Below are 57,671 nucleotides of genomic sequence, written 5' to 3' on the forward strand. Positions count from 1 at the left end.
CGTCCAAGTCCGCTGCGGGTGATCGGTGTCAAGGCTGCGATGGCCGGAGGGCATTACATTCTCGTCCGCGAAGTGGCGAAGCAAAGCCCAACTCTAGCGCGGGTGATCTCCATCACGACTTTGGCCGCCCTCACAGGCGTCGTCGGCTATAACGCAACCGTCATATTTTGATGGCGGGCGAGCGCCAATGGATGTTTGGAGCGCCGAATCTTCCACTACTTTGGAGCGCTTGATGCAAGCGCTTGAGTGCCGGTGACGCCCCCGTCCAACAGGCGGGGGCGTCATTGCTATCCCTCGGCGCGAGCTTTCGCCTTTCTCGCCTGCGCCTTTTCATGTGGGTTTTGATGCGAATGCGGTCGGGCAACAGATGGGACCAAAAAATCGGCGGCCAATTCTCTGTGAAGGGTTAGCAGCCGACGCAAGGTGAACGACAAATATCTCTGCGATTGCTGTCCCAATTTGCTAATCCGCAACCGGCCCCCTCTTGCGCAAGGGCCCTTGCCTCCCTCCATCGCCAAGGGGCGCGCGACGCGTAGGTGAAGAGCAGTGAAGCCATTTCGAGAACCCGGGGGATCTCCTGAGTTTACCGAAGGGCCCCCGGAATCCTCGCTTACCTTCTTAAACCTGCCGCCGGTCTTACACCGCTCCCAGCATGCGCCGGGATGACGGTGCATCAAATCAGCGACTGGCGGCTACTTCGCGGTCGGCGTCGTAGCCGAGGTCGATGTCCTTCACATCGTAGGCGAACCAGGCGGCCTGGCCGTGGTCGTAGACCTGCACCACGCGGCCCGCCACTTGTGCGGTGAAGGCGGTGGAGGAGCCGCGGTCGTAGCCTTGCGCCTTGGCGCCCTCGACTTCGAACGAGAGGTAGGTCTTGCCGCCGCCGTCGAAGAGTTCGGGCAGGGTGCCGCCGAACATCGTCTCGCGCTCGCCGTCGAAGCCCTGAAGCTGGTTGTCGCGGCTTTCGGCGGCGATCCTGAGGTCGCGTCCTGCCGAGTGGTCGAACACGCCGGCGACCTTGCGGCGGGCGACGAAGGCGTAAGTGGCGGCGGCGATCAGGGCGCGGGTGTGAGCTAGCATGCCCTGCTTGTGGCATCCCAGGCGCCCCGGAGGCAAGCGGGCTATGCCACCTCGAAGTGATCGGGGGGCAGGCCGTCCAGACGGCGGCGGTGCATCGCGGTGAAGGCGGCTTCGAGGCGGCGGGTGTAGTCCGCCGTACGGAACAGCGGCGCGCTGGTGCGGCTCTGCGCCAACCGGGCGCGCAAGTCCGCGAGGCGCTGCGGATCGCGTGCCAGTGCCAGGGCGGTCTCTTCGTAGGCCCCGGCATCGCTCACCGCCATTTCGGGCAGGCCGACCGCGTGGACCAGACTGGTCGCCACCCGCGCGGCGAACTGGCGGCCGGTCAGCGTCAGGATCGGCAGGCCCGCCCAGAGCGCGTCGGACGCGGTGGTATGGGCGTTGACGTTGAAGGTATCGAGGAAAAGGTCGGCATGGGCGAGGCGGCCGAGGTGCTCCCCATGGGCAATGCCCTTGGTGAAGACCAGCCGCGCCGGATCGATGCCGTGGGCCTCGGCGTGGCGGCGCAGGTTCGCCTCCGCCCAGGCGTTGGAGCGCAGCAGCCAGAGCACGCTGCCGGGGACCTGCTCCAGCAGCCGCATCCAGATGGCGAACTCGGCCGGGCTGATCTTGTAGGTGTGGTTGAAGCAGCAGAACACGAAGCCGTCCTCCGGCAGCCCCCAGTGCGGGCGCGAGCGGGTGTCCGGGATGACCGCGCGGCGGTCGTCGTTGGCCTGATAGCAACCCGCGAGGCGCACGATCTTCTCGCTGAACCCGGCCTCGCCGCCGGGAGGCAGCGCCACCGCGTCGGCCACGAAGTAGTCGATGCAGGGATGGCCGATGGTGCCGGGGTAGCCCATGTGGCTGACCTGCACGGGGGCAAGGCGCAGGCCGAACATCGCGCTGCGGGTGCCGCGCGTATAGCCCTTGAGGTCGACGGCGATGTCCAGCCCGTCGTCGCGGGCGAGGTCTCGCACCTGCAGGTCGGTGAGGTGGCCGATCTCGGTGAAGGCGCCGGCATGGCGGCGCAGTTCGATGCGCGAGGCATCGCTTTCGGCGCGGGGGCCGTAGCTGTAGAGGCGGATGTCGAAGCGGCTGCGGTCATGCTCGCGAAACAGGCCGCTCATCAGGTACATCGTCGCATGGTCGTGGAAGTCGGCAGAGAAGTAGCCGATGCGGATGCGGCCATCGGCTGACGGGGCAGGATCGGGCAGGGTTTCCGGAACGGCGCCGAACTTCACCGCCGCGCAGGCCAGCGAGCGGCGGTACTGGTGCTGCGGATCGTCGAGGAAGGGCAGCGCCGCAAAAGGCTGGACGGCGGCGGCGGCGGGGCCCTCGGTCAGGGCGAACTGGTCGCGGTGGCTCCAGTCGCAGACATGGGCTTCCTCGAAGAGCGCCTGAAGCAGGGCGGAACGGTCCGCCGGGTCCATCGCGAAGGCATGGCGGAAGGCGGCGATCGCCTCGGGTAGCGAACCTTTCAGCACCAGCGCCTTGCCCCGGTTGACGAGAGCCTGGCTATTGGCGGGATCAGCGGCGATCGCACGGTCATAGGCCTCGAGCGCCTCGTCGATCCGGTCCAGCAGCAGCAGTTCGCCGCCCATGTTGTTGTAGGCGTTCGAATGATCGGGCTTGAGGGTCACTGCCTTGCGGTAGGAATCGACCGCCGCCGCCCGCGCCCCCCGCTTCGCCCGCAAGTTGCCGAGGTTGTAATGCGCCTCGACATAGCCGGGATCGATCTTGACGGTTTCGGCGAACTCCACTTCGGCTTCGCGGGGGCGTCCGACCAGGTCCAGAAGGTTGCCAAGGTTGTAGCGCGCATCGGCATAGCGGGGGTGGCGCGCGATCACCTCTCTGTAGGTGTTCTCGGCCTCCAGGGTGCGGTTCTGTCGCCGCAGGGTGATCGCCAGATTGTTGTAGCAGGCCGCCGCATCCGGGTCCGCGGCGATGGCCCGGCGGAAGGCCGCTTCCGCCGCGGGCAAGACCCCCAGCGACAGCAGCGCCGCGCCTTGCAGGTTGTGGACGGTGAAGCTGCGCGGAAATTCCTCGGAAAGCCGGGCGCCCTGGCGCGCCGCATCGTCCATCGCCCCGGTCCGGTAGGCGGCGATCATCGCATCGAGGCGCTGGCGCGGCGGATCGGCGTCGACCGCCTCCAGCGCCGCCAGCGCCGCGCGCGCGCGCGAATTGCGCGGGAAGCGGTAAAGCGCCTCGCGGTAGAGCGCCCGCGCCGCCTCCGTCTCGCCGCGCCGGGCCGCGCCCTTGGCCTTGATCATCAACGCTTCCAGCCCGCTCACGCCCGCCTCCCTGCCTCTCGGTCCGCAGGGGTAGAGCTAGGCAGACAGGGTTCACGGGCGGTGAGGATGCTTCTCCGCAAAACCCCCGAGGGATCAGAAAAAACCTCGCGCATCGCCTGCCCCGGTGTAACGTCGCGGGGTTCTGCCGCGAACTCCCGTGGACATGTTGATGCGCACCGGTGAAACCGAACTCAGGGACTGGATGATCCGCGCCCTCGACGGCGACGGCAAAGCCTATGCCCGGCTGCTCGATGCGCTGGTGCCGCGTCTGCGCGCCTTCTTCCGCCGCCGCATGGCCGGGCGCGACGACGATATCGAGGATCTCTTGCAGGAAACGCTGATCGCCTTGCACACCCGCCGCATGACCTACGACCGCGCGCGCAGTTTCACCGGCTGGCTCTACGCGATCGCCCGCTACAAGATGATCGACCATTTCCGCCGCCAGGGCCGCACCGTGCCGATAGAAGGACTGGAGGAGAGCCTCTCGATCGCCAGCTTCGAGGACGAAGTGGGCGCCGGCCTCGACACCGAGGCCCTGCTGGCGACGATCCCCGACAAGCAGGCCCGCGCCATCCGTGCGACGCGGATCGACGGCCTCTCCACCGCCGAGGCGGCCGAGCGCGAGGGGATGGGCGAATCCGACGTGAAAGTCTCCACCCATCGCGGCCTCAAGGCGCTGGCCGCGCGGGTGCGGGAGGCGATCCGATGAACGGCCCGGCCAGCACCGAAAAGACCACCTGCGAATGCCTTGTCGCCTCGCTGAGCGCGGACTTGTGCGCGGTGCCGCGCCATGCCGCCGCGCGGCGCATCCTGACCGGGCTCGGGCTCGGCCTGCTGGCGACCGGGGCGGCGCTCGGGCTCGGGCTCGGCATCCGGCACGACCTGATGGCGGCGATGCACGGCGGCGGTTTCTGGATGAAGGCAGCCTATGCCGCCACGCTCGGCGCGCTCGGGCTGGCCGCCACCCTGCGCCTGGCACGGCCCGATTGCGGGCCGCAGCGCAAGCTCTGGCTGCTGCTCCTGCCCCTTGCGCTGCTCTCGGTCATGGCCACGGCGGAACTGCTGCACACGCCCCGCGCGCAGTGGCTCGACATGTGGCTCGGCCATAGCTGGAAGGCCTGCGCGGGCGTGGTGCTGCTGCTATCGCTGCCGATCCTGACCGGGCTGCTCTGGGCCTTGAAGCGCCTCGCCCCCACCCGCCTCGCGCTGGCAGGGGCAACCGCCGGTCTTGCCGCCGGAGCCTGGGCCGCCTGCCTCTATTGCCTGCATTGCCCGGAAACCTCGGCGGTCTTCGTGCTGACCTGGTATTCGCTGGGTATCGCGCTCGCCACTGGCCTTGGCGCGCTGCTCGGTCCCCGCCTGTTGCGCTGGTAGGCCGCCGGCACGGCAACGCCCGGACGCATCTGGAGGCGCCGGGCCTTGCAAACGCGGCGCCTCGTTCATGACCGCGGCATGACCCAGGCGCGGCCGACAGGCCGTGCAACAACGCCGGCGTCTACAACGGCATCCGCACCTTCGCGCCGCACATGATCGCACGGCAATCGGGCCACATCGTCAACACCACATCGTCAACGCCACATCGATGAACGGCCTGAGCCCGTTCGCCAGCTTTGCCGCCTATTCGGCCAGCACGTTCGCGGTTCTTGGCCTGTCCGACGCCCTGCGCGAGGAACTCGCCCCGGCCATGCGTGACAGAGATCACGCAGGGAACATGCGCGATCGGATAGACCGACGATTATTTGGCATCCCATTCCAAAGATCAGAATACCGAAACATCTTGCGACATTTAGAGATGGACGAAAAGTAATATTGAAAGGATTCACCCAATCCAATCCCGCCGCCATTTGGCCGGACCTTCCCTGCGAATGCGCAGGCCACAACATTCGCATGTCCCCTGGAAATGCGAACCATCCCAGACCGCCTTGCGACGATCAGGCACATGACGATTGAATTTGCACCTAAGTGTTTGAGGTAAAAGGTCCATAGTATTCACCCATCAGGTGGTTACCTGTTCCGGCCGCTTATTGCTGCATTGCACCCTAAACGCTTATAAAATCCCGTCTAATCCAGGAATAGCAGGCGAAATCGATTCGCCGCAATGCAAAAATTCTGGACAACACCGAATACGAGAGTTATTTTCAAATTAAATTAAGAATAACAGTCAAACGATCACTCGCGGTCGCGCAAAGGCGGGTTAACTAACAAGTAAACCCGCCATCTCGAAATAACGACGAGCGCGCAAGCATTCGCCGTTTCGATAGGCCGGCGGATGAGCCCTCCTAACGCAAATGCGCCGGCCTATCGTTCCGAATCATGGAGTTTAGATATGCCGCAAACCATTCAGGATCTTACAGAAAGCCGGCAAAGGGCCATGCACCGCCTGCATTTGCTGGAAAGCGGGGAAATGAGCGTCCGCTGCCTCAGGACCGCCCTTCTCGACAACAGCACCGCTATTGCCGCCGCCCGCAACCAGATCGCCAGACTCGACGCAGCACTGGCCCAGCGCGCGCGCTAGAGCAGTTTCCGATCCGACCGCATCGGATCAACTACTCTAAGATTTTGGTTTTCCGCGTTTTTCCGAGTCATCAGGTGATTCCACCTGATTAGAAAACGCTCTAGTGAATGGATTTTGACATTTGCGCCCCGGTTGCACGCGCGAGAGGCTTGAGAGAGATCCCCTCTTCCTGCACCCCTCGCGCCGCATCGGGACGCAAATGAAATCCCTGATCAGGGCGTCAGCGTCACCATGACAACGCCGTGAGGCTCTACCGTCGCCGCATAGCTGCCTTTCATCGCACCGAGATCACGGTGCGCCCACAGGTCGCGCAGCTTGAGCGACTGGCCGGCCGGATAGTCCAACTGCGCCCAGTTCACTGTCAGCCTCACCGGTGTCTCGCCGCGGTTGAACAGCAGCGCGGCGCGCTTTCCATCGGCCAGTGTGCGGACCCAGACTTCGCCGTTTCCATCCTTGGCCACGCGGCGCCCCTGGCGGCCCAGCCGGTCCTGATCGACCGCGATGACGTCGCTGTTGAGCAGGATCGCCCTGGTCTCCTCGCTCATGTTCGCCACGTCGTTACCGGCGATCAGCGGCGAGGCCATCATCGCCCAGAGCGAGAAGTGGCTGCGGTATTCGGTGGTGGTCATGCCGCCGTTGCCGACTTCAAGCATGTCCGGATCGTTCCAGTGCCCCGGCGCAGCGTAGGGCCAGAGCGGCTCGTTGAGATCGACGATGTCGAGCATGCCGAGCGCATAGCCATGCTTGCCCGACCACTTGTCGGTGATGTCCGCGGTAGTGCGCCAGATGTTGCCGATCTTCGAGGCCCAGAGCCAGGGCTTGTTGGTGCCCCATTCGCACAGCGAGAGCAGCACGTCGCGCCCGGTGGAGCGCAGCGCGTCGGACATCAGCGCATAGGCTTCCTCGGCATTGCGGCTGCCGGTGCTGCACCAGTCGTACTTGAGGTAATCCACCCCCCACGAGGCATAGGTGATCGCGTCCTGGTACTCGTGCCCCTGGCTACCCGGACGGCCGCCGCACGTCTTGGTGCCGGCGTCCGAATAGATGCCGAACTTGAGGCCTTTCGAGTGGACGTAATCCGCCAGTGCCTTGATGCCCGAGGGGAAAGCCTTGGCATTGGCGGTGATGAAGCCCCTGGCATCACGCTCGCCGTGCCAGCAGTCGTCGATCACGAGGTAGGTGTAGCCCGCCTGCTTCATGCCATTGGCGACCAGCGCATCGGCCGTGTCACGGATGGTCTTTTCCGAGATGTTGCAGGCGAACTTGTTCCAGCTGTTCCAGCCCATCGGCGGCGTCTGCGCGAGGCCGTTGGCAACGCGCGTCGGGTCCTGCGAGGGCGGCAGGCGGTTCTGGTCCACTTCCTCCGCCAGCGCCGGATTGGTGAGAGCCACAGGGGCAAGGCTCAGGGCGAGCGCAGCGAATTTCGCAAGTCGCGACATGGGGGAATTCTCTCTTGAAAACTTAGTCAGGACAGATCGCGCCGGTGGGATCGGCATCGAGCTTGACGGTGGAGATGGCGATCGTCTGGCCCGCATTGCCTTGCAGCACGAAGGGACGGGCGATCTTCGTCATGTCAGCCCCGGCCTTGGCGAAGCAGGAGAGCGAGACCTTGACGCTGGCCCACTGGCCCGGCGCGGCGGTGAAGACCTGGGCGCCGCCCAGGAGCATCTCGCCCATGCCCAGCTTGGGAGCAGCCGCCCCCGCCCCCGAACCTTGGGCGTCGATACGGTAATCGATGCGCAAGGACAGCATGGCGTTGCTCTGGCGACCCAGATCGACCGTCGGCCCTTCGATGCGCACTTCGCCGGGGCCGGAGAAGGCCAACTGACGCGCGCCTTCCTGCGTCCCGCCGCCATCGACGTTCTTCACCGTAACCGCGCCGCGGGTCGCCAGCTTCCACGGCGCCAGCACCTTGCCCGGCAGATAGTAGACCGAGACGTTGGAAAGCGAGGCATCGAGCCCGGCCACTTCGCTCAGCGGGCCGACCGTGACCTTGTCGCCATAAGTCAGGCCATAGCCATAGGCGAACTGCGGATCGTAACCCGGCTGGCCCACATTGTTGAGGAACTGGCCCGCGTTCTTCGGCCAGGAATAGCTGAGCTTGCCGCGGAAGTCCTTGTTCGGCATGCCGTCCTTCTTCGCGACCAGCACGTCGGCCAGCCCCTCGCCCTCGGAGCCGGGCAGGAAGGCGGCGACAAAGGCGTCGGACTGGTTGATCTCCGGGTTCACCCAGAGCGCACGGCCCGAAATGAACACCGAGACGACCGGAATCCCTTGCGCCTTCAGCGCCTTGAGCTGCGCGAGCGCCTGCTTGTCACCCGGCTGGAATTCCAGCGTGGAAATGTCGCCGACCATTTCGGCATAAGGCGTCTCGCCGAAGACGACGACGGCGACGTCGGGCTTGGCGCCCGTGACCTTGCCATCGGCGCTGAGCGTGGCGGTGCCGCCGGCAGCCTCGATCGCGGTCTTGAGGCCGCCCCAGATCGAGGTGGCACCGGGGAAGTCGGCATTGGTGTTGCCGGTGCCCTGCCACGACATCGTCCAGCCGCCGGTCTGCATGCCGATATCGTCGGCATGGGTGCCGGTGACGAGCACCTTCTGGCCCGGCCTGATCGGCAGCAGCGCGCCGTTGTTCTTGAGCAGCACCAGCGATTCCGAAACTGCCTGGCGGGCCACCGCGCGGTGTTCCGCCGTGCCGAGTTCGGTGCGGTGCTCATAAGGGCGGGCCGGATCGAACAGGCCCAGCTTGAACTTCACGCGCAGGATGCGGCGCACCGCATCGTCCACCCGCGCCATCGGGATCGTGCCGTCCTGAACCTGCTTCAGCGTGTTGTTGAACAGGTCCTTCCAGTCGTTCGGCACCATGGCCATGTCGAGGCCGGCGTTGAAGGTGGCCGCGCAATTGCCGTTGGTGCAGCCGGGGATCTGGCCATGCGCGTTCCAGTCGCCCACGGTGAAGCCCTCGAAGCCGAGACGGCCCTTGAGCACGTCGGTCAGCAGCGTCCGGTTGCCGTGGTTCTTGACCCCGTTCCACGAGGAAAAGCTGGCCATGACCGTCATCGCGCCGGCATCGATGCCGCTGACATAGCCGGGCACGTGCAGCTCGATCAGGTCCTTCTCGGGCACTTGCGCATCGCCCTGGTCGATGCCGCCATGGGTGCCGCCGTCCGCCAGGAAGTGCTTGATCGAGGCGGCGACATTGCCGTTCTGGATGCGGCTTTTGCCGGGCGCACCCTGAAGTCCGCGCACCATCGCGGCGGAGTATTCGCGGGTGATCTCCGGGCGTTCCGAATAGCCTTCATAAGCGCGGCCCCAGCGATCGTCCTGCGGCACGGTGACGGTGGGACCGAAAGCCCAGTCGAAGCCCGAGGCGGCGCTTTCGGCAGCCGTCACCTGACCGATCTTCTCCATCAGCGCCGGATCGCGCATCGCGCCCAGGCCGATGTTGTGCGGGAAGATCGTGGCGCCGAAGACGTTCGAGTTGCCGTGGACCGAATCCATGCCGAAAATCACCGGGATCGGCACGTGGCCGGGGCGCTTCTCGATCGAGACCTGACGGAAGGCTTCGGCGGTGGCGATCCAGTCGCTGGCAGGGCCCCGGTCGTTGCCCGAAAGCGGCGGATCGTTGCCGCCGCCAAGGATCGATCCGACCGGATATTCGCGCAGTTCTTCCGGCTTCATCGCGGCGATCGAGGGCTGGATCATCTGCCCGACTTTCTCGCGCACCGACATTTCAGCCATCATCTTGGTGATCTTCGCCTCGGTCGCGGGATCGACGAGGCCGACGCTATGCGCCTTGGGCCAGAGGTCGGGATGCGCGGTGGCGGCTTCCGGCAGCGGGGCATCGGCAAGGGCCGAGGCCAGCGGCACGGCGGCGCAGGACAGGGCGAGAAGGCAAAGCGTCAGTCGCATCGGTTTTCCTAGGCGGGCTGGGGTGCCGAATGCTGCGCAGCAGGCACAGCCCAGGTCTCGGCAATGAATTGTTCGTGGCTGCCCGCAAGCGAGACCGCGCGGGCAATGGCGGCGCGCATCTGCGCAAATGTGCCGCCCAGCTCCTCGGTGGTGAACTGGTCTGCCAGCGGGTCGTAGCGCGCGGGGATGATCTCGAAGCCGGCAAACATCGACAGCCAGCTTGGCGGCTGGAACGAATCCCACTCGAAGCGCGGCAGCTTGCCCGCCCCCTTGTAGGCGCGGATGCGCTGGGCCAGCGTTTCGGGCAGGTCGAGCGCGCGGCACTCCTGCCACAGCGCTTCCCCGCGCTGGCCGCCCCAGTAGTGCAGCAGCAGGAAGTCGCGGATCCGCGCATATTCGAGCGCGGTGATGCGGTTGAACTCGTCCGCCAGCGAGGGATCGAAATCGCGGTCGGGGAAATGCGCGAGCAGGCGTTCGATGCCGCTCTGGATGAGCACGATCGAGGTCGATTCCAGCGGCTCGAGGAAGCCGGCCGCAAGGCCGAGCGCCACGCAGTTCTTCTCCCAGACTTTGGTGCGGTGACCGGTGCGGAAGCGCAGCATGTTGGGTTCGGCCAGTGCCTCGCCCTCGAGGCTGGCGATGAGGGTGGCGGCCGCCTCGTCATCCGAGATATGGCGGCTCGAATAGACGTAGCCGTTGCCGACCCGGTGCTGCAGCGGAATGCGCCACTGCCAGCCCGCCTCGCGCGCGGTGCTGCGGGTATAGGGGGTGAGTTCGTCGCCGTGGGCGCAGGGCATCGCCACCGCCCGGTCGCATGGCAAGAGGTGCGTCCAGTCCTCGTAAGGCACTTCCAGCGTCTGGCCCAGCATGAGGCTGCGGAAGCCCGAGCAATCGACGAACAGGTCGGCCTCGAGGCTGCGCCCGTCGCTGAGCGTGACCGAGGCGATGCGCCCGCTCTCCCCGTCGCGGCTGGCGGCTGAGATCGTGCCCTGCACGTGGCGCACGCCCAGCGTGTCACGCGCACGCTGGGCGAGGAAGCGGGCAAACAGGCCCGCGTCGAAATGGATCGCCCAGTCGAACACGCCAAGGTCGTTGACCGGCTGGTCGGGCGGCAGCAGCATGAGATTGCGCATCGCCGCCTGGGTCGGCAGGCAATATTCGGCCAGCGGCGTCTCGTCGCCCGCCATGCGGCGCTTCAGCCAGTACTGGTGGAACGGCACCGAGAAGGCGTCGACACCGTAGCGGCCGAAAGGATGGAAAAAGCTGGTACCCGGCGCCCGCCAGTCGCGGAACTCGATGCCCAGCTTCACGGTGCCCTGCGAGGCCTGCATGACTTCGGCCTCGGTCACCCCGATGGCCTTGAAGTAGTCACGGATCGCCGGAACGGTCGCCTCGCCGACGCCGACGGTGCCGATCTCGGGGCTTTCGACCAGGGTGATCTCGATCGGAAGGCGGCGCAGCCGCGTCGCCAGGAGGTTGGCGGCCATCCACCCCGCCGTGCCGCCGCCGGCGATGAGGATGGAACGGATCTGCTGGTTCGCCATGTGTCGCTCTCCCCGAAGACGCGGCCCGGAGATGTGGTACCGCAAGTCCTCGAAAAAGGGATCCCCCCCGCCCGGAGGAGGAGTGGGCGGGGGGAAAGGGGGAGGGTCCGGTTAGAACTTGACGCGCGCGCCCACGGTGAAGCGGCGTTCGAAGATATTGTTGTAAGCCTTCTGGTCCTTCCAGGTGAGGTAGTACTTCTCGTACTCGCCGGTGAGGTTCGAACCCTGGCCGTAGATCGTCACGTTCGGCGTGATGTCGTAGCTGACCGAAGCGTCGATGTAGTTGGTCGGCGCCTGGTAGAGTTCGAGGCCGGAAATGCCGCCGAAGTCGGACTGCACGGCACGCTCCGAACGGTAGTTCCACGCGACGCGGGCCTGGAAGTGCGAGTCCTGGTAGAACAGCGCCAGGTTGGTCTGGATCTTGGAGTTGTCCTGGAACGGAATCGTGCTGCCCGACAGGTCCTTCTTGCCGGTATCGGACGGCGAGTAGGTGAAGTTGCTGTCGATACCGAAGTTGCGCAGGAAGTCCGGCATAAACGAGAGGTCGAGGAACGAGAGCTTGGCCCCCGCTTCCACGCCCTGCAGCGTGCCGCCGGTGCCCTGCACCGGGGTGCTGATCGACACCGTGCGGCCGCGCACGACGCCGTCGTTGTCCGGCAGGTCGGTGCGGATGACGTTGCCGCTCTGGATGAAGCTGTCGACGCTGATGTGGAAGGCACCCACGCTCAGCAGGCTGCCGCGGCCGAGGTAGTATTCGAGCGAACCCTCGACATTGGTGGCGCGCCAGGGATCGAGCTGCGGGTTGCCGCTCTGGCTGCCGCCGGTCACGCGGAACACCGGGGTGCCCGGAATGCTGGTGTCGATCGCGTAGTTCGGGGTCAGGCCGCCGCCCCACTGGTTGAGATCGAGCAGCGTCATCGTGCGCGACATCGCGAAGCGCAGCTTGAGGTTCTGCGCCAGGTCGAAGGCGACGTTGAAGGCAGGCAGGATGTCGGTGAAGCTGCGCTTGGTATTGACCGAACCGGCCAGCGTGTTGGCAAGGCCGTAAGGCTGCGGATCGCCGGTCACATACTGGGTGATGTCGAGCTTGGTGTTGATCACCTTGACGCCCGCATTACCCGAGAACGGCAGGCCGAAGAGGTCGCCATGGAAGTCGGTCTGGACATAGCCCGAGATCTGCTTGACGCCGACCTTGTACGACGAGCCGGGGTTCATCACCTCGACGTTGCCGGGGTAGAAGCTGTTCTGGAACGCCAGCGCGTTGTCCATCGCCTTGGGGTCGAGCACGTACATGTTCGGCACGCCGGCAACGCCGGGGTTGAACAGCTTGACCATGCTGGCCAGCGTCGGATCGGTGGCAAGGCGGGTGAGCCCGGCGGTGTAGTAGCCCGAGGCATCGCCGGCGCTGCACGAGCTGTTGCTCATCGGCACGTCGAAGGCCTTCCACTTCACGAGGCAGCCGTTCGGGTCGCTGGCCTGCCCGGCGTAGAGCGGGGCCGCGCGGTCGAACTCGTAATCGCTGACCGAGCGTTCCGAATAGCGGCCGCCGAAGCTGATCGTGAGGTCCGGGCTGGCTTCATAGGACCCATCCGCGCGCAGGACCTTCATGTCGCCGTTCTTGCGGTAGTTGCCTTCCGACGACATCGTCTTGAGCGCGTAGTTGCTCATGTCGCCAAGGCTGTCGAGCAACTGCGAGGGCAGCGTGAAGACCGGCTTGTTGCCGGTGAAGTCCACCACGGCGGGCAGCGAGTTCAGGCCGGCGATCGTGTTGACCGTGTAGCCGTTCGCGTTGAACACGCGGTCGCCTGTCGGATAGTGACCGACGCCGCCGGGCTGCCACTGCTGGCCGTCCGAGAGGCTGAACTGCAGATAGCTCTGGTCGTAGTACTGGTGCGCCTTGCCGTAGACGCCGCGCAGGGTGGCCTTGAACGGACCGCCGTTGTCGAACTTCAGCTCGAGGTTGTAGTTCTGCGACTGCGAGCGATAACGATCGGTCTGGGCGTAGGAATCGAAGTTGCCGAGATCGTAGTTGTACACCTGGGTGGTGTTGATGTTGTAGGTGCGTCCATCGCCGCCGACATAGGTCGCGCCGGTATCGCGCGAGGCGCCGGGCACGAATTCCGCCGCCTGCCAGTTGACGTCCTGCATCTGGAAGCCGGCCGTGCGGTCATGCTCGGTCTGCTTGGTGAAGAAGGCGTCGCCGGTCAGGGTCAGCGCATCGTTGATCATCCACTGCGCCGAGCCGTTGATGCCCAGACGCTGGCGCTGGTTGATCTTGTTCCAGCCGGTGAAGCCCTGCGGCACGATGAAGGCATCGTTCGAATCGCCGTCACCATTGACGTCGACACCGCCGGCAACGGCGGTGCCGCGCGGACGAAACGAGGGCGAGAAGCCGCCGTTCGACGTGGCGTCGGCGGTGCCTTCGTTATGCAGGGTGGCGCCGTAGCCTTCCTGGATGCCGTTGTGCGAGTTCGACAGGCGCACGTCCGAATAGGCGGCCGAGACCATGAAGCCGAACCGGTCGTTATGCCACGAGATCAAGCCGTTGAAGTTCGGGTCGAACTTGTGCTTGGTCTTATCGCCATAGGCGCCTTCGGCGGCCGCCGCGAGGGTCAGGCCTTCCTTGAGGTCGAACGGGCGGCGGGTGCGCAGATTGACGGTGCCGGTGATGCCCGAATTGAGCAGGCTGCCGGTGGTCGACTTGATGACGTCGGCGCCGGCAAAGAGCTGCGAGGGAATGTCGTTGAAATTGGGCTGGACCGAGGTGATCGACTGGGCGCCGAGGTAGGTCTCGCCGTTCATCAGCGTGACGACCTGCGGCAGACCGCGGATGTTGATGGTCGAACCTTCGCCTGCGCTGCGCAGGATCTGCACGCCCGGGATGCGCTGGAGCGAGTCGGAAATGGTGACGTCGGGCAGCTTGCCGATGTCCTCGGCCGAGATCGAATCGACCACCGAAGTCGCCTCGCGCTTGATCGCGACGGCGCGTTCCTGCGAACCGCGGATACCGGTAATGACGATCTCGTCGCCGCCGGCGGGAGCAGCGCTATCGGCAGGGGTTGCCGCCGCGTCCTGCGCCGATGCGCCGCTGGCCATGCCGAACGTGGCGAGCGACGTCGCCGCCAGCAGGACGGCACGATTCATCAAGCTCTTGTGCTTCATTCCCTCAACTCCTCTCCTCGCCCGCGTGTCGCGTGGCGCCTCATTTGTGCATGCGGAGAGGGGTACCGGCTTCTTGCCGTGCGACTGCTCTCTCCCGCCACGAGGGTTCTGCTGCCTCGTGTTGCCTTAGACATCCGCCCAAAGGCCCTGGCCCGTCAACTTAAATTTTTTCTTTTTTGTTAGTTTGCGCAGCGCAGCGGATGTAGTCAGGAGCCATGAACAGAGAGGATCGCACCCGCAAGATGCCCGAGTCCGGCGGAAAACCGCGCAGCGAGGGCTCCCTCCCGGATGGGATGGCCGACGCCGCGACCGTGACATCGTTGCAACAAAACGGAAATCCCGCCGCAGGCAAACAGCCGGCCGGCATGCGGCTTGCGGTCTCGCTGTCGGGAACGAATCTGGCGCGGGCGAGCGATTACAACCAGCGGATCGTGCTTCAGGCGATCCGCCTCTCCGGCGAGACCACCCGCATCGCGCTGGCCCAGCAGACCGGCCTGACCCCGCCGACCATCGCCAACATCACCACCCGGCTCGAGGACATGGGCCTCGTCGCGCAATTGGGCCGCAAGCACGGCGGCCGCGGCCAGCCCGCGCTGCGCCTGGCGATCCACCCCGACGGCGCCTTCGCGATCGGCCTCAATGTCGACCGCGACCACATCACCCTCGTCACCCTCGATCTGGCCGGTGACGTGCGCAGCCGCGTCACCCGTGAAGTGCGCTTTGCGCTGCCCGAGGACGTCGTCTCCATCATTGCCGAGGAACTCGGCGGATTGCTGGCCGCCGGCGGGGTCGACCCCGACCGTGTGCTCGGCGTCGGCGTGGCCCGCCCCGACGATCTCGGCGGCATCACCCTGCCCCACAAGCCCAGGGGTTACGAGCGCTGGAGCGCGGTCGATTTCGCCAGCCTGCTCAAGGACGTCCTGCCCTGGCCGGTCCATGTAGACAACGACGCGGCAGCCGCAGCGCTTGGCGAGGCGCAAGGCGTTGGCGGGCAGGACCGGGCCAGCTTCTTCTACGTGCTGATCACCGCCGGGCTTGGCGGCGGCCCGGTGATCGACGGCAGCTACTACCGCGGCGCACGGCTGCGCAGCGGCGAAATCGGCCTCCTGCCCGACCCGGCAGGCCCCTTCCCGGGGGCCCTCGTACAGGACACGGTATCGCTGTCCGCCATCGAGGAGCGGCTGGAGCAGGCCGGACGCAGCCTGGAAAGGCTCGACGACCTGCTGGCGCTCGACCCGGTCATGGCGACCACTGTCGACCAATGGATCGCCGATGCCACCCGCGCCCTCACCGCCCCGCTGGTGGCGGTCACCTGCCTGCTCGATCCCGATGCCATCCTCATCGGTGGGCGCCTGCCGGTGCCGCTGATCGAGCGGCTTTCCGCCCGGATCGAGGCGGCGCTGGCGCAAGTGCCGATGCCGGTGCGGGTTCCCGTCCAGCCCGCGCAAATGGCCAGCGATGCCCCGGCGATCGGCGCCGCGATCCTGCCCTTCCTCGATCAACTGCTCCCTTCGGACGCGATCCTGATGCAGGCGGGCCGCGTTCCGGCTATCTAAAAAAAAAAGAATTTGTCTTAATCAATCTTGCTGCCATGATAGGTCGATCGTGAAATTCGGGCGGGACGCGCCGGGCACAAGGCCGTGCGACCGCGACGGGAGAGACCTATGAAGCGCTTGGCGCAACCTCTGAAGCGCTCTGCGCTGTACCGCCGGGCGGCACTGTGACGCTGCGCATCGGCATCGATTTCGGCGGCACCAAGATCGAGGCGGCCGTGCTCGACGAAAAGGGCGATGTGCTGCACCGCCAGCGCACCGACACCCCGCGCGACTACGACACCGCGCTCGCGACCTTGCGCGAACTCGTCGGTGCGGTCGAGACCCGGCTGGGCCGCAGCGCCCGGATCGGCATCGGCACCCCCGGCTCGCTGGTGCGGGCCACCGGACTGATGCGCAACGCCAACTCGGTCTATCTCAATGGCCGCCCGTTCCTGCGCGATCTCGAGACGGCGCTGGCGCGCGAAGTGAGGCTTGCCAACGATGCCAACTGCTTTGCGCTTTCCGAAGCGATCGACGGGGCGGCGGCGGGACACCATTCGGTGTTCGGCCTGATCGTCGGCACCGGATGCGGCGGCGGCGTGGTGATCGGCCGTACCCTGGTGGACGGTGCCCACGGCCTCGGCGGCGAACTCGGCCATATGCCGCTGCCCGATCCCGGCGCCGACGAACTGCCCGCGCCGAAGTGCTGGTGCGGGCTCAGCGGCTGTTTCGAATCGTGGGTCTCGGGCACCGGCTTCCGCCGCGCCTTTGCCGCCGCGACCGGGCGCGAGCTTGATCCACCCGCCATCGTCGAGGCCGCCGTCAACGGCGATCCCGAGGCGAGGATGGCGCTGGAGCGCTATCGCGACCGGCTGGCTCGCGGCCTCTCGGTAGTCGCCAACCTGCTCGATCCCGATGCCATCGTGCTGGGCGGCGGCATGTCGAACGTTGCGCCGATCTACGAGGGACTTGCCGAAACGATCCGCCAGCGCACGTTCTCGGGCGCCTGGACCGGCAAAGTCGTGCAGGCACGCTGGGGAGACAGTTCGGGCGTGCGCGGCGCCGCGCTGCTCTGGGATGTCGGCGAGGCCTGATCGAAGTCCGGGCCACCGGCCCGGACACCCATTCAGGGAGCCGAGCGCAGCGCGCAAGTCTGCGCCGACAGCCCCTCGACCTCTCGCGACCCCGTGGCGGTGAATTCAAGGCTTGCAGCCCCGGTGCCGAAACGCGGCCACTGCGGCAGGCCCTTCCCGTTCGGATTGCCGGTGCGCGCAAAGTTCACCCAGTAGGCTGCGAGCGGCGCCACCGCATCAGGGGCAGCGCCAGCTTCCGCCAGCACGAAGCGGATTTCCGAACCGTGCGTCACCGGCTTTCCGTCCGGCCCATCGATGTCGAACTGGTAGTGCCAGGTCGCCCCGCCGCTGCGCGCATGTTCGGCCGCGACATGAAGCGAGGGGCAGCGGAACGTCAGGTCGTTCGCCAGCCGCAGCGCCAGATCGGCAGGCGGGGTGCCGCCGGGGGCGAGGCCGTAAGCCTGCATGGCGGCGGCGGCGTTATCGCCGAAGCCCTGCGCGATCGCGCGCTCGGGCGTGCCGTAGAGGCCGAGTTCGAGACGGTTGATGCCAAGGATCAGCGGAATATCGCGGCCCACACCCTTCGCCAGCGAGGCCTCGGGGGTCTCGGTCAGCACTTTGCCGTCGACCACCGCCTGCAGCCAGATGAAGCTGTCATCGTCGAGGTGCGGCACATCGGCATGTTCTGCTGCCTCGATCAGCGCCTTGGCGGGCAGAGCGCGCAGCTGCGCCGCGGTGGCATGGGCAGGAGCGCCCGCCGCCCTGGCAATCATCTCGCCCACCGCCTCGTTCTGTGCCAGCGAGCGCGGCGGCAGGCCGAACCCGGCGCTGCCGCTCTCCTCGATCGCCTTGTGGAACAGGCCCTTCGCGCCGGGCGAGAGCATCTGCAGGCCAACGTCCTGCGCTCCTGCGGATTCGCCGAAGATCGTCACATTGGCCGGATCGCCGCCGAAGCGGGCGATATTGGCCTGCACCCAGCGCAGGCCCGCCTGCTGGTCCATCAGCCCGTAATTGCCGGACTGCTTGCCCAGCGCCGGGTGCGACAGGAAGCCCAGCGCGGAAAGCCGGTACTGCACGCTGACCAGCACCACCCCGCGCGACACGATCGGCGAGGCAGCCGGACCCGGCCCTCCCCCTGCGCGGTTGCCGCCGCCATGGATCCACACCATGACCGGCAAGGGTTTGGCGGGATGCAGCGTGGGCGTCGCCACGTCGAGGTAGAGGCAGTCTTCCGACTGGTAGGCCGCCGCCTCGCTGTTCCAGCCGTAATCGACCTGCAGGCAGGCGGGGGCGGACTTCACCGCCTCCCGCTTGCCTTGCCAATGCCTGACCGGTTGCGGCGCGCGGAAGCGCAAATCCCCCACCGGCGGCGCCGCGAAGGGAATGCCGCGAAACATCGCCCGCCCGTCCGCGCCGGTCTCGCCTTCGACGGTGCCCGCCTCGGTCTGGACGACGGGGGCTGTAGCCGTTGCGGAAGCCAGCGCCAGCGCGGCGAGCGCCAGGCTCATGGCACGTTGGCCGCCGCCAGGGCACGCGGCGCAGGCTTGGCGAGCGCGGCCTTGATCGCCGCTTCGGCCACCTTGTTCATCACTTCATATCCGGCAACCGTGGGATGGACGTGGTCCGAGGTCAGCCCGTCCCGCGCGCCGAGGCCGGAGCCCTTCATCGCCGTCCAGTAATCGGCGTAGACCGAACCGGTCTTCGCCGCATAGCTCTTCAGCCAGGTGTTGAGCTTGACGATGTGCATCCCCGTCTCCAGCCCCGGACGCCAGGGGAACTGGTCCGCCGGCGGGATCGAGGCGAGGATCACGCGGATGCCGTGCGCCTGCGCCAGTTCCACCATCGAGCGGTAATTGCCCTCGATCGCCTCGTCGCTGATCGGGCCGGTGTTGCTGGCAATGTCGTTGGTGCCCGCCATGATCTGGACGACGTCGGGCTTGAGGTCGATCACGTCCTGCCGGAAGCGCAGCAGCATCTGCGAGGTCGTCTGCCCGCCGATGCCGCGCCCGATCCGGCCGGGCGTGAAGAAGGCCCGGTCGAGATCGTACCAGCCCTGCGTGATCGAATCGCCCATCAGCACCACGCGCGGGCGCGGCGCCTTGGCGGCGTCCACCGCATTGGCCTGGCGGTAGTACGCGGTCCAGGCCCAGTCGTTGTGGAGGCGCTCCTCTGCCGCCTGCGCCCCGGCATTGGGTGCGGCAGGCGCGGTTTGCGGGGCCTGCGCCATCGCCGAGGCGGGCAGCACGGTGGCAGTCAGGGCAAGACAGGCAAGAATAGGCTTCACGATCAGTTCCCTACGGCAATGGACTGGGCGGCAACGTTCCAGCCGCGCAGCTTGACCGAGGGTGAACCGCCCACAAGCGCGCTCGGTGCGGTCACCGTCACCTCGCGGGTTTCCCCCGGCAGCAGCGAGACATAGTTGTCCGAGAAGTAGGCGGGAAGCACTTGCTTGCCCTTGGCATCGAACAGCGTGAGCTTGGTCTGGATCGCGGCGGTCTTGCCGGGGTTGGTGAGGGTGACGACGATCTTCGTATCGCTGCCATCGGTGCCGACCTTGGCGGCGCCCGTCAGCGATACCGTAGCCATCGCGCTCAGCGCCTGCAGCGCCTCGTCGCTGGCGGCCTGCCAGTAGAAGTTGTCCGAAAGCCGCGCACCGGACGCGTCCAGCGCTTCCAGACGCACCAGCACCGGCCCCGAAGCCATCAGCGGGGCGAGGTCCAGCGTAAAGGCATCGGCCACCTTGCCCGCCACCGCGTCCACCTTGGCATCGCGCGTGGCAAGCGTGCGCCCGTCGAGCGCCTGCACCGTGGCGCGCACCGTCATGCCCGGCAGCGCGGCCATGCGGTTGTTGACGAGGATCACCTTGTGATCGGGCAGGTTCATCTGCACGTGCACCGGCTCGGAAGCCTTCTTCATGCCGTAGAACGCGCCGTGGGTGTCGTAGTCGGAGGAGAACACCTGCCAGGCCGAGCTCGGCCAGGCGGGCTGCGTCATCCACAGCATGCGGCCGGAATTGGTGGTCCACAGCCCCGCGTTCATGCCTTCGAACACCGCACGGTAGCTTTCGTATTCCAGCATCTGCGCCTTGCGTTCGAAGTCGGGCAGGCTGGTCGGCTTGCCGAATTCGCGGTCCATGGCATCGGTGAAGCTCTTGACCGCGCCGTTCCCGGTCTGGTGCCAGTCGTGATAAGCCCAGGTGTCGCTGATCGGCCAGCGCTCGCTCGCCGGGATCGCGCGTTCCCACGATTCCAGCGTCGGGAACGAGGGGGTGCCGACCTCGACCGCAAAGCCCTTCGAATATTCGGTGAAGTACTTTTCCGGCTCACGCCAGTTGTAGGGGCCGGAATCGTGCAGGTTGATGCGGTTGGAAGAGGCCATGTAGAGCCGGGTGCCGTCCTCCTTGCGCAGCATCTCGTCCAGCCCCTCGTTGAGGATCGGCTGCGGCACGCCTTCGTTGCGGCCGAACCACAGGACGATGGAAGGGTGGTTGCGGAAGCGCGCCACCACGTCCTTCGCATTGTCCATGAACAGCGTGGGGTCCTGCGCCTCGATGTTGTAGTCCTGCGTCGATTCCCAGAAATCGCTCATGACCATCAGGCCATATTCGTCGGCCAGATCGAAGAAGCTGGCCTGCGTGTTCTGGCCCACCCAGTTGCGGATCACGTTGACGTGCGCGTCCTGGTGCAGCTTGAAATAGGGCTCCAGATGCGCGCGATCGACGCGCTTCATGAAGTCGTCCATGCCCACCGAGCCGCCGCGCGCGGCAATGCGCACGCCGTTGACGCGGATCACGAGGAAGGGCGAGAGCCCCTGGTCCCCGGCAATCGGGGTAACGGCGGGGGACTTTTCCGCTCCGGCCGCGAAGGAATAGGCCCAGCCGCCCGGCACCTGCCGGATCGCATCGTGGCGCTCGTCGACGATCTGCTGGCCCAGCTTGCGGGCCTTCTCGAAATCGATGGCCACGCGGTCGAGCTTGCCGTCGCCGTCCACCAGCGACATTTCGTAAGTGACCTGACGCATGCCGAAGCGCACGTCCTTGCTGTCCGACGGCTGGCCATCGATGGCGGTGGTCAGGTGCAGCATGTGCAGCGCCGGGGCGCCGTAGCCGTTGGGCCACCACAGCTTCGGATTGTTGACGGCAAGCGCGGCGTCGGTCTCGGGCGAGAAGCGCACGGCGACCGACTGGCGGGCGGGCACGGTCACCTGGCGCTCCACCGCCACATCGTCGAACGCGGCGCGCACGGTGGCGGTGACCGCATGGTCCGACAGGTTGGTGACCGGCACGGTGATCTCGATATCGGCCACGCTGTTGTCCGCCTTGGGCAGCGTGGTGACGACTTGCGGATCGCCGATCTGCGCATCGCCGCTGGCGAGCAGCTGGACGTCCTGCCAGAGCCCGGTCTGGCGGTCGCGGATGGTCGGGATCCAGTCCCAGCCCTCCGAGGCGCCGAAAGTCGGCCCGTCGAGCATCATCATGCCGCCGTTCTCGCCGACGCCCGAGGTCAGCGATTCCTCATGCGCCACGCCCGGGCGCGGCGGCGGCGAAACCCGCACGGCAATCGCATTGCGGCCCGGCTTCAGCATCGCCGAGACATCGAACTTGCCGCGCACGAAGGCGCCCTTGGTGGTGCCGACTTCGGTGCCGTTGACCCAGACTTGCGACGCGAAGTTGACGCCGTTCAGCAGCAGTTCGAGGTGGCGGCCGCTGGCACCGGCGGGCAAATCGAACTCGGTGCGATACCAGTAGTCCTGATGCGCGAGCTTTTCCGGGATGACGAGGTTGTTGAGGCCGTGCGCCGGGTCCGGATAGACGCCGCGATCGACCAGCGTGGTCAGCACGGTGCCGGGAACGGTGGCGGCATACCACCTGGCGTCGCCGAAACCGGGACGCGAGATCGCGGCGGCTTCGCCGTTCACGTCCGGCGCGGCGGCGAGCGTCCACTTCTGCAGCGTCCACTTGCCCGCACCTGCTTCGGCAAGCGGCGCGACTTGCGGCACGGGCTTGGCGACCGGCTTGTCCGCCGCGGCCCCGCGCGGCAGCGTCGATGCGGGCTGCGGGGTGACCTGTCCCTGCATCTGGCGCACCTGCAGCGGCCAGCGCGGGCTGGTTTCGGCGAACTGGATCAGCGCTGGATTGGGCGGCGTGGCAGTGGCCGCGTAAGTCCCGGCATCGAGGCGCAGGCCGGCAATGTGTGCAGCAGACGCCGGAGCCGAACCGACCAGCAGGCGCGCGAACTGTGCGTTCAGCGGCTGGGCGAGCGTGGCGGCGGGCTTGCCGTCGACCGAGAGGGTCAAACCTTTGGCCGTGCTGACGAGCGCGAAACGGTGCCAGCCGCCGCCGCGCAGCGCCGCGCCGCTGGCGGCCTGGCCATTGGCGGTGAGCACCGGCTTGCCGCCGGTCACCGCCACCGAGACGAGCGCGGTATCGCCGTCCTTGCCTGCCAATGCGGCCAGCGTGCCGCCGTCCTTACCGTCAAGCGAGGCCCAGAAGGAGAGCGTCCACTCGCCCGCCGGCACGGTGACATCGCGCGACCAGACGGGGCTGGCGGGGATCACGGCAAGGTCGAAAGGTCCGGCGACCTGGGCGGTTGCGGCCTGCGAAGTTGCCAGCACCGCCATCGCGCAGGCCGTCATCCATGCCGTGCGCGCGCGCACATTCGCCCCGTTGCTCATCCTCGTCCCTTTCCATGTCGCGGCCCGATTTCGGGCTTTCTCGGACACCAAACACGTACCGGGACAAAAAGCCAAATGTTTTTATATAATCGGACACGCAAAATTACGGTGCCCAAACGCAAACGGCGCGGGAAGAGCCCTGCCCTTCCCGCGCCGTGCGAAATCTTGCGATCGAAGCCTGAACTCAGGCCCGGCCGATCTTCAGGAAGCGTTCCTCGCGGCGGGCCAGCAGGTCGCCGGTCGGCAGCGCGGAGAGCACGTCGAGTTCCTGCTCGATCGCGCCCAGCAGGGCCTGCGCGGTCTTGCCGGCATCGCGGTGGGCGCCGCCGGTCGGCTCGGCCACCACGCGCTCGATCACGCCCAGCGAGAGCAGGTCCTGCGCCGTCACCTTCATCGCCTCGGCCGCATCGGCGGCCTTGTCGGGCGTGCGCCAGAGGATCGACGAGGCGCCCTCGGGCGAGATCACCGAATAGATCGAGTGTTCCAGCATCAGCACGCGGTCGGCAGCAGCCAGCGCCACCGCGCCGCCCGAGCCGCCCTCGCCGACGATGGCCGAGACCATCGGCACCGGCACGCCGAGGCAGGCCTCGATCGAACGGGCAATCGCTTCCGCCTGGCCGCGTTCCTCGGCCTCGACGCCGGGGAAGGCACCGGCGGTATCGACCAGCGTGACCACCGGCAGGCCGAACTTGCCGGCCATTTCCATCAGGCGGATCGCCTTGCGGTAGCCTTCGGGCTTGGCCATGCCGAAGTTGTGGCGGATGCGCGAGGTGGTGTCGGAGCCCTTCTCGTGGCCGATCAGCATGACCTTGCGGCCATTGAGCTTGGCCAGACCGCCGATGATCGCCTGGTCTTCGCCATAGAGACGGTCACCGCCCAGCGGCACGAACTCGGTAAAGCCGAGCGCGAGGTAGTCGACGAAGTGAGGGCGCTGCGGATGGCGCGCCACTTGCGTCTTCTGCCAGGGCGAGAGCTTGGCATAAGTGCCGCTCAGCAGCGCCGCGCTCTTCTTTTCCAGGCGGCCGATCTCGGACGCGATGTCGAGATCGCTGCCGCTGGCGGTGGCGCGCAGTTCGGCAATGCGCGCTTCCAGTTCCGCGATCGGCTTTTCGAATTCAAGAAACGAGATCATGCTCTATCCGTTCAGGTCTGTTGCCGCGCGCCTCAGGAGGCGCGCTTCGCCAGCCACTCTTCCAGCCACTTGATGGTATAGTCGCCGCTCTGGAACTCGGGATCGTCCAGCAGCGCCTGATGCAGCGGAATCGAGGTCTTGACGCCGTCGATCACCATTTCATCGAGCGCACGCTTCAGGCGCATGATCGCGCCCTTGCGGGTACGGCCCGAGACGATGAGCTTGCCGATCATCGAATCGTAGTAGGGCGGGATGCGGTAACCCGCATAGAGCCCCGAATCGACGCGCACGTTCATGCCGCCCGCCGCGTGGTAGGCAGTGACCTGCCCCGGCGACGGCGTGAAGTTCCACGGGTCTTCCGCGTTGATGCGGCATTCGATGGCGTGGCCCTTGAACTCGATCTCGTCCTGCTTGAACGACAGCGGGTTGCCTTCGGCGACGCGGATCTGTTCGCGGACAAGGTCGACGCCGGTGATGGCCTCGGTCACCGGATGCTCCACCTGCAGGCGGGTGTTCATCTCGATGAAGTAGAACTCACCGTTTTCCCAAAGGAACTCGATGGTGCCGGCGCCGCGATAGCCCATGTCGGCCATCGCCTTGGCGACGATGCCGCCCATGCGGTCGCGCTCTTCGGGGGTGATGACCGGCGAGGGCGCTTCTTCCAGCACCTTCTGGTGGCGGCGCTGCAGCGAGCAGTCGCGCTCACCCAGGTGGACCGCCTCGCCCTTGCCGTCACCGAAGATCTGGAACTCGATGTGGCGCGGGTTGCCGAGGTACTTTTCCATGTAGACGGTGGCATCGCCGAAGGCGGCCTTCGCCTCCGAACGGGCCTGGCCCATCTGGCTTTCGAGTTCCTCGGCCGTGTTCACGACCTTCATGCCGCGCCCGCCGCCGCCCGAAGCGGCCTTGATGATGACCGGATAGCCGATCGTCTCGGCAAGGTCGCGGGCAACCGCGAAGTCCTCGATCGCGCCGTCCGAGCCGGGCACCAGCGGCAGGCCGAGGGCCCCTGCGGTGCGCTTGGCTTCCACCTTGTCGCCCATCGTGCGGATGTGCTCGGGCTTGGGGCCGACCCAGATCAGGCCATGCGCCTCGACGATCTCGGCGAACTGGGCGTTCTCCGAAAGGAAGCCGTAGCCGGGGTGAATCGCATCGGCATGGGTGATCTCGGCAGCGGCGATGATCGCCGCCACGTTGAGGTACGAATCCTTCGCCGCCGGCGGGCCGATGCAGACCGCGTGGTCGGCAAGGCGCACGTGCATGGCGTCGGCATCGGCGGTGGAGTGCACCGCGACGGTCTCGATGCCCATCTCGCGCGCGGCGCGGTGGATGCGCAGCGCGATCTCGCCGCGGTTGGCAATCAGGAGGCGCTTGATGGCCATCAGATCATGGTCCTCAGGCGATCACGACGAGCGGCTGGTCGAATTCGACCGGCTGCTGGTTGTCGATGAGGATGGCCTGGATCGTGCCGCCCTTGGGCGCGACGATCTGGTTCATGACCTTCATGGCTTCGACGATCAGCAGCACGTCGCCGGCCTTGACCTGCTGGCCGACGCTGATGAAGTTCGGCGCGGTAGGCTCGGGCGCGAGGTAGGCGGTGCCGACCATCGGCGACTTCACGGCATCGACCGGAGCGGCCGGGGCAGCCGCCTCGGCAGCCGGAGCGGCGGCAGCAACCGGCGCAGCGGCGGGAGCGGCGAAGGGCATGGCCGGAGCGGCAGCAACGATCTGCTGCGCAACCTGGCGCGTCACCTTGATCTTGCGTTCGCCGTCCTCGACCTCGATCTCGGTCAGACCGGTTTCAGCCAGGAGCTCGGCGAGCTCGCGTACCAGCGCGCTGTCGATGTTCACGCAACTTCCTTTCGTTCAAGATATTCGAGCAGCGATGCCAGCGTGCCTTTGAGGTCCTTGCGGTGGACCACCATGTCCACCATGCCGTGGGCATGGAGGTACTCGGCGCGCTGGAAGCCGTCGGGGAGTTTCTCGCGGATCGTGTCCTGGATCACGCGCTGGCCGGCGAAGCCGATGAGGGCGCCGGGCTCTGCGATGTGGACGTCGCCCAGCATCGCGTAGCTGGCGGTGACGCCGCCGGTGGTGGGATCGGTGAGGACGACGATGTAGGGCAGACCCGCCCGCGCCAGGCGGCGGATCGCGACGGTCGCCTTGGGCATCTGCATGAGCGAGAGGATACCCTCCTGCATGCGTGCGCCGCCCGCGGCGGTGAAGATGACGTAGCCGCAGTTCTCGGCGATCGCGCGCTCGGCGGCCTCGACGAAGGCCTCGCCCACGGCCATGCCCATCGACCCGCCCATGAACGCGAAGTCCTGCACGCCGAGGACGACCTTGCGGCCCTCGATCGTGCCGAGCGCATTGGTCAGCGCATCGGGGTAGGGATTGGCGGCGCGAGCAGCCTTGAGGCGATCCGAGTACTTCTTGGAATCGCGGAAATTGAGCGGATTTTCCGGCACGCGCGGTGCCGAGAGGATACCGTAACCGGCGTCGAGAAGCTGGTCGAAGCGCTGCTGCGCGCCGATGCGGCCATGGTACTGGCAGCGCGGGCAGACCGAGAGGTTGTCCTCGAACTCCTTGGTGAAGAGCATCTCGCCGCACCCGGGACACTTGGTCCACAGGTTGTCGGGCGTATCCCGCTTCTTCAGGTTCCCGAGGGAATTGCGTACTTTGCTAAGCCAACTCATGACCAACCCTTGCGTGAGACCCGAGCGGCCCGGTGATAGCCCGGGCTCATCTCGCGGCCGTCCGGAAGCCGTGCGGATGCGCCGATTTGCGGCATATCCAGCGACCGAACGATCCTTGCGGACGACAGACACCGTGCCGGTCTGCCGGCCCGTCGCCGAGCGCGGCAATACGCGGCAGATATGGCTAGATCAATCGCCTCTGCGCGGATGATGGGACAAAAAGTGCCTGCCCGGACCGGCCGGGGGCGTCGCACGAGAGGGCAAAAGCCGCAGGAATCCACGATTTCCAAGGGTTCGACGCCACCTCTGTAAACATACATGGAAGCCTCTAAACGATGCTGTGTTTCACCCCTTTCCCATTAGGTCAAGCGAGAAATTATCGGTCTTTACCGCCGCTCGCTGTTGCTGAAATGAGACATAATCGCGCTCGAAGCCGCGACTTGATCGCCGCGTCGCCCGCGATCAGGATGCCGTTGCGATGAAACAGGCCACCACCATCCTCACGTTCGACACCTCCGGGCGGGGGCTCACCGATATCACGCGGGCGATTGCCGGATGGCAGCGCGACAGCGGCATCGGCGAGGGGCTGCTGACGCTGCTGTGCCGCCACACCTCCGCCTCGCTGCTGATTCAGGAGAATGCCGCGCGCGAGGTGCGCGGCGATCTGGTCGCCTGGCTCGACCGGATCGCGCCGGAAGGCCCGCACTATGCGCATGACGACGAGGGGCCGGACGACATGCCCGCGCACCTCAAGGCGACTCTGACCGGCGTCAACCTGTCGATTCCGGTGATCGGCGGGCAGATGGCGCTGGGAACCTGGCAAGGGATCTATCTGGCCGAACATCGCCGCATGCCGCATCGACGGCAGGTGGCGCTGCACCTGTTCGGCGTGTAGAACCGGGCTGTAACCGATAGCAGGCGCGAGGCGAACTGGGATCATGAGCGACATCGCCCCGCCCGCCGAACCGCCTCCCGCGCAAGAGGCTCATCCGCAAGGCGGCGATCTGGTGAAGCGTCACCGGCTCTCGACCCGGCTCTGGCACTGGACCAATGCGGTCACGCTGCTGATCATGCTGATGAGCGGGCTGATGATCTTCAACGCCCATGCCCGGCTCTACTGGGGCGAATACGGCGCGAATTTCGATACGCCGTGGCTGAAGATCGGCTCCGCCCGGATCGGCACATATGAATATGGCTATCTGCAAGTGGCGGGCCACAGGACCGAGACGACCGGGCTGCTCGGCTACTGGCAGGACCCCGACGGCACCCCGCACCGCCGCGCCTTTCCCTATTGGGCGACGATCCCCTCGGCCTACAGTCTGGCCGATGCGCGGACATGGCACCTGGCCTTCGCCTGGGTGCTCTCGCTGGGGCTGACAGCCTACCTGATCTGGTCGCTGGTCAACCGGCACATCCAGCGCGACATTCATATCACCCGGCGCGAGTGGCGGCTGCGGCATGTGTGGCACGAAGTGAAGGACCACGCCCGGCTGCGCCTGCCCACCGGCGCGGCGGCGCTGCGCTACAATACGCTTCAGAAGATCGCCTATGCCATAGTGCTGTTCGGCCTGCTGCCGCTGATGATCCTGACCGGCCTCGCCCTCTCGCCCAGCACCGATGCGTGGGCGCCGCTGGTGACGGAAGTGTTCGGGGGGCGGCAGACGGCGCGATCGATCCACTTCCTTTGCGCATTTGCCTTGGTGGGCTTCTTCATCGTCCACATCGCCATGGTGCTGCTGGCCGGGCCGTTCAACGAACTGCGCTCGATGGTGACGGGCTGGTATCGCCTGCCGAAGGAGCCAGAACGTTGAGCAAGTTGATTCTCTCCCGGCGGCGGCTGATTCAGGCAGGAGCGGTGGGTGCGGGCGGGTTGCTGCTTTCCGGCTGCGACCGGCTGACTCGCAAGCCCGAAGTGCTCGATTTTCTGGGCCAGGCGGAAGACCTCCACCGCGTGACCCAGCGCGGCCTTGCCGGCGATGCCCTCGCCCGCGAGTTTTCCGAATCGCAAATGTCGCCCACGTTCCGCGCCAACGGCAGCCTTGCCGTCGCCGATCCGGTCTACCGCGCCCATTTCGCGCAGGGTTTTTCCCAATGGGCGCTGCGGGTGGACGGGCTGGTCGCGCATCCGCTCATGCTGCCGCTGAGCGCGCTCAAGGCGATGCCCCAGCGCACCCAGATCACCCGCCACGACTGTGTCGAGGGCTGGAGCGCGATCGGCAAGTGGACCGGGCCGCGCCTTGCCGCCCTGCTCGATCTGGCGCGGCTGCGGCCGGAGGCGCGCTATCTCGTGTTCCACTGCGCCGATCTCTACGGCGGGCGGCCCTATTACGAATCGATCGATCTCGTGGAGGCCTTCCACCCGCAGACCATCCTCGCCTGGGCCATGAACGGCCAGCCGCTGGAAGAACAGCACGGCGCCCCGCTGCGCCTGCGGGTGGAACGGCAACTCGGCTACAAGCACGCCAAGTTCGTCACCCGCATCGAGGCCGTCGCCTCGCTCGCCGGGATCTACGGCGGCAAGGGCGGATATTGGGAAGATAATGGCCGATACGCGTGGTATGCCGGGATTTAGTCCGCCGGCCCATTGCATCCCAGCCTATCTGGCTTAATCCACGCGGCTTCAAAATAATAACGCAAGAGCGTAGCCCCCGTGACCATCCTCCCCGCTTCCGAGTTTCAGCCGTGATTTCCGCGCTCGACCTGTTCCGCATCGGCCTTGGCCCGTCCAGTTCGCACACCGTCGGCCCGATGCGCATCGCCCTGCGCTTCCTTCAGGGCATCGAGGCCGCGGGGCAGTTTGACGCGATCGCCCGCCTGCGCGTCGACCTGCAGGGCTCGCTGGCGCTGACCGGCGAAGGCCACGGCACCCCCGACGCCTGCCTGATGGGCCTGATCGGCTTCGAACCCGAAACCGCCGAGCCTGCCGAGGCCCACGCCGCCGCTGCCGAAGTGCGCGCCAGCGGCCGGATCGCGCTCCTTGGCCGCCGCGAGATCGCCTTCGACTGCGCGCGCGACCTCATTCTCGATTTCGACCATATCCCCGATCTCCACCCCAACGGCATGGTGCTGACGGCATGGGACGCGGACGGCGCGGAACTGGCGCGCGGCGAGTATTTCTCGACCGGCGGCGGCTTCTATTCCAGCCGCCACCAACTCGAACAGCCCGCGCCCGACGATCAGGTGGTCCACGGTCCGCCAGTCCGCTTCCCCTTCACCTCGGGCGCCGAACTGCTGGCAGTCTGCGAAGAGAGCGGCCTCGACATCGCCGAAGTCATGATGGCCAACGAAGCCGCGCGGCGCCCCGAGGCAGAGACTCTCGCCGGGCTCGACGTGATTGCCGATGCCATGAACCTGTGCATCGATCAGGGGCTCACCAAGGAAGGGCACCTGCCCGGCCCGCTCAAGGTCCGCCGCCGCGCTCGCGCCATCCACCAGAAGCTGATCGCCCGCCCGCAGGACAATCAGGCGGAAACCCTGATGGACTGGCTGAACCTCTACGCCATGGCGGTGAACGAGGAAAACGCCAGCGGCGGCCGCGTCGTCACCGCGCCGACCAATGGCGCAGCCGGCATCGTCCCCTCGCTGCTGCGCCAGTATTGCAGCGACGGGAACGCCGCGATCCCCACCAAGGCACGCCGCTACCTGCTGACCGCTGCCGGAATCGGCCTGCTCTACAAGCAGCGCGCCTCGATCTCCGGCGCGGAGATGGGCTGCCAGGGCGAAGTGGGCGTGGCCTGCTCGATGGCGGCAGCCGGCCTCGCGGCGGTCTGGGGCGGCACCCCGGTGCAGGTCTGCGCGGCGGCGGAGATCGGCATGGAGCACAACCTCGGCCTCACCTGCGATCCGGTCGGCGGGCTGGTGCAGATCCCCTGCATCGAACGCAACGCCATCGCCGCGGTGAAGGCCGTGAACGCGGCGAAACTGGCCCTGCACGCCGGGGAGACCCCGCGCGTGTCGCTCGACCAGGTGATCGAGACGATGCGCCAGACCGGGCTCGACATGTCGAGCAAGTACAAGGAAACCAGCCAGGGCGGGCTGGCGATCAACGTCGTGGCGTGTTGAGGAAGAGGGGCAAGGGATAAAGCAGGGGAGCATAGCCCCCCTGCACCCCCAATACCGTCTCCGTGGTGCCCTGCCCTATCGGTTAAGCGCCCATAGCTGCGTCGGGAGACTAATGGCTGCGCCGCAAGGAGCGCACTACGGATAGGCAGGACGCGAGGTAGACGTTTCGAGGGTCCGGGGGATCTCCTGAGCTTGTCGAAGGGCTCCAGGATTCCATTCGTCCCTTACTGCAACGTCACCCCATCCTCGTCGTCGTCATCCGACCGGCGCCCGAAGAACTGCATCAACTGCACCAAGAGTTCGCACCGCTCGCGCAGGCCGGAAACCTCCAGCAGCGCCTGCTTGGCCGCCGCATCGAACGGCGCGATCTGCGAGACCCCGTTGATCAGCGACTGGTCGTCCAGCCGCGCGACCTGCTCCCAGTCCACCACGTAGCCCTGCGCATCGGCGAATCGCCGCGCCTCGCGTTCGAAACTGGCGCGTTCGATGGCGGCCAGCACTTCATCGCCGTCGTCGGGCAGCAGTTCCGCCTCGATCTGGCGGAAGGGCGTGGTCACATCGAGTTCGCGCAGCACGCGGAAGCGCGATTCGCCTTCGAGAATGATGTTGAAGCGCCCGTCTTCCAGCGCCTCGACATCGCCGATCCGGCCAAGGCAGCCCACTGCGTAGAGCGGCGCCCCTTCGACCGGGCGCTGCGGCTGGATCATGCCGATGCGCCGGTCCCGCGCGAGGGCATCGCTCACCATCGCACGGTAGCGCGGCTCGAAGATGTGGAGCGGCAGTTGCAGCCCCGGGTAGAGGACGGCGCCCGGCAGGGGAAAGATGGTGATCCGCACGGGCGCCGCTCCGCTCAGCCGAACAGCACGGTGGAGAGCTTGCGGCGCGTGGCCGAAACCCAGGGGTCTTCCAGCCCGACCGCCTCGAAGATCTGCAGCAGCTTGGCGCGCGCGGCGCCTTCGTTCCATGCGCGGTCGGCAGCGACCATGGCAAGCAGGGTGGCGGCGGCATCGTCACGCTCCCCGGCGGCAAAGGCGGCGTTGGCGAAGGCGAGCTGGGCTTCCATGTCCTCGGGACGCGCGGCCGCGGCGGCGCGCAGGGCAGCGAGTTCGCTGTCCTCGGGCTTGTCCTTGGCCAGCGCCAATGCCGAACGCGCACGTTCCAGGTGCGAATCGGCAGCCAGTTCCGGCTCTAGGCTGGAGAGGATCTGCTCCGCTTCCTCGATTCGCCCGGCGGCGACGAGGCCGCGCACGAGCCCGGCGATCACTTCGCCATTGTCCGGCGCGATCTCGAGGATCTGCATGAAGATCGAGGCCGCGCGTTCGCCGTCGCCCTCGGCCAGCGCTTCCTCGCCCATGGCGATCAGCGGGGTGATGTCCTGCGCCGGCTCGGCCCCGGTCTGCACCGGCAGCTTGGCGAGCAGCTGGTCGAGCATCTGCTTGAGCTGCGATTCGGTGCGCGCGTTGGTCAGGTCCGCCACCGGCTGGCCCTGGAAGATCGCGTAGACCGTGGGGATCGTGCGGACCTGGAACTGGCTGGCGATGAACTGTTCCTCGTCGACATTCAGCTTGGCCAGCACCACGCCCTTGTCGGCATATTCGGCGGCGACCTTTTCCAGCACCGGCGTCAGCGCCTTGCAGGGGCCGCACCATTCCGCCCAGAAATCGAGGATCACCAGCTTTGTCATCGACGGTTCGGCCACGGACTGGCGGAAGCGGTCCACCGCCTTCTGTTCGTCGAGGTTGAGACCCATGCTGGCCAAGATTCGTGCTCCCGTGAATGCGTACGTAAAGAAGTTCGAGGGCCCTAGATCGGCCTTCGCGACCGATTTGTGAAGGGTTTATGGGCTTCTTGCCGGTCTTCGTGCGATTCTTTCAAATTAGCTCTTGCCGCCCCCCAAAAGCGCTGCTAGTCGGCCGCCTCACCCCGGACCTGCCGGTTAGCCAGCAGGTCTTGAACGTCGAGCGGGCGTAGCTCAGGGGTAGAGCACAACCTTGCCAAGGTTGGGGTCGAGGGTTCGAATCCCTTCGCCCGCTCCAGTTCACATACGGGATTTTCGGCTTGTCCGGAAAGTCTCGAACGCCAGAGCGGGCGTAGCTCAGGGGTAGAGCACAACCTTGCCAAGGTTGGGGTCGAGGGTTCGAATCCCTTCGCCCGCTCCAGTTCGAATACGAGACTTCCGACGTGTCCCGAACGTCTTGAACGCCAGAGCGGGCGTAGCTCAGGGGTAGAGCACAACCTTGCCAAGGTTGGGGTCGAGGGTTCGAATCCCTTCGCCCGCTCCAGTTTTCCTAATAAAATCAAAAGTTTGCGATCGCGGCGTTCCGCGTGGAATGTCGCTTATTCGCGTCAGTTCACCACCAGTTCACCACCAAACACGCGTGCAAACGGAAACTCATGGCCATTGTGGCGGAGTTTGGAGGGGAACGCCTTCCCCTGCCGGTGAGCCGCGTTCCTCGTCTCCCCGGACCCCTTCGAACGGGGCTGCCGCCCCGTAACGCCCCGCCAGAGGGAGAGTGCGGCCGGTTGGCCGTGACGGGTTTAGCACGGTGAGAGAGGCTCGCCGTCGGCCCGTCATGGAGACTTGCCATGACCCGAACCAACGGATCGGCCGCGCGCGCCGACGTCTATTCGCGCATCACCGCCGAGATAATTTCCGCGATCGAAGCCGGCGCCGGCGATTGGCGCATGCCTTGGCATCACGACGGCGCCGCCGTCACCCGTCCCGAGAACATCGCTTCATCAAAGCGCTACCGCGGCGTGAACGTTCTGGCGCTTTGGATTGCCGCACAGGCGTCCGGTTATGCCAGCGGCATCTGGGGAACCTATCGCCAGTGGCAGGCCGTCGGCGCACAGGTTCGCAAGGGTGAGCGCGGCACCACCGTCGTGCTCTGGAAGCAGGCGGCTTGCCGAACTGATGACGATCACGATGACGGAGATCCGCGTCCAGGCCGTATGTTCGCCCGCGCGTTCACCGTGTTCAACATTGCTCAGGTCGACGGATATGAACCGGAACCGGCGACCTTGCTGCCCGAGAGCGAGCGCATTACCCATGCCGAGGCATTCGTCGCGGCATTGAAGATACCGATCACCGAAGGCGCCTATGACGCCCACTACCGGATCGACCTCGATCAGATCTTCATGCCGCCTTTCTCGGCGTTCCGCGATGCAGTCGCCCAGATGGGGACGATCCTCCACGAGTGTGCGCACGCCACAGGGGCAAAGCACCGGCTCGACCGCAATTTCGACGATCGGTTCAAGCGCAATTGGCTGCCTATCGAAGAAGCCTGCGCCGAACTCACCGCGTCGTTCGTACTGGCTGACCTCGGCATCGCGCACCATCCGCGACCCGATCATGCCGCATATGTGGCCTCGTGGCTCTCGGCCCTGAAGAATGATCCGCGCGCGATTTTCACTGCTGCCAGCAAGGCCCAGCAGGCGGCCGACTGGATGTGGGCACAGCAGCCCCAGGCCGAGGAGTTGGCGGCATGATCCTCGTCACGCCAGAATTGCGCGACCAACTGCGCGCCAATCACCGCGCCCGCTGCGCGGCGCTTCGCCGCGGCGAACCCGCGCCGGACCCGATGCCGGTGGTCCGCTTCTTCAATCCTCTTGGCCCCGGCACCTGGCTCGCCACGGAGATGGATGAAGACGGGATTCTCTTTGGCCTCGCCGATCTCGGCTTCGGCTGTCCGGAACTGGGGAGTTTTGCCTTGGAGGAACTGGAATCGATCCAGCTTCCCTTCGGTCTCGGCATTGAGCGCGATATCCGTTTCGAGGGCGAGTTTCCGCTCTCGGTCTATGCCGAGGCCGCTTCCCGCGCCGGATCGCTGGTCGAGGGTGAACGCATCCTTCGCCGGGGGTCGGCGCCGGGCGCGAGCACGCTGTCCCCCGATCGCTGACGAGCGATCTCAGCTGCCATCGTCTTCGCGGAAGCGGTCCATCTGGTGCATGCGCTCGTGCAGGATGGTGACGATCCCGACATCGCCATCGGCGAGCAACCGCCAATAGATATAGTGATGTTCGTGGCGGCAATAATAGCCGTCGACGCCGAATTCGGCCGGTATCGCGCGCCAGAGCAATTCGCGGCGCGCGATCCGGTCGAGGCAGGCAAACAGACCGCGGATATAGGTTTCGGCCTGCTCTTGGCCCCATGTGTCGAGCGAATAGACAAAAATCTCGTCGAGCCGCCGGCTCGCGATTGCCGAAACACGCAATGCTGTCATGTCACGCCCGGCGATTGCGGGCGATCACGACCTCGGCATCCAATGCGTCATAGCTGTCTTCGGGGGCAGCGAAGGCGCGCGTCAGTTCCGCTTTCAGGCGTTGGAACTGCTCCGCCTCGCTCCTCTCCTTGTCGCGTCGGATCAGGTCGCGCACATATTCACTGACATTCTCATAGGCGCCCTGATCGCCGACATTGGCCGCGACGAACTCGCCCAGCGCGCCACTGATCCGGACATTGAGCGTGATCGGCTTGTTCATGCGAGCCTCCTTTTGTCCTTATATAGTGCAATATTGTGGACAGCGACAAGGCTTGTGGGGGAAGCGTGGGTGCCGATCATCTGCTATGTCATGGGTCGCAGTTTTGGAGTCGCCCCATGCCCAGGAACCGCATGACCTTCCACGATCCCCGCGACGAACTGCCGCCGGTGACGATCGAAATCCTGAAAGGCGACATGCTGCGCTTCACGCAGGTCGATCGCGAGGGTCGCACTAATGTCGTCACTTTCTCCGAGCGTTTCGACATTCGCCGTGGCGTCTTCGATGTCGCGGCGCGGCCCACATCTCCGCTCACAGTGGAAGGTTGAGCTGGTTCACGTCGGGAGGGGATGATCCGTCCAGCTTTTCGATGATCGTTGCCGCCAGTGCATCGGCAGCCCGCTCGCGCATCCGCTCGTCCGGCATCGTCAGGCCGACGCGCGCCCATCCGGGCGCCGCCAGCAGGATGGCGGACAATTCCTGTCGTTCGATTCGTTCCATGGCAGCATGAGAACAAATAGCGAACTTAATGACAAGGGCATTGATGCCGACCGGCGGTATCGGAGTGTCAGGTCGCGTTACGGCCTGCCTGCGGCAGGCCTTGAGAGGGAGAGGGAAGCCCTTGGCTTCATGATGGGCTTGGAGCCGGGAGAGAGTCTCGCGGCGGCCCGTCATGGAGAAGCCCCATGGCCAAAGCGCCTCAGAAACTCGTCCTCAGCGGCTCGCGCGACATTCCGTTCGACCGCTTGCATCTGTCCCAGTCCAATGTCCGCCGGGTGAAGGCCGGCGTATCGATCGGCGAACTGGCGGAGGACATCGTCCGCCGCACGCTGCTCCAGAGCCTCAACGTGCGGCCCATCCTCGACGCGGAGGGCGAGGAGACCGGCCAGTTCGAGGTGCCGGCCGGTGGCCGGCGGTTCCGGGCGCTCGAGTTGCTGGTGAAGCAGAAGCGGCTCGCGAAGGACGCGCCCATTCCCTGCGTGGTCAAGGCAGCCAATGATGTCGTTTCCGCCGAAGAAGACAGCTATGCGGAAAACACCTTCCGCGAGCAGCTTCACCCTCTCGACCAGTTCCGCGCCATGCGGGCGATGGTGGACAAGGGCCAGGATATCGAATCGATCGCCGCACACTTCCTCGTGACGCCGGCCGTCGTGAACCAGCGGCTGAAGCTCGCCAAGGTCTCGCCCAAGCTGCACGAGGTCTATGCCGAGGACGGCATGACGCTGGAGCAGCTCATAGCCTTTTCTGTCTCCGATGACCATGAGCGCCAGGAGCAGGTCTGGGAACTGCTTGCTCACAGCTACAACCGGTCGGGTGCCTATATCCGGCAGAAGCTGACCGAGAACAGCGTGCGCGTCGCGGACAAGCGGGTGCGGTTCGTCGGGGTCGAGGCCTATGTCGAAGCCGGTGGCGGCGTGATGCGCGACCTGTTCGAGGATGACGATGGTGGCTGGCTGACCGATCCCTCGCTCCTCGACCGGCTGGTCACCGAAAAACTCCAGGTCGAAGGCGAGAAGATCGGCGCCGAGGGCTGGAAGTGGGTCGCGACCGCCGTCGACCTGCCCTGGGGTGTTACCAACGGCCTGCGCGAGATTGACGGCGTGCCAGTCCCGCGCACTCCCGAAGAGGAGGCGCGGCTCGCGGAGCTGGAGGCCGAGGCCGAGAAGATCGAAGCGGAATGGTCCGACGACCCGAATGTGCCGGATGAGGTGCATGAGCGCATTGCCGCCATCGACACCGAGATCGGCGCGCTGGTCGAACGACCGCTGACCTTCGATCCGGAAGAGATGGCACGGGCCGGCGTGTTCGTATCGATCGAATCCGATGGATCGCTCTGCATCGAGCGTGGCTATGTCCGTCCTGAGGATGAGCCGGTCATCGAGAGCGAAGACGGAGAAGCCGATGCCGTTTGCGGCGTCGGCGGCGCCTCTGCCGGTGAGGAAGGCGATACGCTGGCTGGCACGGCCGAGACCAATGTCGTGCCGATCGGCGCGGCATCTGGCGGGGATGACGAGGAGGAAGGTGAAATCCTCAAACCCCTTCCCGATCGCCTCGTCGCCGAACTGACCGCCTGGCGCACGCTCGCCCTTCAGGACGCGTTCGCGCAGAATCCGTCCACGGCCTTCGCGGCGGTGCTGCACGCATTCGCGCTCAGCACCTTCTACACCTACAGTCGCGAATCCTGCCTGGAACTGTCGCTCAGCAAGGTGTCGTTCGGTTTTGCGCCTTCGGGCCTGCGCAGCAGCGCGCCCGCCAAGGCGATCGACGAGCGCCACAAACGCTGGGCAGACCGGCTGCCGGACAGCGACAAGGATCTGTGGGACGCGCTGCTCCAATTCGACGGGGCCGAGCAGGCCGCCCTGTTTGCGCACTGCGCCTCGCAGGCGTTGAACGCGCAGCACGAAGTGGTTCCCAAATACGACAATGGCCGCATCTCGAAGCACAGCGTCGAGCGGCGCATCACGCATAGTCATGTCCTGGCGCGGGCTGTCGGCCTCGATCTGGTCGGCGCGGGCTGGCGTCCGACGGTAGAGGGCTATTTCCGCAGCGTCACCAAGCCGCGCATCCTTGCCGACGTCGCCGAGGCCAAGGGGCCGAAGTTCGCCGAGATGATCGACCATCTGAAGAAGGGCGACATGGCGAACGAGGCCGAACGGCTGCTGGAAGATTCGGGTTGGCTTCCCGAGCCGATGCGGACGCCCGAACTGCTCGATGCGCCTGCCGACGATCCGGCAGCGGAGACCGAAGCCGCCGAACTGCCTGCCTTTCTCGATGACGATGCGCAGCCGGTCGATGACGGCGGTGACGGCCTCGCCGCAGCGGCCTGACATCCGGGCGGGGCGGCTTCGGCCGTCTCGCCCATCCCATACATCAATCGAGCCCGGCGCATTTCGCGTCGGGCTTTCGCATTTTCAGGAGATCCGCAATGACGGACGCACCTCAGCCTCCGGCATTCGATGCCGATGATTTCACGGCACGCTACAACGCCTATGAGCAGCGCGCCGCCGCGCTGGTTCCCGCGAACAAAGCGAACCTCTTTTCCGCCCTCGGCGATGCAGGCATTACCTGCGTTACCGTGACTTTCGACGGCTATGGCGACAGCGGCCAGATCGAGAATATCGAAGCGAAGGCCGGCGAGGAGATCGCAGACCTTCCCGACACCCTGGTCGAGATTGCGCGAACCGAGTTCTACTCCGACGAGATACATCGGCGCACCCAGTCCCTGCCCGAAGCGATCGAGTCGATCTGCTACCTCATCCTCGAGGCCAAGCATGGCGGCTGGGAGAACAACGAAGGCGCCTATGGCGAACTCATCTTCGACATCTCCGCCGACAGCTTGGTGCTCGATTTCAACTACCGGATCGAGACATCCGAAAATCACGCCTACGAGTTTTAAGGAGGAGGCGATGGGACATTGTTATCACCATGCGCTTTCCTCGGTCCGAAAATGGGGCGGTGAGCCGGAAGACTATCTGCCGCTCCACCAGTGGTTCGATGAATCCAAGGCGATCACTGCGGATTTCCGGCACCGCGCACTGCGCCATCATGCCGAGGGCATCTTCATGCTCGAGTGCTTCTTCGGCGCGACGATCACCGTCTCGACGGGGCGCGTAATTCCCGTTCGCCTTGTCGGGGAACAGCATGTTCGCGAGGATTTGGGGTTTATCCCGAGCTTCGCCGACTGGGTGCGTTGCATCCGGCCCGAACCCTGGATGGGCCGTGCGCAGCCGATCCACCGCGACGTCGATCCGTTCGAGGCCGTCGCTGCCTGACAAACGGCGCTCGTGCATTGTCAATCAAACCACCGCCCTCGGCGCCCCATCGCCGGGGGCGAAACATATCAAGGAGCCAGACGATGGCCGACTATTACACTCCGACCGTGGTCGAACCATTTATTCCGCTCAGCGCCATGCTTCCGATCGAACGCCTGTTCCTCGCACAGGTGTTCGATGAGGAAATCGCTGACGAGACTGCCTATTACTACAGCGAGGACGGTGCCAACGACCTTATCTTCATGCCCGCTGGCGACGTCCGGGCGGCCCTTGATGCGGCCAAGCCCGACACCAGCCGTCTTGCGCATAAGCTGCTCGACGAGCAGCCCGATGCGATTCTCGGCGAGGATGACATCGAACTCGACATGTGCGGCGATCTATGGGCCGACGTGTTGCAGGACATCGTGCGCCGATCGCCAAACCTCGATCATCTGACGGTGACCATGGCCTTCACCTGTTCGAAGATGCGGGTCGATGGCTTCGGCGGGCTCGCCATGCTGATCACTGCCGAGACCATCCGTTCGGAATCGACCAACACGCTGTTCGACCGCTTCTACAAGGAAGCTCAGGCCAACGGGGAGATCGGTCATGGCAATCCCTGATTACGCCCGCGCCAATTTCGAGACGCTGTTGAAGGCTGCCAAGGCGGGCGATCTGGCGCTGATGGAATGCACGGAGGTGGAAAGCGGCGAGACCCGCTACGTAATCTGCGCCGTTGGCCGCGATCAAGGCGACTATGTGATGACGCCGTTCGGTCATCTTGCCCCCGGCAACCCCTACGAAGCCTATACTCCACCCGCTTGAGCGCGCCGTAGTGCTGTGAATCGTGCGGCAATCTGGCTGTCTGAGCGATCATTCGCGCCAGCGGCGTGAGAGGAAGAGTTCTGACCGGTACGGGGGAACCCGGCCGGGCCTCAAGAGGGAGAGCATCCGGCGGGTTTCACCTGTTGCCGCTCTCCCGGAGACCTTCACTCATGACCCATATCCTGTCCGACGCGGCGCTCCGCGCCGCGCCCCTTGCGGCCGCGTCCGGCTTCGGCGCGCAGGCCAGTGCCCTGCACACCGCCGCACGCAGCCTCCTGCCGGCGCTCGAGGCCGGGCGTGCCATCGATGCGGCGCAGCTCCGTTCGGCCATGACCGACGCCTTTGGCGCCAGTGATTCCGAAGGCGCCTGGGACTGGAAAAGCGCCTACGAAGCCTGCGAGGCCGCCGAAGTCCTGTTCCTGCGCCGTTATGGACAAGTGATTGTCGGCCGCGTGGCGCCAAGCGCGCTCGCACTGATCGAGCGCATCGCGGCTTTGATGCCCACGCACACCCGCCGCTCGGAAACCTCCCAGGCTCTGCAGCAATTCTCGACGCCGCCCGGACTTGCCTTTGTCGCCAGCGTGGCGGCTTCGATCAGCCCCAGCGATCATGTGCTGGAGCCCTCCGCTGGCACTGGCATGCTCGCCGTCCATGCCCTGCTGGCGCGGGCGGGGCTCACGCTCAACGAACTCGGCGAGACCCGTGCGGACTTGCTACGGCTGCTGTTTCCGGACGTGCCAGTCTCGGGCCATGATGCGGCCTCGATCGACGATCGGCTGCCATCCGCCGTCCGCCCGAGCGTCGTACTGATGAACCCGCCCTTCTCGGTGGTGGCGCAGGTCGAACGCACCATGAAGGACGCGGCGCTGCGCCATATCGCCTCAGCGCTCGCGCGTCTGGAACCGGGCGGCCGCCTAGTCGCGATCACCGGGGCAAGCTGCGCGCCCGATGCTCCGGCCTGGCGCGACGCCTTCGCGCGGTTGCAGGAGACGGGCCGCGTCCTCTTCACCGCCGCGATCGGCGGCAAAGTCTATGCGAAGCATGGTACGACGATCGACACTCGGCTGACCGTCATCGACAAGCTGCCGGCCGAGGATCCAGGCCAGTTTCCCGAAAGCGCTGGCGTTGCACCCGACACCGTGACCCTGCTCGCCTGGATCCAGACCCAGGTTCCGCCGCGCTCACCCACCACGCCGTCTCCGGTCGCGGCCCTGCCGGTCACGGCATCGGCTTCGCCCGCGCGCGCCAAAGTGCGTGCTGCGCCGACCGTCTCAGCGCCGTCGGCGCCTGAGCCGGAAGCAATCGAACTGGCCTATGACATCGTCGACTGGACGCCGCCCGCGGAACGTCTGGGGGACAGCATATATGAACCCTATGCGCTGCAATCGATCGCGATCCCCCGCGCAGCTACGCATCCGACGCCGCTGGTCCAATCCGCTGCGATGGCTTCGGTCGCACCGCCCAAGCCCTCCTACCGGCCGCATTTGCCGCCGCAGCTCGTGACGCTCGGTATATTGTCCGACGCCCAGCTCGAATCCGTCATCTATGCGGGCGAAGCGCATGGTGGGCATCTGTCGGGCGCGTGGAAGGTCGATGCGACCTTCGATGTCGTTACCGCCGCGCCTGAGGATGCCGAAGACGCTGTGAAATTCCGGCGCGGATGGTTCCTGGGCGATGGGACCGGCGCGGGCAAGGGCCGCCAGGTTGCGGGCATCATTCTCGACAATTGGCTCAAGGGGCGCCGCCGCGCGGTCTGGATTTCCGTATCGGACCGGCTGCTTGAGGATGCACAGCGCGACTGGTCGGCGCTCGGCCAGGAGCGGCTGTTGGTAACGCCGCTCTCGCGTTTCCGCCAAGGCACCGACATCCGGCTCGATGAGGGCGTGCTGTTCACCACCTATGCGACGCTGCGCTCGCAGGAGCGCGGTGGCAAGAAATCACGCGTAGAGCAGATCGTCGAATGGCTGGGGCCGGACTTCGACGGCGTGATCGTGTTCGATGAAGCCCATGCCATGGCCAATGCCGCCGGTGGCAAGGGGGAGCGCGGCGATGTCGCGCCCTCGCAGCAGGGTCGTGCCGGCCTGCGTCTCCAGCACGCACTGCCCGATGCCCGCATCGTCTATGTCTCGGCGACCGGCGCGACCACGGTCCAGAACCTCGCCTATGCCCAGCGCCTGGGCCTGTGGGGCGGCGAGGATTTCCCGTTCGCGACTCGGGGCGAATCCGTCAGCGCGATCGAGAATGGCGGAGTCGCCGCCATGGAGGTCATGGCCCGCGATCTGAAGGCTCTCGGCCTCTACGCCGCCCGCTCGCTGTCCTTCGATGGCGTCGAATATGAGATGCTCGAACACAGGCTCACGAGCGAGCAGGTCCGTATCTATGACAGTTTCGCATCGGCGTTCGAGGTGATTCACAACAATCTCGACGCCGCGCTTGAAGCCGCCGGCGTCACCAGTCCGAGCCATGGCACGCTGAACCGGCAGGCCAAAGCCGCCGCGAAATCCGCCTATCAGGGGATGCTCCAGCGCTTCTTCAACCATCTTATCACCAGCATGCAGACGCCCAGCGTCATCGGCGGCATCGAACGCGATCTGGAGGCTGGCCATGCGGCCGTGGTGCAGATCGTCTCGACCGGCGAGGCCTTGCAGGAGCGCCGCCTCGCCGAAATCCCGGCCGATGAATGGAATGACGTCTCGGTGGACATCACGCCGCGCGACGGCGTTCTGTCCTACCTCCAGCATAGCTTCCCGGTGCAGCTCTACGAGCCGTTCACCGACGGAGATGGCAATCTCTCTTCCCGGCCGGTTTATGACGAGGACGGCAACCCGGTCGTCAATCGCGAGGCCGTGCGTCGCCGCGACGCGATGATCGAACGGCTCGCGGCGCTCCCGCCCGTTCCCGGCGCGCTCGACCAGATTGTCCAGCATTTCGGGACGGACATGGTGGCCGAAGTGACCGGGCGTTCACGCCGCGTCGTTTCCCGGCGCCATGACGATGGCTCGGTTCGCTTTGCGGTCGAGAACCGTCCCGCTTCGGCAGCGCTGCATGAGACCGACGCCTTCCAGAATGACGCCAAGCGCATCCTCGTCTTCTCGGAAGCTGGCGGCACAGGGCGCAGCTATCACGCCGATCTTGGCGCCGCGAACCAGCGCCGCCGCGTCCATTACCTGCTCGAAGCGGGCTGGAAAGCCGATGCTGCAATCCAGGGGTTTGGCCGCACCAACCGCACCAATCAGAAGCAGCCACCGCTGTTCCGACCGGTCTCGACCGACGTGAAGGCGCAGAAACGCTTCATCTCGACGATCGCCCGGCGTCTGGATTCTTTGGGCGCGATCACGCGCGGCCAGCGCCAGACCGGCGGTCAGAACATGTTCCGGCCCGAGGACAATCTCGAAAGCTGGTATGCCCGCGATGCACTGCGCCAGCTCTATATCCTTCTCGCGCGCGGCAAGGTCGAAGGCTGTTCGCTCGCCCGCTTCGAAGCGGCGACCGGCCTGTCGCTGCTTGATAGCGACGGCGGCCTCAAGGACGAGCTGCCGGGGATCAACACCTTCCTCAACCGCATGCTCGCGCTCACGGTCGCGATGCAAAACCTGCTGTTCGAGGCGTTCGAGGGCCTGCTTGTCGCGCGGATCGAGCAGGCGCGGGCATCGGGTAGCTACGAAATCGGGCTGGAGACCCTGCAGGCCGAAAGCTTCCGCATTGTCGGCCGCACGCCGATCTACACCCATCCGGGCACGGGCGCACAGACGCAGCTTCTGACCATCAAGCGCAAGGATCGGTTGACGCCGCTATCGCTGGAGGATGCGCTGGCCATGGCCGAAGGCAAGGGCGCGAAACTGCTGGTCAATAGCAGGACCGGCCGCGGCGCCGTCCAGCGCGGGGCGCGCAGCGTGACCGATGACGATGGCGCCGTCCATCCGCGCGTGCGCCTGGTCTGGCCGCTGACCGATAGCGTCATTCCGGCGGAAACGCTGCTGGCGAGCCAATGGGAAGAGGCCGACCGCGACAAGTTCAGTGCGGTATGGAAGGCGGAGCTTGCAGGACTACCGACGCACGAGACATCGACGCTGCACATGGTCTCCGGCCTGCTGCTGCCGATATGGAAGCGACTTCCCGACGAGTCGACGCGCGTTTATCGGCTCCAGAGCGATGATGGCGAGCGTGTCATCGGCCGCCGCGTGTCTCCGGCCTGGGCGGCCAGCGTCGCCAATGACGATGGTCCGGTACGGCTCTCCGGCGAGGAAGCGCTTTCGATGCTCATGTCCGGCGAAGCCGTGCTGCATCTGGCGCAGGACCAGAAGCTCCAGCGTGTCCGTGCCATGCACGACTGGCGGATCGAGCTCACCGGGTTCAATGATCTGGGTGTCGAGCGTCTCAAGGCCATGGGCTTGATCTCGGAGATCGTCTCGTGGAAACTCAGGCTCTACGTGCCGGCAGGGGCTGTCGGCGCCGACGTGCTGGACCGGCTGCTCGAACGATATCCGATCGAACGGCTCTCCACGCGCAAGGCCGCCTGAGGAGCCCCACAATGCAGAGCCCCGCAACCATTATTGCCGAACGTCTCGCAGAGAATGCGGAAGGCGTCTGTCGCCGCTACCTGTCCAACGGCCACCGGGAAGGCCGCTACTGGCTGGTCGGCGACGTTCACAACACGCCGGGGCGAAGCCTCTATGTCCGTCTGGCCGCATCCCCCGATGGGCGCGGCCAGGCTGGCAAATGGACCGATGCACAGAGCGGCGACCATGGCGATCTGCTCGACATCATCGCCATCGCGCGGAATTGCCGGACAATGCGCGAGACGCTGGACGAAGCCCGGTATTTCCTGAGTCTGCCAATCCCGCCGCCGTCCGAGGACAGGCCGGTTCGACGCAACAAGGGGCCCACCGGCACACCGGAAGCAGCGCGGCGACTCTGGGCGGCATCGAAGCCGGTCGCGGGCACCTCGGTGGCGGCCTATCTCGCGTCCCGGCAGATCACCGATCTCACCGGCTGCGAGGCGCTGCGCTTTCACGGTAACTGCTGGTATCGCCCGTCGAAGGATGATGCACCCAATACGCGTCCGGCATGGCCGGCGATGATCTCGGCGGTCACCGATCTCGACGGCAGCGTCACCGGAGTTCATCGGACCTGGCTGAAACCGGGAGGCTCGGACAAGGCTCCGGTCGCCTATCCGCGCCGCGCCATGGGCCATCTGCTTGGACACGGCGTCCGGTTCGGGTCAAGTGGCCCCGTCATGATGGCGGGCGAAGGCATCGAGACCATGCTGTCGCTGCGACAGGTCATGCCCATGATGCCCGCGATTGCGGGGCTCTCGGCCGCGCATCTCGCTGCCATTCTGTTCCCGGCCATGCTGCGCCGGCTCTATGTCGCACGCGATGACGATCCTGCTGGTGCGGGGGCGTTGAAGACGCTCACCGAGCGGGCGATCCCGGCGGGGATCGAGGTGGTGCCGCTCGAACCCAGGCTTGGGGATTTCAACGACGATCTTACCACCTTCGGGCGGGAGCGGCTCATTGCGAGGCTGCGGGATCAACTCCGGACGGAGGATGCGGAGCGCTTCCTGATGCAGGGGTAAGGGCTGGACTGCGGGGAACGTCTCTGGTCGCGGGTGATCACCATCATCACCGGCATCTTCGAGACGCCGCGCGCTCGTGCCTTCGGTAGAGGGCGACTGCGGCAAACGGATCGGGACGGCAATGGCGGAAGGGCGGCTATTTTCCGCCGAACCTTCGGTTCTTTGCATCGCGAAGCAAAATAGCCGCCCGCCCGCCATCCTCCGCTTCGCTCCGGCCGCGCCCCAAGCGGCGCGGTTCTGTCCCGCTCCGTCCGCCGCCTGCCGTCGCCACGAAGGCTGCGAGAGGCGCGGCTGTCAGATGACGGAGATTTTCGATGGCGACCGACCAGGACGACGATCGCGAAGCGCAGCCCGGCTCTACCGCCTACCTGCTTCAGGAAATGCAGCTCTACGGCTACCGTCCCTTCGAGGACGAACCCGACCATCGCCCCTTGCCGGACGACCGCATCGCCGGCGGCGCCGTCGCCGAGATGTTCGACGCGCTGGTTTCCAGCCTCATCGACACGCGGATCGAGCCTGACCTTGAGGATCTGGCCTGGGGCATCGTCAACGTCTTCCACCGCGCCGGCGAGCGGATCGAGCGCGAACTCGACGACAATGAGCAAGCGCAGAAGCGGCTTCAGCGCGAGCAGGACGGCAGCGAGGTGAAGTCGGTCGAGCTGGAGCGCAAGATCGCCGAAGGCATCACCCTGATCGAACGCCGCGACACCATGGAATTCTTCCGTGATGCCGCCGCCGACCAGTTCCGCATCCATATCCGCAAGCCCTGGCTGCCGCGTTCGGGCGCAGTGGTGAACCACAAGGCGCTGACCTCTGCTGTGCTCGACAGCCGCAAGGCGCTCGACAAGCGCGCTTGGGAGAAGCAACGGGTGTTCGATCCCGATGGCGTACGCATCGCGTTTACCGGCGGTGCCGACTGCAACGATCACCAGCGCATCTACGCCGTGCTGGACAAGGTCCATGCCCAGCTTACGAACCTGATCCTGATGCACGGCGCGACTCCGACCGGCGCCGAACGCATCGCTGCCTGCTGGGCACGCGACCGGGGTGTGCCGCAGGATCCCTACCGGCCCGACTGGAACCGGCACAAGAAGGCCGCACCGTTCAAGCGCAACGATGCCATGCTGGAGAAGATGCCGCAGGGTGTCATCGTGTTTCCGGGCACCGGCATCCAGGACAATCTCGCCGACAAGGCTCGCAAGATGGGCATCCGCGTCTGGGACTTTCGCAATCGAAGACGCGATTAAATCCTTCTCGATTGCGGCCCACAGGATAGAAAAGCCGGCAAGCATCGATCCGCAGCATGGAACTGAGCGTAGAGGCCCCGCTATCCCAGCGCATTTCGCCACCTTTGGCACGGGCTCCGGCGACCCAACGGTGCCATTTCGGGTCGCCAGTTCGCGCTTTCCGAAACGCGCATTAAGCGTCGGCAGCGCGAACAGCGGTTAGCCGATCATGTGAGGCGCGCGGCGCGCTATGTATCGCGGTGCGTGGCGCTGGAGCGCGCATTTACTGGCAAAACGTTCGATACGATTTCGTGCATTAAATGTGGCAAAACGTGCGATCCATCGTTATGGATTAATGCATGCGCTAATGCGGATAGGGGGCCTATAATTAGTGACGCTCGTGATCACCACCTGTACGAATCGCAAGCGCAAGCCGGTTTCCGACGCTCTTCACATGGCCGCCCTCCCGCCAGCCGACTTCGATGGTCTGGCCCGTCAATGGTCGCAACGCCTGGCGGCTGAGCCGACGCGGTTCCCCGGGGAAGACATTTACGGCGGTCGCGGCTTTCGCGAAGCCGTCACCGCGGCGGAATTACTCGACGCAAGACTGCTGGTCGTCTCCGCGGGTCTTGGCCTGATCGACGTTTCGACAGCGGTTCCGCCCTATGCCTGCACCGTGCTCGTCGACGCCCCGGACAGCGTCCGCTCGCGCGTAACCGGCGCGTTCAGCGTCGAGCGCTGGTGGGAGGCGCTGTGCAAGGTTTCTCCATTTGCGGTCGCGCTACATGATGCGGTCGAGGGCGCGCACGGGCTGATCTGCGCGGCGCTGTCAGACGCCTATATCGAGATGATCGCGGAGGATCTTCTCGCCCTTCCAACATCGATGCTCGGTCGGCTCAGGCTCTTTACCCGCGCGCGCCTCGATCGCGTTCCTGCCGCACTACAGCCCTTCGTCATGCCCTATGACGACCGGCTCGATGGTCCGGACAGCTGCAATCGCGGCACGCGCAGCGATTTTGCCGGCCGGGCGCTTCGCCATTTCGCAGAACTGACGCGCGGCGAGCCGCAAGGACGTTCGGCGGCCGAGCACGCCGCGGAGGTGTCGGCGACGCTGGACGGTTGGCGGATGCCGGCCAAGGTGGACCGCATCCGCCATGATGACGCAGCGCTGCTTGATCTGATCCGGGCGCATTGGGATGCCGAGCGCGGCAGTTCCTCGCGGCTGCTGCGCCGCTTCCGCGACGATCTCGGGATCGCGTGCGAGCAGGGCCGGTTCGCGGAATTGGCCCGCCAGGTGCGGAGTGAGCGCGCATGAGCGGACGCGAAACTCTCAAGGTCCGCGCGGTGCGCGCCGAGCAGGCCGGCGGAACCAGTGTCTTTGCGTTCTTCCTCTATGGCGCCGATATCAACCGGGTGGCGGATATCAGCCGGATCCGCCGCGACGATCAGGAGCTTAAGGGCTTCCAACGCCGCGAGATCCGCGATCACGTTAAGGAGATCACGGCCTTTCTCGACAGCGGCCCGGTGCTGTTTCCCAATGCGATCATCCTTGCCATCTCGCCCGAAGTGGAGTTCGCCTCGGCGCGTGGCCGCTCGCCGGGCAATATGTGCGAAGTGGGGGATGCGGGCACGCTGTCGATACCGATCTATCCCGAGGGCCGGCGCGCCGCCTGGATCGTCGATGGGCAGCAGCGCTCGCTGGCGCTGAGCGCCGCCAAGGACCGAACGATCGCCGTACCGGTGGTCGGGTTCGTGTCGGATGCGCTCGAGACGCAGCGCGAGCAGTTCATCCTTGTCAACAAGGCGCGGCCGCTGCCGACCCGGCTGATCAACGAACTGCTGCCCGAGGTGAGCGTGTTGCTGCCGCGCGATCTGGCGGCACGCCAGTTGCCGAGCGCGCTGTGCGAAGCGCTCAACACCGATCCGAATTCGCCCTTCTTCGGCCTGATCAAGCGCGAGTCCGATGCGAAGGACCGTGCCGGCATCGTCACCGACAATGCGCTCATTGAAACGATGAAGGCGAGCCTCAAGACCCCAGCCGGGGCGCTCGGCCAATTCAAGCATAATGGTGACGGCAACGACACGGTCGCCATGTACGATGCGCTTCTCCTCTACTGGTCGGCGGTCCGCGACACCTTTCCAGAGGCCTGGGGCAAGCCACCGGCCGACAGCCGACTGATGCACTCCGCCGGCATCCGCGCGATGGGCGCGTTGATGGATACGATCATGCTGCGCGCCGATGCGGCGCCGGACAAGGTGGCGGCGGTGCGCACGATGCTCAAGCGCATCGCGCCCTTGTGCTGCTGGACCGCCGGCACATGGGAGGGCCTCGGCCTTGCCTGGAACGAAATCCAGTCGACCTCGCAGCACATCACCAAGCTCAGCGATCATCTGGTGCACATCGAGCGCGATCTCGCGCGGGCGGCAGCATGAAGTTCATCTTCGCTGACAGCCTCGATTATGTGGATCCTGCATTCGACTTCATCGCCGATCGCAGCCGCGCCGAGCGCCAGCCATATTGGGACGACGCCTATCCGCACGAGATCCTCGGCTATGCGCCCTATGACGGGGTGCTGGTCTCGCGCGGCATCGTCGGCGACCACCGCGTGAAGGGCAAATATACGGCCAGCCAGGCGCGCCGCTTCCGCCTGGTTGGGGCCCGCAAGTTTCTGCGCCTCGACAAGCCCGAGTTCGCGCATCTCGACATTTTCGGCGATTGCGGCGCCTTCACTTATGTGCAGGATGAGAAGCCGCCGTACACTCCGGTGGAAATGGCCGAATTCTACGACGAATGCGGCTTCACCCATGGCGCCTCGGTCGACCATATCATCTTCGATTTCGACGCCGGCCTCGCGGGGCTGGCTGGCGGGTCGACCGACGCCCGACAGCGCTTCGACATCACGCTAGAGAACGCCGAGGGATTCCTGCGCGAGGCCAAAGTGATGGACGCGGGCTTCACCCCGATGGGCGTGATCCAGGGCTGGTCGCCCGGCAGCATGGCCGAGGCGGCGCGTCGGCTGGTCGCCATGGGCTATGACTACCTGGCACTCGGCGGCATGGTTCCGCTCAAGTCGCCCGAGATCAAGTTATGTTTGGAAGCGATCCGCGACACGGTGCCCGCATCGACACGCCTCCACATCCTCGGCTTTGCCAAGGCCGACGATATCGACAGCTTCCACGGCTACGACATTTCAAGCTTCGACACGACGTCGCCCCTCATTCGCGCGTTCAAGGACGCGAAGCAGAACTATTATCTGCCGGGCGACAGGTTGGCGCTGCGCTACTTCACCTCGATCCGGGTGCCGCAGGCGATCGAAAACCCCAAGCTCCAGCGCGCGGTCAAGAAGGGTATGTTCCGGGCCGAGGAACTGGTCCGGCTCGAGGCGTTGGCGCTGGGCTCATTGCGCGCGTTCGACCGGGATGAAGCCGGGCTCGAAGAGACGCTGCATCACGTGCTCGTCTACAGTGCGCCTTTGGTCGAGGAAAAGCCTTACGAGGACTGCGCCGCGAGCCCGTCGCTGGCGCGCCTGGCCGAGCGCTATCGTACGACGCTTGCCGAGCGGCCATGGAAGCAATGTTCCTGCAAAATCTGCCGGGATGCCGCGATCGATGTGATCATCTTTCGCGGAAGCAATCGCAACAAGCGCCGCGGGATTCACAATCTCGCGGTCTACCAAGATCATATCGAACGACTGGATTTGAAGCGTGCCGTTGAACCAAGTGATGACCTACCTCGCCGTCTGTGCGCAGCAGAGCAGTGAGCACAAAGTGCTCAGCTTCGCGGCAAAAGCCGCGGACGTGCTGCGCTTTGCGGCTATCGACCGGATCGGCCGAGACGCCCAGGGCGAGCTCAGCGGGTTCCAGCGGCCGCAAGTCGCCGCCCATATCCGCGAGATCCGCGACTATCTCGAGAAGCCCGACGCAGTGTTGCCCAACCCGATCGTCGTCGCCTTTACCGATCGCGTCAGCGTTGAGGACCTCGGGAATGGCGCCGTGCAGTTGGCGATTGACATGAGCAGCAGCGTTCCCGGATTGGTGGTGGACGGCCAGCAGCGTTTGTCGGCGCTTGCCGATCTCGACCGCGACTTCCAGGTCTTCGTCTCGGCGCTGATCTGTCGCGACGAGGCGGAACTCCGCCGCCAATTCGTGCTCATCAACAATACCAAGCCGCTGCCCAAGTCGCTGATCTACGAGCTGCTGCCGACCGTCGGCGATCTGCCACCGCGGCTCAGCCGGCGGTCGGTCGCCTCCGATCTGACGGCGCGGCTCAACTTCGAGAACACCGCGCTCAAGGGCTATATCAAGCAGCATACCTGTCCCGAGGGCATCATCGCCGACACGGTGATGCAGAAGATCATCATGGAGTCGCTCAGCAACGGGGTGATGCGCGAGCTGATCCGGGGTGCGAAGGGCGAGGAACGCTGTGTGCGGCTGATGTCCAATTTCTTCGACGCAGTGAAGAAGGTCTGGCCCGAGGCGTGGCACGGCCAGAAGCCAAATACCTCTCGGCTGCTGCACGGCGCCGGCATCCAGGCCATGGGCGACGTCATGGAAGTGCTCGCCGAGCGCGGGGAGGCGCGGACGGTCGAGGATTTCAGAACCGGGATGGAATGCCTTAAGGACAAGACCGCCTGGACCGCTGGCGAGTGGCATATGGATGGCGAGGTCCGGCGGTGGAATGGCTTGCAGAACGTCAACCGCGATGTCGCGCTGCTCAAACATTATCTGGTGGGCATCGTGAAGGCGGACCTGCGCAAGAAGGCCAAGCGGGCGCCGGCGCCGCTGCTTGAGCCCACGGCCGATAGATCATGAGCTACGCGGTCAAGGAGATCTTCAAGACGCTGCAGGGTGAAGGCGCCCAGATGGGGCGTGCGGCGGTGTTCTGCCGGTTCGCCGGATGCAATCTATGGTCAGGACGCGAGGGCGACCGCGCAACATCGGTCTGCACGTTCTGCGATACCGACTTTGTCGGCATGGACGGGAGAGGCGGCGGGCGCTTCGCCGACGACCAAGCCCTAGCCGACGCGATCGAGTCCGAATGGGCTGGCGCTCGGGCCGATCGCTACGTCGTGCTGACCGGCGGCGAGCCGCTGCTCCAGGTCGACCAGGACCTGGTCGACGCGTTGCACACGCGCGGTTTCGAAATCGCTATAGAGACCAATGGCACACAACCCGCGCCGCGGGGGCTCGACTGGATCTGCGTCAGCCCCAAGGCCGATGCCGAACTGGTGCTACTTGCAGGTAATGAACTCAAGCTTGTCTACCCGCAGGAGAAGGCGGCGCCCGAGCGGTTCGAGCATCTCGCCTTCGAGCACTTTTTCCTGCAGCCGATGGATTCGCCGACCGCCGCCGCCAATCTCGAGGCTGCGATCACCTATTGCACCCAGAACCCGCGCTGGCGCCTCTCGCTCCAGTCGCACAAGATGATCGGGATCCGCTGATGTTTGAGCTCAGCAAGCAATTTCGTTTCGATGCCGCCCACACGCTGGAACGGTCGATCGATACCGAATCGAGCCGCCGCATCCACGGCCACAGCTACCGTGCCGAGGTGACCGTGCGCGGGCGGCCCGATCCCGCGACTGGGATGATCGTCGATCTCGGCCTGCTCGAGCGCTCGATGGAAGATGCCCGCGATGCGCTCGATCATCGCTTCCTCGACGAGATCAACGACCTCGGCCCCGCCACGATGGAAAATCTCAGCCGCTGGATCTGGAACCGGCTCTCGCCCGAACTCAACAATCTGTTCAAGGTCAGCGTCTACCGCGACAGCAGCGGCGACGCCTGCACCTATTGGGGCGAGGAAGTCGCGGCATGACCGGCGACGCTGGCGCGCTCGTCCTTTTCTCTGGTGGGCAGGACAGCGCCACTTGTCTTGCCTGGGCATTGGACCGGTTCGAGACCGTCGAGACCGTCGGGTTCGACTATGGCCAGCGTCACCGCGTCGAACTCGAATGCCGCGACGATTTTCGTGCGCGCATTGTTGAATTGAATCCGGCATGGGCCGCGCGGCTCGGGCCGGATCACAAGCTCGACCTCTCGGTGCTGGGCCAGGTCAGCGAGACCGCGCTCACCCGCGATGCCGAGATCGCGTTGCGCGCCGATGGCTTGCCCAACACCTTCGTGCCCGGTCGCAATCTGTTGTTCTTTACGCTCGCCGCTGCGCTCGCCTCACGCCGCGAACTGCGGCATCTCGTCGGCGGCATGTGCGAGACCGACTATTCGGGCTATCCCGATTGCCGCGACGATACGCTCAAATCGCTCCAAGTCACGCTCAACCTCGGTATTGGCAGCCGCTCGGTCGTCCACACGCCGTTGATGTGGCTCGATAAGGCGCAGACCTGGGGTCTGGCAAAAATACTGGGTGGCGAGAAACTGGTCGACCTCATCCGCACCGGCACTCATACTTGCTATCGTGGCGACCACGATCGCTTGCAGGACTGGGGCTACGGCTGTGGCACCTGTCCGGCTTGCGAATTGCGCATGAAGGGCTGGCAAGAACATCGGAGCAGTTTGGACGAGTAGCGCTTGCCGTTTTTGGTTGGTTCTCAACCCTCTGTCAGTAAGATGGCCCTAACGGTGCGATTGTGGGGAATCGCCCATCGAGGGATACGGGTCTGTTCAGGGGGATGCTCGTCGAATTGCCCGGGCAAAAGGGCGTCGGGAAGCTGCAATCTGCGGCCGAGGGCCGCTGCGTCGTCTCGATCTTCCACTCGATCCAGCGCAGCGAAGATATCGAGTGCGAGGTAAGCGCGGTCGTCCGCGCCTATTTGAGCCCGCAGACCCGGGCCTATGTTCTCGACGACGGGCGTATGCGGGTCGGTCGCATCAGCGACTATCTCCAGCAGGAAAATGGCCTTGTCACTTATGAGGTCCGCTTCCCCAACGGGAAGCAAAAAGACTTCAGCGAGATCGACCTATTCGTCCGGCCGTGGAATGCGCCCGAGGATCCGGCCGAAATGCTCGCGGCCGGCGCCGCCGAAAGCCAGTATCTGCACGACCGCCGGCAAGCCGCGCTGACGCCGCTGCGATCGCTGACCAGTGCGGCTCAAGGTCTGACGTCGCTGCTCTCGGCCGGGATCGACTTCGTGCCGCACCAAGTCGCAGCGGTGCGCCGCGTGCTCAGTGATCCGATCCAGCGCTATCTCCTCGCCGACGAGGTCGGGCTGGGCAAGACAATCGAGGCCGGGTTGATCATCCGCCAGCATCTGATCGACAATCCCGACACCGAGGTACTGATCGCGACCCCGTCGGCACTGTGCGAGCAGTGGCGGCGCGAACTTTCCGAAAAGCTCCGCCTCGACCAGTTCGGCGAGCCCTTCGAATGTTGCTCGCATGCCGAAATCGAGCGGGTCGCGCGAACACCCGATGTTCTGGTGGTCGACGAAGCGCATCATCTGGTTGGACTCGAGGACGGCCCGCTTTCAGCATCGGCGGCTCGGTTGCGCGAGCTCGCCCGAGACGTGCCGGTGTTGTTGCTGCTGTCCGCAACGCCGCCGCTTGGCGAGGAGGCTCGGTTCCTGGCACTGCTCAATTTGCTCGATCCGCTGACCCATCCGCTCGACGATCTTGACGGTTTTCGCCTGAAGCTCGAACAGCGCCGGGCGATCGGCCGCTTGCTCCTTAGTCTCGACCCGGACGCATCGGGCATTGTGCTGCGCCAGCGCGGCGCTGAACTAGTCCGTAGCTTTCCCGACGATCCTGTAGTCCAAGAGTTGGCACCGCAGTTGATTGAGGCAACGCGAGAGGCACCCGAACGACTCGTCGACCTATGCGGCGCGCTCAAGGAGCATATCGCCGACAGCTATCGCATCCACCAGCGTCTGATCCGCTCGCGTCGCGCCGATGCCCAGGGATGGGAGTTTCGACCACGCGGACCTGATGGCGGCGCCATGACCCATGTGCGCATCGAAGGCGATCCGAGCGACAACCTGGCGGTGCTGCTTGGCACGCTTGAAGACTGGCGGTCGGCTGCGGTCGACTCGCTAGTCGATGGCGATCCGGGGGTGCCGCTTCTCGCCGCGCGCTACCGCAATCTTCTCGGCGCGGTGTCCGAAGGCGCCGACGCTCTTCGCGCCTGGCTGGCTGGTGTCATGCCGATCTTCGCCGGCGAGGCGGAAATCCTCGACGCGCTGCGCGAGCAAGCCCAGGACTACGACGATGCCGACCGCATCGAAACGATGGTCGAAAGCGTGCGGAGGCTGATCAAGACGCTGCGGGCCGACGTCGATCAGCCCAAGATCGTTGTGTTCGCGACGGCTGAGGCGCTGGCAACCGCGTTCCATCGAGCGCTGGAGGAGGCGCTCGGCGACACACCGTGCTTTCTACTCGTCTCGGGAGGTGACGCGGGCGATGACAAGGAGGACGGCGTCGCGGCGTTCGCGCAAGCGCCCGATGCCGCGGTTCTCATCGGCGACCAGACGGCCGAAGAAGGTCTCAATCTCAGCTTCTCCGATGCGATCGTGCATCTCGACCTGCCGCTGAGCGCTGCCCGGATCGAGCAGCGCATCGGCCGCCTCGACCGCTATGGCCGGCGACAGGGGATCATCCGTCACCGGATCCTCTTGCCTTCGGACGAAGACGAAAGCCCCTTTGCAGCCTGGCAGGCCTTGCTCGCCGACGGCCTGTCGATTTTCCACCGCTCGATCAGCGATGTGCAATTCCTGCTGGATGATTTCGAGACCCGCGCGCTCGACACCCTGCTGATGACCGGGCCCAATGCGCTAATCGCGCTGGCCGAGGAGATCAAAGGCCAGATCGCCGACGAACGAAAGTCTCAGGACGAACAATATGCCCTCGACCGGATCGCGCTTGCAGAGGAACCGGTCGAAACATTCATCCAGGCTCTGGATGACGCCGAAGCTGATGAGGCGGCGCTCGAGGCTGGCGTCGATCAATGGCTGATCGACACACTGCAACTCAAGAAGCGGCCCTACGCCTGGCCCGAGGAAGATCCGTTCAAGCTCGGTATAACCAAGCAGACCTTGATCCCGCGCTTGCCGTGGCAACAGCAATTGGAACTCGACGACAGCCAGCCGCTGAGCTGGAAGCGCCGGATCGCGACACGCCGGACCGCCGTGACCTTGCTGCGCCCGGGTACGCCGCTCATCGACGTGCTGGCGCGCTTCACGCGCTGGGACGATCGCGGAACCGCGTTCGTCACTTATCGGCCGGTCGCGGACTGGCTTGGCGACGCCTGGATCGGATTCAAGCTCTGCTTCACGATCGAGCCCAGTCTCGACATCGCCGACCTGCTCGCGCCGTCGCGCGCCGAACTTGCCGCGTTACGCCGCGCGCAGCGCTATTTTGCGCAAAGCGAGCAGACCCTGTTCATCGACATCAATGGTGAGATGGTCATCGATCCTGCGCTGCTCGCCATCCTGTCCAAGCCGTATAACGGGCATGGCAAAGGCCTGAGCGCCGACATCAATCTCGGAAGCCGGCCGCATATCCTCGCCGACTATATTGACCCCGCTGTGTTTCCGGCAGTGTGCCGTCGCGTGCGGAACGGCGCGCGGCAAACCTTGTCTGAGCAGCCCGCCGTGCTCGATGCGATCACCGCGGCGACGACACTGGCGGCAAGCGATCTACAGCGGCGCCGAAACCGGCTCCAGCGCCGCCAATCGGCCGGCGACTCGATGGCACGCGAGGATATCGCTCTGATCGAGTCAATCCTGCCCAGCATCGCATCACCCGCCATCCGGCTCGACGCCATGGGATGTTTCATCCTGGGTGGGGCGCTCACGAGGTCCGCTCATGGTTGACCTCGATGGCCATGACGCCTTTGTCGCCCTGAGCCAATTGCTCATCCGCACTGATAGCGAGGCGGACTGGCAAGCCCGGTCACCCGCGGTCGAGCGTTTGCGCAAAGCGCTGGTCGACCCGGCACGCCGGGCGAGCGCACTCGATCTAGCCGTGTTGCTCCGCCAAGCCATGACCTATGAGCATGTCCGGCGCGGCGCCATGGTGTCCCCCGCTGTCCTGGTGTCGCACCCACGCTTCGACGGGTTCACCAATTGGGATGCGGTCGGGCTACACAACACTTCCGCTGGCGAAGCGCGACTGGTGACGCTCCAGCCCTGGAAGCCGGCATGGCTCGTGGCTCCCGGCGACGGCGTCGAAACCCTTGCTGCGTCCGAGGCAACCCGCCGTGAGTTTAACAGGGCGGGTTGCGAGGGCGATCCATTGCTCGCCGCTGTCGGTCGAACCTCCTATCGCAGCCGCGGACAGCGCGCTGCCGTACGTGCCGCGCTCTCGACCCCCGCCGGCGCAAGCCTCGTCGTTGCTCTGCCTACCGGCGAGGGCAAGAGCATGATCTTCCAGCTGGTCCAGACGGTCGGCTTCGTCGGCGCGGACCAAGCGGAAAACCGCGGCGTAACCCTGGTGATCGTCCCTACCGTCGCGCTCGGGGTCAATCACGAACAGGAAGCGGTCGATGTCTGCGGCCTGTCGCGCCCGCTCGCTTTCCAGGGTGGCAACGACGCTCAGAACAATATTATCGCCGAACGGATCGCCGACGGCACCCAAGGCCTGTGCTTCGCGTCGCCTGAAGCCGCATGCGGCCGTCTGCGCGACCCGTTGCGGCGCGCGGCCGAGGCAGGTCTGTTGCGCGCGCTGGTGATCGACGAAGCCCATCTCGTCGACCAATGGGGAACGGGCTTTCGGACCGAGTTCCAGGAATTGAGCGGCTTGCGGCGCGAACTGCTGTCGGCCGCACCGCCCGGCCAAGCGCTGCGCACCATCATGTTGTCGGCGACACTCACCGACTCCTCACTCGAAACCTTGCGCTCTCTGTTCGGCGCCGAAAGCAATTTTGAAAGCCTGGCGGCGGTGCAATTGCGGCCCGAACCGGACTATTGGATTGCGCCATCGACCAACGAGGCCAGCCGAACTGCCCAGGTCCTGGAGGCGCTTCACCACGTGCCTCGGCCGGCGGTGCTTTATGTCACCGAGGTTGCGGCCGCCAACGCTTGGTATGCGCAGCTGATCGACGCGGGGTTCCGCCGGGTTCGCAAGCTCCACGGCAAGACCGGGCGCGCCGAGCGAGAGGAGATTGTCGGACAGTGGCGCGACGGCGCACTCGATATCGTCGTCGGAACTTCCGCGTTCGGGCTTGGCATCGATTACGGGCATGCTCGCAGCGTGATCCACGCCTGCGTTCCA

Annotated in this window: 47 protein-coding genes and 3 tRNA genes (1 of these 50 running past the window's edge); 32 read left to right on the top strand and 18 right to left on the bottom strand. The window is 65.6% G+C overall.

What is annotated here, in order from left to right; all coding sequences use genetic code 11:
* Window positions 1–678: 678 nt before the first annotated feature.
* Complete coding sequence (locus tag OKA11_RS16205) at window positions 679–1,080, bottom strand: hypothetical protein (protein ID WP_267222161.1); 402 nt, start codon at window positions 1,078–1,080, stop codon at window positions 679–681.
* A 41-nt stretch (window positions 1,081–1,121) separates the two neighbouring features.
* A complete protein-coding gene (locus OKA11_RS16210; RefSeq protein WP_267222163.1) occupies window positions 1,122–3,347 on the bottom strand; it encodes a tetratricopeptide repeat protein in 2,226 nt (741 codons plus the stop codon).
* 169 nt (window positions 3,348–3,516) lie between these two features.
* Between OKA11_RS16210 and OKA11_RS16215 the strand changes: the two genes are divergently transcribed.
* From OKA11_RS16215 to OKA11_RS16225, 3 genes are all read left to right on the top strand, one after another.
* Window positions 3,517–4,056 carry a sigma-70 family RNA polymerase sigma factor gene (locus tag OKA11_RS16215; RefSeq protein ID WP_267222165.1) on the top strand — a complete coding sequence of 180 codons (540 nt, stop codon included), beginning with the start codon at window positions 3,517–3,519 and terminating at the stop codon, window positions 4,054–4,056.
* On the top strand, window positions 4,053–4,721 hold the full coding sequence (locus OKA11_RS16220; protein WP_267222167.1) for a DUF1109 domain-containing protein: 669 nt from the start codon (window positions 4,053–4,055) through the stop codon (window positions 4,719–4,721). Before OKA11_RS16215 ends, OKA11_RS16220 begins: the two co-directional genes overlap by 4 nt.
* A gap of 208 nt (window positions 4,722–4,929) precedes the next feature.
* Window positions 4,930–5,154, top strand: coding sequence for a hypothetical protein (locus OKA11_RS16225; protein ID WP_267222169.1), 225 nt, complete (start codon window positions 4,930–4,932; stop codon window positions 5,152–5,154).
* Between the two features lie 920 nt (window positions 5,155–6,074).
* On the opposite strand, the gene OKA11_RS16230 is transcribed toward OKA11_RS16225, so the two are convergent.
* The 4 genes from OKA11_RS16230 to OKA11_RS16245 form a co-directional block, all read right to left on the bottom strand.
* Window positions 6,075–7,301 (bottom strand): glycoside hydrolase family 27 protein, encoded by a 1,227-nt coding sequence (locus tag OKA11_RS16230; RefSeq protein ID WP_267222171.1) that lies wholly within the window; start codon window positions 7,299–7,301, stop codon window positions 6,075–6,077.
* A 22-nt stretch (window positions 7,302–7,323) separates the two neighbouring features.
* Window positions 7,324–9,774, bottom strand: a complete 2,451-nt coding sequence (locus OKA11_RS16235) for a glycoside hydrolase family 3 protein (RefSeq protein ID WP_267222173.1) — start codon at window positions 9,772–9,774, stop codon at window positions 7,324–7,326.
* A gap of 8 nt (window positions 9,775–9,782) precedes the next feature.
* Window positions 9,783–11,318 (bottom strand): tryptophan halogenase family protein, encoded by a 1,536-nt coding sequence (locus tag OKA11_RS16240; protein WP_267222176.1) that lies wholly within the window; start codon window positions 11,316–11,318, stop codon window positions 9,783–9,785.
* Between the two features lie 111 nt (window positions 11,319–11,429).
* Complete coding sequence (locus OKA11_RS16245) at window positions 11,430–14,480, bottom strand: TonB-dependent receptor (protein ID WP_267222177.1); 3,051 nt, start codon at window positions 14,478–14,480, stop codon at window positions 11,430–11,432.
* A 365-nt stretch (window positions 14,481–14,845) separates the two neighbouring features.
* On the opposite strand from OKA11_RS16245, the gene OKA11_RS16250 reads away from it, so the two are divergent.
* Window positions 14,846–16,036: an ROK family transcriptional regulator gene (locus tag OKA11_RS16250; protein WP_267222179.1), complete on the top strand. Its 1,191-nt coding sequence runs from the start codon at window positions 14,846–14,848 to the stop codon at window positions 16,034–16,036.
* 164 nt (window positions 16,037–16,200) lie between these two features.
* Window positions 16,201–17,109 (top strand): ROK family protein, encoded by a 909-nt coding sequence (locus OKA11_RS16255; RefSeq protein ID WP_267222181.1) that lies wholly within the window; start codon window positions 16,201–16,203, stop codon window positions 17,107–17,109.
* A gap of 32 nt (window positions 17,110–17,141) precedes the next feature.
* Here OKA11_RS16255 and OKA11_RS16260 read toward each other — a convergent pair whose 3' ends face one another.
* The 7 genes from OKA11_RS16260 to accD form a co-directional block, all read right to left on the bottom strand.
* A complete protein-coding gene (locus OKA11_RS16260) occupies window positions 17,142–18,596 on the bottom strand; it encodes a carboxylesterase/lipase family protein (protein WP_267222183.1) in 1,455 nt (484 codons plus the stop codon).
* Window positions 18,593–19,372: a GDSL-type esterase/lipase family protein gene (locus tag OKA11_RS16265; protein ID WP_267222185.1), complete on the bottom strand. Its 780-nt coding sequence runs from the start codon at window positions 19,370–19,372 to the stop codon at window positions 18,593–18,595. The genes OKA11_RS16260 and OKA11_RS16265 overlap by 4 nt, the downstream gene beginning before the upstream one ends.
* A gap of 2 nt (window positions 19,373–19,374) precedes the next feature.
* Complete coding sequence (locus tag OKA11_RS16270; protein ID WP_267222187.1) at window positions 19,375–22,761, bottom strand: glycosyl hydrolase 2 galactose-binding domain-containing protein; 3,387 nt, start codon at window positions 22,759–22,761, stop codon at window positions 19,375–19,377.
* A gap of 184 nt (window positions 22,762–22,945) precedes the next feature.
* Window positions 22,946–23,893, bottom strand: coding sequence for an acetyl-CoA carboxylase carboxyltransferase subunit alpha (locus tag OKA11_RS16275; RefSeq protein WP_267222189.1), 948 nt, complete (start codon window positions 23,891–23,893; stop codon window positions 22,946–22,948).
* Window positions 23,894–23,925: 32 nt separating this feature from the next.
* Complete coding sequence (gene accC, locus OKA11_RS16280; protein WP_267222190.1) at window positions 23,926–25,275, bottom strand: acetyl-CoA carboxylase biotin carboxylase subunit; 1,350 nt, start codon at window positions 25,273–25,275, stop codon at window positions 23,926–23,928.
* 13 nt (window positions 25,276–25,288) lie between these two features.
* Complete coding sequence (gene accB, locus OKA11_RS16285) at window positions 25,289–25,744, bottom strand: acetyl-CoA carboxylase biotin carboxyl carrier protein (protein ID WP_267222191.1); 456 nt, start codon at window positions 25,742–25,744, stop codon at window positions 25,289–25,291.
* Window positions 25,741–26,589, bottom strand: a complete 849-nt coding sequence (accD, locus tag OKA11_RS16290) for an acetyl-CoA carboxylase, carboxyltransferase subunit beta (protein ID WP_267222194.1) — start codon at window positions 26,587–26,589, stop codon at window positions 25,741–25,743. The genes accB and accD overlap by 4 nt, the downstream gene beginning before the upstream one ends.
* Before the next feature lie 478 nt (window positions 26,590–27,067).
* On the opposite strand from accD, the gene OKA11_RS16295 reads away from it, so the two are divergent.
* The 4 genes from OKA11_RS16295 (at window position 27,068) to OKA11_RS16310 (ending at window position 30,651) form a co-directional block, all read left to right on the top strand.
* On the top strand, window positions 27,068–27,484 hold the full coding sequence (locus OKA11_RS16295; protein WP_267222196.1) for a secondary thiamine-phosphate synthase enzyme YjbQ: 417 nt from the start codon (window positions 27,068–27,070) through the stop codon (window positions 27,482–27,484).
* Window positions 27,485–27,527: 43 nt separating this feature from the next.
* Window positions 27,528–28,400: a cytochrome b/b6 domain-containing protein gene (locus OKA11_RS16300; RefSeq protein WP_267222198.1), complete on the top strand. Its 873-nt coding sequence runs from the start codon at window positions 27,528–27,530 to the stop codon at window positions 28,398–28,400.
* Window positions 28,401–28,405: 5 nt separating this feature from the next.
* Window positions 28,406–29,161: a molybdopterin-dependent oxidoreductase gene (locus OKA11_RS16305; RefSeq protein WP_267222326.1), complete on the top strand. Its 756-nt coding sequence runs from the start codon at window positions 28,406–28,408 to the stop codon at window positions 29,159–29,161.
* Window positions 29,162–29,271: 110 nt separating this feature from the next.
* Entirely contained in the window at window positions 29,272–30,651 is a 1,380-nt protein-coding gene (locus tag OKA11_RS16310; protein WP_267222200.1) for an L-serine ammonia-lyase, read from the top strand.
* Between the two features lie 224 nt (window positions 30,652–30,875).
* Here OKA11_RS16310 and OKA11_RS16315 read toward each other — a convergent pair whose 3' ends face one another.
* Entirely contained in the window at window positions 30,876–31,487 is a 612-nt protein-coding gene (locus OKA11_RS16315; RefSeq protein WP_267222202.1) for an LON peptidase substrate-binding domain-containing protein, read from the bottom strand.
* A 14-nt stretch (window positions 31,488–31,501) separates the two neighbouring features.
* Complete coding sequence (locus tag OKA11_RS16320; protein WP_267222328.1) at window positions 31,502–32,401, bottom strand: tetratricopeptide repeat protein; 900 nt, start codon at window positions 32,399–32,401, stop codon at window positions 31,502–31,504.
* Between the two features lie 211 nt (window positions 32,402–32,612).
* On the opposite strand from OKA11_RS16320, the gene OKA11_RS16325 reads away from it, so the two are divergent.
* From OKA11_RS16325 to OKA11_RS16345, 5 genes are all read left to right on the top strand, one after another.
* Window positions 32,613–32,687 (top strand) — tRNA-Gly (locus OKA11_RS16325).
* 48 nt (window positions 32,688–32,735) lie between these two features.
* Window positions 32,736–32,810: transfer RNA gene (locus OKA11_RS16330), tRNA-Gly, on the top strand.
* 48 nt (window positions 32,811–32,858) lie between these two features.
* A tRNA-Gly gene (locus OKA11_RS16335) sits at window positions 32,859–32,933 on the top strand.
* 304 nt (window positions 32,934–33,237) lie between these two features.
* Window positions 33,238–34,140 carry an ArdC family protein gene (locus tag OKA11_RS16340; protein ID WP_267222204.1) on the top strand — a complete coding sequence of 301 codons (903 nt, stop codon included), beginning with the start codon at window positions 33,238–33,240 and terminating at the stop codon, window positions 34,138–34,140.
* Entirely contained in the window at window positions 34,137–34,550 is a 414-nt protein-coding gene (locus tag OKA11_RS16345) for a DUF2958 domain-containing protein (RefSeq protein WP_267222206.1), read from the top strand. The genes OKA11_RS16340 and OKA11_RS16345 overlap by 4 nt, the downstream gene beginning before the upstream one ends.
* A gap of 9 nt (window positions 34,551–34,559) precedes the next feature.
* Here OKA11_RS16345 and OKA11_RS16350 read toward each other — a convergent pair whose 3' ends face one another.
* Window positions 34,560–34,874, bottom strand: a complete 315-nt coding sequence (locus tag OKA11_RS16350) for a type II toxin-antitoxin system RelE/ParE family toxin (RefSeq protein WP_267222208.1) — start codon at window positions 34,872–34,874, stop codon at window positions 34,560–34,562.
* Window position 34,875: 1 nt separating this feature from the next.
* Window positions 34,876–35,133: a ribbon-helix-helix domain-containing protein gene (locus OKA11_RS16355; protein WP_267222210.1), complete on the bottom strand. Its 258-nt coding sequence runs from the start codon at window positions 35,131–35,133 to the stop codon at window positions 34,876–34,878.
* Window positions 35,134–35,249: 116 nt separating this feature from the next.
* Here OKA11_RS16355 and OKA11_RS16360 point away from each other — a divergent pair, with 116 nt between their 5' ends.
* A complete protein-coding gene (locus OKA11_RS16360) occupies window positions 35,250–35,459 on the top strand; it encodes a hypothetical protein (RefSeq protein ID WP_267222212.1) in 210 nt (69 codons plus the stop codon).
* Here OKA11_RS16360 and OKA11_RS16365 read toward each other — a convergent pair.
* The gene (locus tag OKA11_RS16365; RefSeq protein ID WP_267222214.1) at window positions 35,443–35,805 is read right to left on the bottom strand and encodes a DUF6771 family protein; all 363 of its coding nucleotides are present in this window, start codon (window positions 35,803–35,805) and stop codon (window positions 35,443–35,445) included. The genes OKA11_RS16360 and OKA11_RS16365 overlap by 17 nt on opposite strands.
* 11 nt (window positions 35,806–35,816) lie before the next feature.
* Here OKA11_RS16365 and OKA11_RS16370 point away from each other — a divergent pair, with 11 nt between their 5' ends.
* From OKA11_RS16370 to dpdF, 17 genes are all read left to right on the top strand, one after another.
* The gene (locus OKA11_RS16370) at window positions 35,817–37,958 is read left to right on the top strand and encodes a ParB/RepB/Spo0J family partition protein (protein ID WP_267222216.1); all 2,142 of its coding nucleotides are present in this window, start codon (window positions 35,817–35,819) and stop codon (window positions 37,956–37,958) included.
* A 98-nt stretch (window positions 37,959–38,056) separates the two neighbouring features.
* Window positions 38,057–38,527, top strand: coding sequence for a DUF6878 family protein (locus OKA11_RS16375; protein WP_267222218.1), 471 nt, complete (start codon window positions 38,057–38,059; stop codon window positions 38,525–38,527).
* Window positions 38,528–38,537: 10 nt separating this feature from the next.
* Entirely contained in the window at window positions 38,538–38,903 is a 366-nt protein-coding gene (locus OKA11_RS16380; RefSeq protein WP_267222220.1) for a DUF6915 family protein, read from the top strand.
* A gap of 83 nt (window positions 38,904–38,986) precedes the next feature.
* Window positions 38,987–39,505, top strand: a complete 519-nt coding sequence (locus tag OKA11_RS16385; RefSeq protein ID WP_267222222.1) for a hypothetical protein — start codon at window positions 38,987–38,989, stop codon at window positions 39,503–39,505.
* Window positions 39,492–39,707 (top strand): DUF6117 family protein, encoded by a 216-nt coding sequence (locus OKA11_RS16390; RefSeq protein WP_267222225.1) that lies wholly within the window; start codon window positions 39,492–39,494, stop codon window positions 39,705–39,707. The genes OKA11_RS16385 and OKA11_RS16390 overlap by 14 nt, the downstream gene beginning before the upstream one ends.
* A gap of 170 nt (window positions 39,708–39,877) precedes the next feature.
* Window positions 39,878–44,227, top strand: a complete 4,350-nt coding sequence (locus tag OKA11_RS16395) for a strawberry notch family protein (protein ID WP_267222227.1) — start codon at window positions 39,878–39,880, stop codon at window positions 44,225–44,227.
* An 11-nt stretch (window positions 44,228–44,238) separates the two neighbouring features.
* The gene (locus tag OKA11_RS16400) at window positions 44,239–45,285 is read left to right on the top strand and encodes a DUF7146 domain-containing protein (protein WP_267222229.1); all 1,047 of its coding nucleotides are present in this window, start codon (window positions 44,239–44,241) and stop codon (window positions 45,283–45,285) included.
* Between the two features lie 314 nt (window positions 45,286–45,599).
* Window positions 45,600–46,532 (top strand): DUF2493 domain-containing protein, encoded by a 933-nt coding sequence (locus OKA11_RS16405; RefSeq protein WP_267222231.1) that lies wholly within the window; start codon window positions 45,600–45,602, stop codon window positions 46,530–46,532.
* 370 nt (window positions 46,533–46,902) lie between these two features.
* A complete protein-coding gene (locus OKA11_RS16410; protein WP_209045691.1) occupies window positions 46,903–47,826 on the top strand; it encodes a hypothetical protein in 924 nt (307 codons plus the stop codon).
* Between the two features lie 29 nt (window positions 47,827–47,855).
* Window positions 47,856–48,944, top strand: a complete 1,089-nt coding sequence (gene dbpB / locus OKA11_RS16415) for a DGQHR domain-containing protein DpdB (protein WP_267222236.1) — start codon at window positions 47,856–47,858, stop codon at window positions 48,942–48,944.
* Window positions 48,941–50,272, top strand: a complete 1,332-nt coding sequence (gene dpdA / locus OKA11_RS16420; protein WP_267222330.1) for a tRNA-guanine transglycosylase DpdA — start codon at window positions 48,941–48,943, stop codon at window positions 50,270–50,272. Before dbpB (OKA11_RS16415) ends, dpdA begins: the two co-directional genes overlap by 4 nt.
* Window positions 50,235–51,323, top strand: a complete 1,089-nt coding sequence (gene dbpB / locus OKA11_RS16425) for a DGQHR domain-containing protein DpdB (RefSeq protein WP_041383379.1) — start codon at window positions 50,235–50,237, stop codon at window positions 51,321–51,323. Before dpdA ends, dbpB (OKA11_RS16425) begins: the two co-directional genes overlap by 38 nt.
* Window positions 51,320–51,952: a 7-carboxy-7-deazaguanine synthase gene (gene queE / locus OKA11_RS16430; RefSeq protein ID WP_267222244.1), complete on the top strand. Its 633-nt coding sequence runs from the start codon at window positions 51,320–51,322 to the stop codon at window positions 51,950–51,952. Before dbpB (OKA11_RS16425) ends, queE begins: the two co-directional genes overlap by 4 nt.
* Window positions 51,952–52,326, top strand: coding sequence for a 6-pyruvoyl trahydropterin synthase family protein (locus OKA11_RS16435; RefSeq protein WP_267222246.1), 375 nt, complete (start codon window positions 51,952–51,954; stop codon window positions 52,324–52,326). Before queE ends, OKA11_RS16435 begins: the two co-directional genes overlap by 1 nt.
* The gene (gene queC / locus OKA11_RS16440; protein WP_011542913.1) at window positions 52,323–53,033 is read left to right on the top strand and encodes a 7-cyano-7-deazaguanine synthase QueC; all 711 of its coding nucleotides are present in this window, start codon (window positions 52,323–52,325) and stop codon (window positions 53,031–53,033) included. Before OKA11_RS16435 ends, queC begins: the two co-directional genes overlap by 4 nt.
* 104 nt (window positions 53,034–53,137) lie before the next feature.
* Entirely contained in the window at window positions 53,138–56,272 is a 3,135-nt protein-coding gene (gene dpdE, locus OKA11_RS16445) for a protein DpdE (RefSeq protein WP_267222250.1), read from the top strand.
* Window positions 56,265–57,671 carry the 5' portion of a protein DpdF gene (dpdF, locus tag OKA11_RS16450; protein ID WP_267222251.1) on the top strand. Its footprint extends 1,089 nt past the window's final position, so 1,407 of the gene's 2,496 nt are visible here — the first part of the coding sequence; its start codon is at window positions 56,265–56,267; the stop codon falls past the right edge of the window. Before dpdE ends, dpdF begins: the two co-directional genes overlap by 8 nt.

This window comes from Novosphingobium clariflavum (assembly GCF_026420865.1).
Taxonomy (GTDB): Bacteria; Pseudomonadota; Alphaproteobacteria; order Sphingomonadales; family Sphingomonadaceae; genus Novosphingobium; species Novosphingobium clariflavum.

Excerpts from the sequence above, each read along its gene's own strand:
- OKA11_RS16205 (WP_267222161.1), bottom strand. The coding sequence starts at position 1,080 with ATGCTAGCTCACACCCGCGCCCTGATCGCCGCCGCCACTTACGCCTTC.
- OKA11_RS16215 (WP_267222165.1), top strand. The coding sequence starts at position 3,517 with ATGCGCACCGGTGAAACCGAACTCAGGGACTGGATGATCCGCGCCCTC.
- OKA11_RS16220 (WP_267222167.1), top strand. The coding sequence starts at position 4,053 with ATGAACGGCCCGGCCAGCACCGAAAAGACCACCTGCGAATGCCTTGTC.
- OKA11_RS16225 (WP_267222169.1), top strand. The coding sequence starts at position 4,930 with ATGAACGGCCTGAGCCCGTTCGCCAGCTTTGCCGCCTATTCGGCCAGC.
- OKA11_RS16230 (WP_267222171.1), bottom strand. The coding sequence starts at position 7,301 with ATGTCGCGACTTGCGAAATTCGCTGCGCTCGCCCTGAGCCTTGCCCCT.
- OKA11_RS16235 (WP_267222173.1), bottom strand. The coding sequence starts at position 9,774 with ATGCGACTGACGCTTTGCCTTCTCGCCCTGTCCTGCGCCGCCGTGCCG.
- OKA11_RS16240 (WP_267222176.1), bottom strand. The coding sequence starts at position 11,318 with ATGGCGAACCAGCAGATCCGTTCCATCCTCATCGCCGGCGGCGGCACG.
- OKA11_RS16245 (WP_267222177.1), bottom strand. The coding sequence starts at position 14,480 with ATGAAGCACAAGAGCTTGATGAATCGTGCCGTCCTGCTGGCGGCGACG.
- OKA11_RS16250 (WP_267222179.1), top strand. The coding sequence starts at position 14,846 with ATGCGGCTTGCGGTCTCGCTGTCGGGAACGAATCTGGCGCGGGCGAGC.
- OKA11_RS16260 (WP_267222183.1), bottom strand. The coding sequence starts at position 18,596 with ATGAGCCTGGCGCTCGCCGCGCTGGCGCTGGCTTCCGCAACGGCTACA.
- OKA11_RS16270 (WP_267222187.1), bottom strand. The coding sequence starts at position 22,761 with ATGAGCAACGGGGCGAATGTGCGCGCGCGCACGGCATGGATGACGGCC.
- OKA11_RS16275 (WP_267222189.1), bottom strand. The coding sequence starts at position 23,893 with ATGATCTCGTTTCTTGAATTCGAAAAGCCGATCGCGGAACTGGAAGCG.
- accC (WP_267222190.1), bottom strand. The coding sequence starts at position 25,275 with ATGGCCATCAAGCGCCTCCTGATTGCCAACCGCGGCGAGATCGCGCTG.
- accD (WP_267222194.1), bottom strand. The coding sequence starts at position 26,589 with ATGAGTTGGCTTAGCAAAGTACGCAATTCCCTCGGGAACCTGAAGAAG.
- OKA11_RS16295 (WP_267222196.1), top strand. The coding sequence starts at position 27,068 with ATGAAACAGGCCACCACCATCCTCACGTTCGACACCTCCGGGCGGGGG.
- OKA11_RS16300 (WP_267222198.1), top strand. The coding sequence starts at position 27,528 with ATGAGCGACATCGCCCCGCCCGCCGAACCGCCTCCCGCGCAAGAGGCT.
- OKA11_RS16320 (WP_267222328.1), bottom strand. The coding sequence starts at position 32,401 with ATGGGTCTCAACCTCGACGAACAGAAGGCGGTGGACCGCTTCCGCCAG.
- OKA11_RS16340 (WP_267222204.1), top strand. The coding sequence starts at position 33,238 with ATGACCCGAACCAACGGATCGGCCGCGCGCGCCGACGTCTATTCGCGC.
- OKA11_RS16345 (WP_267222206.1), top strand. The coding sequence starts at position 34,137 with ATGATCCTCGTCACGCCAGAATTGCGCGACCAACTGCGCGCCAATCAC.
- OKA11_RS16350 (WP_267222208.1), bottom strand. The coding sequence starts at position 34,874 with ATGACAGCATTGCGTGTTTCGGCAATCGCGAGCCGGCGGCTCGACGAG.
- OKA11_RS16355 (WP_267222210.1), bottom strand. The coding sequence starts at position 35,133 with ATGAACAAGCCGATCACGCTCAATGTCCGGATCAGTGGCGCGCTGGGC.
- OKA11_RS16360 (WP_267222212.1), top strand. The coding sequence starts at position 35,250 with ATGCCCAGGAACCGCATGACCTTCCACGATCCCCGCGACGAACTGCCG.
- OKA11_RS16365 (WP_267222214.1), bottom strand. The coding sequence starts at position 35,805 with ATGACGGGCCGCCGCGAGACTCTCTCCCGGCTCCAAGCCCATCATGAA.
- OKA11_RS16370 (WP_267222216.1), top strand. The coding sequence starts at position 35,817 with ATGGCCAAAGCGCCTCAGAAACTCGTCCTCAGCGGCTCGCGCGACATT.
- OKA11_RS16375 (WP_267222218.1), top strand. The coding sequence starts at position 38,057 with ATGACGGACGCACCTCAGCCTCCGGCATTCGATGCCGATGATTTCACG.
- OKA11_RS16380 (WP_267222220.1), top strand. The coding sequence starts at position 38,538 with ATGGGACATTGTTATCACCATGCGCTTTCCTCGGTCCGAAAATGGGGC.
- OKA11_RS16385 (WP_267222222.1), top strand. The coding sequence starts at position 38,987 with ATGGCCGACTATTACACTCCGACCGTGGTCGAACCATTTATTCCGCTC.
- OKA11_RS16390 (WP_267222225.1), top strand. The coding sequence starts at position 39,492 with ATGGCAATCCCTGATTACGCCCGCGCCAATTTCGAGACGCTGTTGAAG.
- OKA11_RS16395 (WP_267222227.1), top strand. The coding sequence starts at position 39,878 with ATGACCCATATCCTGTCCGACGCGGCGCTCCGCGCCGCGCCCCTTGCG.
- OKA11_RS16400 (WP_267222229.1), top strand. The coding sequence starts at position 44,239 with ATGCAGAGCCCCGCAACCATTATTGCCGAACGTCTCGCAGAGAATGCG.
- OKA11_RS16405 (WP_267222231.1), top strand. The coding sequence starts at position 45,600 with ATGGCGACCGACCAGGACGACGATCGCGAAGCGCAGCCCGGCTCTACC.
- dpdA (WP_267222330.1), top strand. The coding sequence starts at position 48,941 with ATGAAGTTCATCTTCGCTGACAGCCTCGATTATGTGGATCCTGCATTC.
- dbpB (WP_041383379.1), top strand. The coding sequence starts at position 50,235 with ATGACCTACCTCGCCGTCTGTGCGCAGCAGAGCAGTGAGCACAAAGTG.
- queE (WP_267222244.1), top strand. The coding sequence starts at position 51,320 with ATGAGCTACGCGGTCAAGGAGATCTTCAAGACGCTGCAGGGTGAAGGC.
- OKA11_RS16435 (WP_267222246.1), top strand. The coding sequence starts at position 51,952 with ATGTTTGAGCTCAGCAAGCAATTTCGTTTCGATGCCGCCCACACGCTG.
- queC (WP_011542913.1), top strand. The coding sequence starts at position 52,323 with ATGACCGGCGACGCTGGCGCGCTCGTCCTTTTCTCTGGTGGGCAGGAC.
- dpdE (WP_267222250.1), top strand. The coding sequence starts at position 53,138 with ATGCTCGTCGAATTGCCCGGGCAAAAGGGCGTCGGGAAGCTGCAATCT.